Annotated in this window: 56 protein-coding genes and 2 pseudogenes (1 of these 58 only partly in view); 21 read left to right on the forward strand and 37 right to left on the reverse strand. The window is 66.9% G+C overall.

The window, feature by feature from the left end; all coding sequences use genetic code 11:
• Positions 1-158: 158 nt before the first annotated feature.
• Together CHB65_RS05475 and ddh are read left to right on the forward strand one after the other, a co-directional pair.
• On the forward strand, positions 159-1,301 hold the full coding sequence (locus tag CHB65_RS05475; RefSeq protein WP_089384059.1) for a thiolase family protein: 1,143 nt from the start codon (positions 159-161) through the stop codon (positions 1,299-1,301).
• Positions 1,302-1,395: 94 nt separating this feature from the next.
• Positions 1,396-2,340 carry a D-2-hydroxyacid dehydrogenase gene (gene ddh, locus CHB65_RS05480; RefSeq protein ID WP_089384060.1) on the forward strand — a complete coding sequence of 315 codons (945 nt, stop codon included), beginning with the start codon at positions 1,396-1,398 and terminating at the stop codon, positions 2,338-2,340.
• Between the two features lie 30 nt (positions 2,341-2,370).
• On the opposite strand, the gene CHB65_RS05485 is transcribed toward ddh, so the two are convergent.
• Together CHB65_RS05485 and CHB65_RS05490 are read right to left on the reverse strand one after the other, a co-directional pair.
• Complete coding sequence (locus CHB65_RS05485) at positions 2,371-3,531, reverse strand: pyridoxal phosphate-dependent aminotransferase (RefSeq protein ID WP_089384061.1); 1,161 nt, start codon at positions 3,529-3,531, stop codon at positions 2,371-2,373.
• 102 nt (positions 3,532-3,633) lie between these two features.
• On the reverse strand, positions 3,634-3,816 hold the full coding sequence (locus CHB65_RS05490) for a hypothetical protein (protein ID WP_089384062.1): 183 nt from the start codon (positions 3,814-3,816) through the stop codon (positions 3,634-3,636).
• A gap of 118 nt (positions 3,817-3,934) precedes the next feature.
• Here CHB65_RS05490 and CHB65_RS05495 point away from each other — a divergent pair, with 118 nt between their 5' ends.
• On the forward strand, positions 3,935-5,020 hold the full coding sequence (locus CHB65_RS05495; RefSeq protein WP_089384063.1) for an NADH:flavin oxidoreductase/NADH oxidase: 1,086 nt from the start codon (positions 3,935-3,937) through the stop codon (positions 5,018-5,020).
• Positions 5,021-5,097: 77 nt separating this feature from the next.
• Positions 5,098-6,192: a DUF7547 family protein gene (locus tag CHB65_RS05500; RefSeq protein WP_245809907.1), complete on the forward strand. Its 1,095-nt coding sequence runs from the start codon at positions 5,098-5,100 to the stop codon at positions 6,190-6,192.
• A gap of 67 nt (positions 6,193-6,259) precedes the next feature.
• On the opposite strand, the gene CHB65_RS05505 is transcribed toward CHB65_RS05500, so the two are convergent.
• The 5 genes from CHB65_RS05505 to CHB65_RS05525 all read right to left on the reverse strand — a co-directional run bounded on the left by CHB65_RS05505 (position 6,260) and on the right by CHB65_RS05525 (position 10,363).
• The gene (locus tag CHB65_RS05505; protein ID WP_089384064.1) at positions 6,260-7,561 is read right to left on the reverse strand and encodes an RNA-guided endonuclease InsQ/TnpB family protein; all 1,302 of its coding nucleotides are present in this window, start codon (positions 7,559-7,561) and stop codon (positions 6,260-6,262) included.
• A gap of 444 nt (positions 7,562-8,005) precedes the next feature.
• On the reverse strand, positions 8,006-8,410 hold the full coding sequence (locus CHB65_RS05510; protein ID WP_089384065.1) for a CopG family transcriptional regulator: 405 nt from the start codon (positions 8,408-8,410) through the stop codon (positions 8,006-8,008).
• Positions 8,411-8,802: 392 nt separating this feature from the next.
• Positions 8,803-9,153, reverse strand: coding sequence for a type II toxin-antitoxin system PemK/MazF family toxin (locus tag CHB65_RS05515; RefSeq protein WP_089384066.1), 351 nt, complete (start codon positions 9,151-9,153; stop codon positions 8,803-8,805).
• 15 nt (positions 9,154-9,168) lie between these two features.
• Complete coding sequence (locus CHB65_RS05520; protein WP_089384067.1) at positions 9,169-9,438, reverse strand: AbrB/MazE/SpoVT family DNA-binding domain-containing protein; 270 nt, start codon at positions 9,436-9,438, stop codon at positions 9,169-9,171.
• Between the two features lie 280 nt (positions 9,439-9,718).
• A complete protein-coding gene (locus tag CHB65_RS05525) occupies positions 9,719-10,363 on the reverse strand; it encodes a helix-turn-helix domain-containing protein (RefSeq protein WP_089384068.1) in 645 nt (214 codons plus the stop codon).
• A gap of 83 nt (positions 10,364-10,446) precedes the next feature.
• Here CHB65_RS05525 and hutU point away from each other — a divergent pair, with 83 nt between their 5' ends.
• The 4 genes from hutU to hutH are packed head-to-tail and all read left to right on the forward strand — an operon-like array spanning position 10,447 to position 16,238.
• The gene (gene hutU / locus CHB65_RS05530) at positions 10,447-12,240 is read left to right on the forward strand and encodes a urocanate hydratase (protein ID WP_089384069.1); all 1,794 of its coding nucleotides are present in this window, start codon (positions 10,447-10,449) and stop codon (positions 12,238-12,240) included.
• Positions 12,233-13,276: a formimidoylglutamase gene (hutG, locus tag CHB65_RS05535; RefSeq protein ID WP_089384070.1), complete on the forward strand. Its 1,044-nt coding sequence runs from the start codon at positions 12,233-12,235 to the stop codon at positions 13,274-13,276. Before hutU ends, hutG begins: the two co-directional genes overlap by 8 nt.
• Positions 13,273-14,634 carry an imidazolonepropionase gene (gene hutI / locus CHB65_RS05540; RefSeq protein WP_089384071.1) on the forward strand — a complete coding sequence of 454 codons (1,362 nt, stop codon included), beginning with the start codon at positions 13,273-13,275 and terminating at the stop codon, positions 14,632-14,634. The genes hutG and hutI overlap by 4 nt, the downstream gene beginning before the upstream one ends.
• Positions 14,631-16,238, forward strand: a complete 1,608-nt coding sequence (gene hutH, locus CHB65_RS05545; protein ID WP_089384072.1) for a histidine ammonia-lyase — start codon at positions 14,631-14,633, stop codon at positions 16,236-16,238. Before hutI ends, hutH begins: the two co-directional genes overlap by 4 nt.
• A gap of 62 nt (positions 16,239-16,300) precedes the next feature.
• Here the strand turns inward: hutH and CHB65_RS05550 are convergent, their stop codons facing one another.
• The 5 genes from CHB65_RS05550 to CHB65_RS05570 form a co-directional block, all read right to left on the reverse strand.
• Complete coding sequence (locus tag CHB65_RS05550) at positions 16,301-16,915, reverse strand: RPA family protein (protein WP_089384073.1); 615 nt, start codon at positions 16,913-16,915, stop codon at positions 16,301-16,303.
• A 1-nt stretch (position 16,916) separates the two neighbouring features.
• The gene (locus CHB65_RS05555; protein ID WP_089384074.1) at positions 16,917-17,843 is read right to left on the reverse strand and encodes a replication factor A; all 927 of its coding nucleotides are present in this window, start codon (positions 17,841-17,843) and stop codon (positions 16,917-16,919) included.
• Positions 17,844-18,207: 364 nt separating this feature from the next.
• Positions 18,208-18,696, reverse strand: coding sequence for a hypothetical protein (locus CHB65_RS05560; RefSeq protein WP_089384075.1), 489 nt, complete (start codon positions 18,694-18,696; stop codon positions 18,208-18,210).
• A 124-nt stretch (positions 18,697-18,820) separates the two neighbouring features.
• On the reverse strand, positions 18,821-19,177 hold the full coding sequence (locus CHB65_RS05565; RefSeq protein WP_089384076.1) for a 4a-hydroxytetrahydrobiopterin dehydratase: 357 nt from the start codon (positions 19,175-19,177) through the stop codon (positions 18,821-18,823).
• A gap of 111 nt (positions 19,178-19,288) precedes the next feature.
• On the reverse strand, positions 19,289-19,807 hold the full coding sequence (locus CHB65_RS05570) for a nucleoside deaminase (protein WP_089384077.1): 519 nt from the start codon (positions 19,805-19,807) through the stop codon (positions 19,289-19,291).
• A gap of 194 nt (positions 19,808-20,001) precedes the next feature.
• Between CHB65_RS05570 and CHB65_RS16760 the strand changes: the two are divergent.
• The 3 genes and pseudogenes from CHB65_RS16760 to CHB65_RS05580 all read left to right on the forward strand — a co-directional run.
• Positions 20,002-20,132: pseudogene (locus tag CHB65_RS16760) on the forward strand (CehA/McbA family metallohydrolase); the annotation flags it as partial.
• A gap of 215 nt (positions 20,133-20,347) precedes the next feature.
• Positions 20,348-21,910, forward strand: coding sequence for a HEAT repeat domain-containing protein (locus tag CHB65_RS05575; RefSeq protein WP_089384078.1), 1,563 nt, complete (start codon positions 20,348-20,350; stop codon positions 21,908-21,910).
• Between the two features lie 197 nt (positions 21,911-22,107).
• Positions 22,108-23,706 (forward strand): phospholipase D-like domain-containing protein, encoded by a 1,599-nt coding sequence (locus tag CHB65_RS05580; RefSeq protein WP_089384270.1) that lies wholly within the window; start codon positions 22,108-22,110, stop codon positions 23,704-23,706.
• A 20-nt stretch (positions 23,707-23,726) separates the two neighbouring features.
• On the opposite strand, the gene lwrS is transcribed toward CHB65_RS05580, so the two are convergent.
• The gene (gene lwrS / locus CHB65_RS05585) at positions 23,727-24,101 is read right to left on the reverse strand and encodes an LWR-salt protein (protein ID WP_089384079.1); all 375 of its coding nucleotides are present in this window, start codon (positions 24,099-24,101) and stop codon (positions 23,727-23,729) included.
• A gap of 62 nt (positions 24,102-24,163) precedes the next feature.
• Complete coding sequence (locus CHB65_RS05590; protein ID WP_089384080.1) at positions 24,164-24,439, reverse strand: 4a-hydroxytetrahydrobiopterin dehydratase; 276 nt, start codon at positions 24,437-24,439, stop codon at positions 24,164-24,166.
• Positions 24,440-24,577: 138 nt separating this feature from the next.
• Between CHB65_RS05590 and uppS the strand changes: the two genes are divergently transcribed.
• A complete protein-coding gene (uppS, locus tag CHB65_RS05595) occupies positions 24,578-25,585 on the forward strand; it encodes a polyprenyl diphosphate synthase (protein WP_089384081.1) in 1,008 nt (335 codons plus the stop codon).
• A gap of 48 nt (positions 25,586-25,633) precedes the next feature.
• On the opposite strand, the gene CHB65_RS05600 is transcribed toward uppS, so the two are convergent.
• Together CHB65_RS05600 and CHB65_RS05605 are read right to left on the reverse strand one after the other, a co-directional pair.
• Entirely contained in the window at positions 25,634-26,092 is a 459-nt protein-coding gene (locus tag CHB65_RS05600) for an NOB1 family endonuclease (protein ID WP_089384082.1), read from the reverse strand.
• Positions 26,092-26,337, reverse strand: coding sequence for a PRC-barrel domain-containing protein (locus CHB65_RS05605; protein ID WP_089384083.1), 246 nt, complete (start codon positions 26,335-26,337; stop codon positions 26,092-26,094). Before CHB65_RS05605 ends, CHB65_RS05600 begins: the two co-directional genes overlap by 1 nt.
• 160 nt (positions 26,338-26,497) lie before the next feature.
• Between CHB65_RS05605 and infB the strand changes: the two genes are divergently transcribed.
• Complete coding sequence (gene infB / locus CHB65_RS05610; RefSeq protein ID WP_089384084.1) at positions 26,498-28,288, forward strand: translation initiation factor IF-2; 1,791 nt, start codon at positions 26,498-26,500, stop codon at positions 28,286-28,288.
• Positions 28,289-28,345: 57 nt separating this feature from the next.
• Here the strand turns inward: infB and CHB65_RS05615 are convergent, their stop codons facing one another.
• The 3 genes from CHB65_RS05615 to mutS form a co-directional block, all read right to left on the reverse strand.
• Positions 28,346-29,581, reverse strand: coding sequence for an MFS transporter (locus CHB65_RS05615; protein ID WP_089384085.1), 1,236 nt, complete (start codon positions 29,579-29,581; stop codon positions 28,346-28,348).
• A gap of 110 nt (positions 29,582-29,691) precedes the next feature.
• The gene (gene mutL, locus CHB65_RS05620) at positions 29,692-31,419 is read right to left on the reverse strand and encodes a DNA mismatch repair endonuclease MutL (protein WP_089384086.1); all 1,728 of its coding nucleotides are present in this window, start codon (positions 31,417-31,419) and stop codon (positions 29,692-29,694) included.
• Complete coding sequence (mutS, locus tag CHB65_RS05625) at positions 31,416-34,166, reverse strand: DNA mismatch repair protein MutS (RefSeq protein WP_089384087.1); 2,751 nt, start codon at positions 34,164-34,166, stop codon at positions 31,416-31,418. Before mutS ends, mutL begins: the two co-directional genes overlap by 4 nt.
• A 120-nt stretch (positions 34,167-34,286) precedes the next feature.
• Between mutS and CHB65_RS05630 the strand changes: the two genes are divergently transcribed.
• Positions 34,287-34,862 (forward strand): transporter, encoded by a 576-nt coding sequence (locus tag CHB65_RS05630; RefSeq protein WP_089384088.1) that lies wholly within the window; start codon positions 34,287-34,289, stop codon positions 34,860-34,862.
• Between the two features lie 9 nt (positions 34,863-34,871).
• On the opposite strand, the gene CHB65_RS05635 is transcribed toward CHB65_RS05630, so the two are convergent.
• The 3 genes and pseudogenes from CHB65_RS05635 to CHB65_RS05645 all read right to left on the reverse strand — a co-directional run.
• On the reverse strand, positions 34,872-35,348 hold the full coding sequence (locus tag CHB65_RS05635) for a DUF5812 family protein (RefSeq protein ID WP_089384089.1): 477 nt from the start codon (positions 35,346-35,348) through the stop codon (positions 34,872-34,874).
• 72 nt (positions 35,349-35,420) lie between these two features.
• Positions 35,421-37,082 carry a methyl-accepting chemotaxis protein gene (locus tag CHB65_RS05640; protein ID WP_089384090.1) on the reverse strand — a complete coding sequence of 554 codons (1,662 nt, stop codon included), beginning with the start codon at positions 37,080-37,082 and terminating at the stop codon, positions 35,421-35,423.
• 350 nt (positions 37,083-37,432) lie between these two features.
• A pseudogene (locus CHB65_RS05645) lies at positions 37,433-37,954 on the reverse strand (hypothetical protein); the annotation flags it as partial.
• Between the two features lie 125 nt (positions 37,955-38,079).
• Between CHB65_RS05645 and CHB65_RS05650 the strand changes: the two are divergent.
• Positions 38,080-38,544: a DUF302 domain-containing protein gene (locus CHB65_RS05650; RefSeq protein WP_089384091.1), complete on the forward strand. Its 465-nt coding sequence runs from the start codon at positions 38,080-38,082 to the stop codon at positions 38,542-38,544.
• A gap of 20 nt (positions 38,545-38,564) precedes the next feature.
• On the opposite strand, the gene CHB65_RS05655 is transcribed toward CHB65_RS05650, so the two are convergent.
• The 5 genes from CHB65_RS05655 to CHB65_RS05675 form a co-directional block, all read right to left on the reverse strand.
• On the reverse strand, positions 38,565-39,023 hold the full coding sequence (locus CHB65_RS05655; RefSeq protein ID WP_089384092.1) for a CopG family ribbon-helix-helix protein: 459 nt from the start codon (positions 39,021-39,023) through the stop codon (positions 38,565-38,567).
• 25 nt (positions 39,024-39,048) lie between these two features.
• On the reverse strand, positions 39,049-39,384 hold the full coding sequence (locus CHB65_RS05660; protein WP_089384093.1) for a PadR family transcriptional regulator: 336 nt from the start codon (positions 39,382-39,384) through the stop codon (positions 39,049-39,051).
• 66 nt (positions 39,385-39,450) lie between these two features.
• Positions 39,451-40,014 carry a J domain-containing protein gene (locus CHB65_RS05665; protein ID WP_089384094.1) on the reverse strand — a complete coding sequence of 188 codons (564 nt, stop codon included), beginning with the start codon at positions 40,012-40,014 and terminating at the stop codon, positions 39,451-39,453.
• 82 nt (positions 40,015-40,096) lie between these two features.
• Positions 40,097-41,020, reverse strand: coding sequence for a DMT family transporter (locus CHB65_RS05670; RefSeq protein WP_089384095.1), 924 nt, complete (start codon positions 41,018-41,020; stop codon positions 40,097-40,099).
• A 122-nt stretch (positions 41,021-41,142) separates the two neighbouring features.
• On the reverse strand, positions 41,143-41,802 hold the full coding sequence (locus CHB65_RS05675) for an ArsR/SmtB family transcription factor (RefSeq protein ID WP_089384096.1): 660 nt from the start codon (positions 41,800-41,802) through the stop codon (positions 41,143-41,145).
• 432 nt (positions 41,803-42,234) lie between these two features.
• Between CHB65_RS05675 and gpmI the strand changes: the two genes are divergently transcribed.
• The 4 genes from gpmI (at position 42,235) to CHB65_RS05695 (ending at position 45,854) form a co-directional block, all read left to right on the forward strand.
• Positions 42,235-43,764: a 2,3-bisphosphoglycerate-independent phosphoglycerate mutase gene (gpmI, locus tag CHB65_RS05680; protein WP_089384097.1), complete on the forward strand. Its 1,530-nt coding sequence runs from the start codon at positions 42,235-42,237 to the stop codon at positions 43,762-43,764.
• A gap of 125 nt (positions 43,765-43,889) precedes the next feature.
• Positions 43,890-44,303 (forward strand): DUF3054 domain-containing protein, encoded by a 414-nt coding sequence (locus CHB65_RS05685; protein ID WP_089384098.1) that lies wholly within the window; start codon positions 43,890-43,892, stop codon positions 44,301-44,303.
• A gap of 211 nt (positions 44,304-44,514) precedes the next feature.
• Positions 44,515-44,754 (forward strand): hypothetical protein, encoded by a 240-nt coding sequence (locus CHB65_RS05690; RefSeq protein ID WP_089384099.1) that lies wholly within the window; start codon positions 44,515-44,517, stop codon positions 44,752-44,754.
• Positions 44,755-44,855: 101 nt separating this feature from the next.
• On the forward strand, positions 44,856-45,854 hold the full coding sequence (locus tag CHB65_RS05695) for an ornithine cyclodeaminase family protein (RefSeq protein ID WP_089384100.1): 999 nt from the start codon (positions 44,856-44,858) through the stop codon (positions 45,852-45,854).
• 31 nt (positions 45,855-45,885) lie between these two features.
• Here CHB65_RS05695 and CHB65_RS05700 read toward each other — a convergent pair whose 3' ends face one another.
• From CHB65_RS05700 to CHB65_RS05710, 3 genes are all read right to left on the reverse strand, one after another.
• Positions 45,886-46,362, reverse strand: coding sequence for a hypothetical protein (locus tag CHB65_RS05700; RefSeq protein WP_245809909.1), 477 nt, complete (start codon positions 46,360-46,362; stop codon positions 45,886-45,888).
• Complete coding sequence (locus tag CHB65_RS05705) at positions 46,359-47,426, reverse strand: mRNA surveillance protein pelota (protein WP_089384101.1); 1,068 nt, start codon at positions 47,424-47,426, stop codon at positions 46,359-46,361. The genes CHB65_RS05700 and CHB65_RS05705 overlap by 4 nt, the downstream gene beginning before the upstream one ends.
• A 77-nt stretch (positions 47,427-47,503) precedes the next feature.
• Positions 47,504-48,709 (reverse strand): DUF4013 domain-containing protein, encoded by a 1,206-nt coding sequence (locus CHB65_RS05710; RefSeq protein ID WP_179213591.1) that lies wholly within the window; start codon positions 48,707-48,709, stop codon positions 47,504-47,506.
• A 157-nt stretch (positions 48,710-48,866) separates the two neighbouring features.
• Here CHB65_RS05710 and CHB65_RS05715 point away from each other — a divergent pair, with 157 nt between their 5' ends.
• The gene (locus CHB65_RS05715; protein ID WP_089384103.1) at positions 48,867-49,661 is read left to right on the forward strand and encodes a sugar phosphate isomerase/epimerase family protein; all 795 of its coding nucleotides are present in this window, start codon (positions 48,867-48,869) and stop codon (positions 49,659-49,661) included.
• A 161-nt stretch (positions 49,662-49,822) separates the two neighbouring features.
• Here CHB65_RS05715 and CHB65_RS05720 read toward each other — a convergent pair whose 3' ends face one another.
• From CHB65_RS05720 to CHB65_RS05750, 7 genes are all read right to left on the reverse strand, one after another.
• The gene (locus tag CHB65_RS05720; RefSeq protein ID WP_089384104.1) at positions 49,823-50,188 is read right to left on the reverse strand and encodes a HesB/IscA family protein; all 366 of its coding nucleotides are present in this window, start codon (positions 50,186-50,188) and stop codon (positions 49,823-49,825) included.
• Positions 50,189-50,459: 271 nt separating this feature from the next.
• Positions 50,460-51,740, reverse strand: coding sequence for a histidinol dehydrogenase (gene hisD / locus CHB65_RS05725; RefSeq protein WP_089384105.1), 1,281 nt, complete (start codon positions 51,738-51,740; stop codon positions 50,460-50,462).
• A 62-nt stretch (positions 51,741-51,802) separates the two neighbouring features.
• Complete coding sequence (locus CHB65_RS05730; protein WP_089384106.1) at positions 51,803-52,012, reverse strand: hypothetical protein; 210 nt, start codon at positions 52,010-52,012, stop codon at positions 51,803-51,805.
• Positions 52,013-52,023: 11 nt separating this feature from the next.
• Positions 52,024-52,983, reverse strand: coding sequence for a phytoene/squalene synthase family protein (locus tag CHB65_RS05735; RefSeq protein WP_089384107.1), 960 nt, complete (start codon positions 52,981-52,983; stop codon positions 52,024-52,026).
• Between the two features lie 161 nt (positions 52,984-53,144).
• The gene (locus CHB65_RS17990; RefSeq protein WP_089384108.1) at positions 53,145-53,333 is read right to left on the reverse strand and encodes an HVO_2523 family zinc finger protein; all 189 of its coding nucleotides are present in this window, start codon (positions 53,331-53,333) and stop codon (positions 53,145-53,147) included.
• A gap of 44 nt (positions 53,334-53,377) precedes the next feature.
• Positions 53,378-53,881 (reverse strand): preprotein translocase subunit SecD family protein, encoded by a 504-nt coding sequence (locus CHB65_RS05745; protein ID WP_089384109.1) that lies wholly within the window; start codon positions 53,879-53,881, stop codon positions 53,378-53,380.
• Positions 53,882-53,970: 89 nt separating this feature from the next.
• Positions 53,971-54,549, reverse strand: coding sequence for a cysteine hydrolase family protein (locus CHB65_RS05750; protein ID WP_089384110.1), 579 nt, complete (start codon positions 54,547-54,549; stop codon positions 53,971-53,973).
• Between the two features lie 102 nt (positions 54,550-54,651).
• Between CHB65_RS05750 and CHB65_RS05755 the strand changes: the two genes are divergently transcribed.
• Positions 54,652-55,029, forward strand: partial view of an Hvo_1808 family surface protein gene (locus tag CHB65_RS05755; protein ID WP_245809910.1) — the start only. It continues 1,269 nt past the right edge of the window; the window shows 378 of its 1,647 coding nt (coding positions 1-378); it begins with the start codon at positions 54,652-54,654; its stop codon lies off the right edge, out of view.

Here is a 55,029-nt window from a genome sequence, read left to right on the forward strand (position 1 = left end):
AATATCCAGCAGTGCCATCGAGTGTGGTTAGTGGAGGCGTTGTCGGCTGTATCCCCGCCCTGAAGGGCGGGGTTTTAGCCTTGCAACTTCCATAAACTTCGACGGTATTCCTTCCCGTTCCACGCCCTTTTAAGCCGGAGACGGCGCTGTATCCGGGTATGACCGATGAGACCACGCCCGTGATCGCGGCCGCGTACCGAACCCCACAGGGGAAAGACGGCGGCGTCTTCGCCGACGTGCGCGGCGAGGACCTCTCGACGCGCCTGATCGACCACCTGCTCGCCGAAACCGGGCTGGAAAGTGCGGACATCGATGACCTCATGTGGGGAGTCGCCCAGCAGCGTGACGAACAGGACAACAACGTCGCCCGCGTGATCGCGCTGCTCTCGGAGCTCGGCGAGGGCGTCCCGGCGACGACGATCAACCGGTGGTGTGCCTCCTCGATGCAGGCGATCATCTCGGCGGCCGACGCGATCGCCGCGGGCAACCGCGAGTGCGTGATCGCCGGCGGCGTCGAACACATGAGCCGCGTGCCGATGGACGGCGACTCCTACGCGCATCTCCACCCGGAGCTCTCCGAGCGCTACAACGTCTTTCAGCTGCAGATGGGGATGACCGCGGAGAAGGTCGCCGAGGAGTACGGGGTGAGTCGGGAGGCACAGGACGCCTACGCCGCCCGAAGCCAGCAGCGAGCGACCGCCGCGACGGAGGAGGGTCGGTTCGACGACGAGATCGTTCCCGTCGAGACCGAGGCGGGGACGGTCACCGAGGACGAAGGGATCCGCCCGGGAACGACCGCCGAGAAGCTGGCGGGACTGTCGCCCGTCTTCACCGGCGACGGCACGGTCACCGCCGGCAACGCCTCACAGATCTCCGACGGCGCTGCCATCACGCTCGTGACGAGCCGGGCGTTCGCCGCGGACCACGACCTCGACGTGCTCGCCGAGGTCGGCACGAACGCGGTCGCGGGCGTCGACCCGACGGTGATGGGGATCGGTCCCGTTCCCGCAACGCGGCGGCTGCTCGACCGCGCCGGCACCACCATCGACGACTACGACCTCGTCGAGCTGAACGAGGCGTTCGCGTCCCAGTGTGAGTACTCCCGCCGCGAGCTCGGGATCGACGAGGACCGATTCAACGTCAACGGCGGGGCGATCGCCATCGGGCACCCGCTCGGCGCCTCCGGCGCGCGCCTCCCGGTCACCCTCCTTCACGAGATGGCGAAACGCGACGCCGACCGCGGGCTCGCGACGCTCTGTGTCGGCTTCGGGCAGGGTGCGGCGATCGAGTTCATCCGGTGAGGTGGCCGTCCGAGTCGCCTCCCGTCGACGCCGACTCACGGACCGGGTCGCCGGATCACGCGTTTTTAGATACCCCGCCGTGGGATGTCCTCCCATGACGTTCACGCTGGGGGTCCACGAGTCCGTCGAGGTGGTGTTTTCACCGGAATCGTTTCCCGACGTCCTCGATGTCCCCGAAGAGTCGGCCGTCGAGACGCGAATTGTGGCACACGATGACGCGACAGCGCTCGACGACCTCGATGCGATCGTGACGTTCGCGTACGACGAGGCGTTTCTCGATGCGGACCTCGAATGGATCCACTCGATCCAGACCGGTGTCGACCGGTTTCCCTTCTCCGACCTCGAGGCGGCCGGCGTCGCGCTCACGAGTTCGACGGGGATCCACGGCGACGCCGTCGGCGACACGGTCGCCGGCTACATGCTCTCGTTCGCGCGGGGACTCCACGTCTACCGGGACGCACAGGTCGACGGTCGGTGGGATCGCACGCCACCCGCACCGCCGTTCTCGCTCGCGGGCGAACGGCTCTGTCTCGTCGGGTTGGGCGTGCTCGGTCGCGGGATCGCCGCGCGGGCGGCGGGGCTCGGCATGGACGTCGTCGGCGTTCGGCGGACGCCCACCCCGGTGGCGAACGTGGACGAGGTGTATGGGCGCGACCGGTTGGCCGAGGCGATCGGTGGGGCCCGGTTCGTCGCGCTCGCGCTACCGCTGACGCCCGAAAGCGAGGGGCTCATCGGCCCGGCCGAACTCGATGCCATGCGTGAGGACGCCTACCTGATCAACGTCGCCCGCGGGCCGGTCGTCGACGAGGAGGCGCTCATCGAGGCGGTCTCGAACGGGACCATCGCGGGGGCCGCCCTCGACGTCTTCGAGACGGAGCCGCTTCCGGAGACGTCGCCGCTGTGGGACCTTCAAAACGTCATTCTCACCCCGCACGTCGCGGCCGCCCACCGCGAGTACGCCGCCCGGGTCGCGGCCATCGTCGGGGAGAGCCTCCGGCGGCGTGAGCGGGGCGAGGAGCTCGCAAACCGGGTCGTGTAGGCTCCTCAGCCCTCGTACCGCTCCCCTCCGTCACCCCTCGTACGTCGCCAACCCGGCCTCGACCCGGTCGAACCCCTCCTCGATCCGCGCCGAGCTGTTCGCGAACGAGAGCCGAAGTCGCCCCCGGCCGGCCTCGCCGAAGCCGTCGCCGGGCGCGAGGACGACGCCGTGTTCGGTGAGGAGGTGTTTCGCGAGCGGGAGGGCGTCGCCGTCGATGTCGGGATCGAGAAAGGCGTAGAAGGCCCCCTCCGGACGGGGACACGAGAGCCCGTCGATCGACTCGACGCGATCGACGACGAGGTCGCGGCGGCGTTTGAAGGCCCGATACATCTCCTCCGCGGGCTTCTGCGGCCCAGTGAGCGCGGCGATGGCGGCGTGCTGTGCGATGTTCGAGGCGCAGGCGGTCGTCGACTCACGGACCTTCACCACCTCATCGATCAGATGGGTGTCGCCCGCGAGCCAGCCGAGCCGCCAGCCGGTCATCGCGTAGGTCTTCGAACAGGAGCCGACCGTGAGGACGTGTTCCGGACGATCGGTGTAGCCCGCGATCGCCTCCGGCTCGCGGTCGTAGGTAAGTGCGAGGTAGACCTCATCGGCGATCACGTAGGCGTCGTGGTCGGCGGCGGCCTCGACGACGGCGCGGCAGGCGTCGGGATCGAAGACGCGGCCGGTCGGGTTCGAGGGCGTCGTCAACACGACCGCCCCCGTCTCCTCGCCCATCGCCTCGATCATCCGATCCGCGTCGAGGTCGAAGCCCGCTTCGGCGGGCATGGGGACCTCCCGGAAGCGACCATCCGCGAGGCTCGCTTGCGTCGCGTAGTTCGGCCACGTTGGGCCGGGGGCGACGACCTCCTCGCCCGGCGAGACGCTCGCGAGAACCGCGAGGTGTAACGCCTCCATCCCGCCGACGGTGACGACGATCTCCTCGCGGCCGTAGGCGACGTCGTAGTCGGCGGCGAGCCGCTCGCGGATCGCGTCGCGACACGCGGGCAGTCCGGCGTTCGAGGTGTAGCCGGTCGCACCCCCGCGAGCGGCCCGCATGGCGGCGTCGATGACGTGGTCAGGGGTGTCGAAATCCGGCTCGCCGACCTCCAGTCGGACGAGGTCGCCGTCGTGACGCTCGGCCAGATCGAACATCACGCGAATGCTCGACCGCTTCGTGCGACGGACGCGGTCGGTTGGGGTGGGCATGGTGGGGAAACGTCGATCCGCAGCAAAAACGATCTGCTATCGGAAATCGCCGTATCGGGCACGTCCGTCCGTGGCGGACGGCCCCTCGTGCGGGTCGGTCGCTTACCGCTCGGGGTCGACGACGAGGTCGGTCGCGATCCACGCGTCGGTGTTCCCGTCCTCCAAAAACACGAGGCGCTCCGGGCGCGTCCGGCTCACCGTCACGGTCGGCCGATCGTCGTCGACGGACGGCTCCGTGACCGCGTCCCGCTCGCCGTCGGTTCCGATCCCGTCTCCGGTACTCATTGTCATCCGTTCGGCACGGCGGGGGAATATAGGTTTCGGTCGGCCTAAACTACTGACGATCCCGATCCGATCGCCGACATCGGAGGCCATTAGGCGTCCCCGGCCATCCCCGTTGGTGATGACACCGTCGCTTTTCACGCCGCTGTCGCTGCGCGGAACGGAGGTCCCGAACCGAGTCATGCTCTCGCCGATGTGCCAGTACTCCGCGACCGATGGCCTCGCGAACGACTGGCATCGGGTTCACCTCGGCTCGCGCGCCGCCGGCGGTGCCGGGCTCGTAATGACGGAGGCGACCGCCGTGAGCCCCGAGGGGCGGATCACGCCGAACTGTCTCGGGATCTGGTCCGACGCCCACGCGGATGCCCTCGCGCCGATCACGGCGTTCATCCGTTCACAGGGGTCGATCCCGGGCATTCAGCTCGCCCATGCCGGCCGAAAGGCCTCCCATCGTCCGCCCGCGGAGGGTGGTGACGGCATCCCCGCCGACCACGAGGACGGCTGGGTGACCGTCTCCGCGACCGACGAGCCGTACCCCGAGGAACGTGAGGTCGCCGTCGAACGCCTCGATACGGCGGGGATCGAGGGCGTGATCGGGGAGTTCACCGCGGCCGCGGAGCGCGCGCTCGAGGCCGGCTTCGAGGTCGCCGAGGTCCACGCCGCCCACGGCTACCTCCTCCACCAGTTCCTCTCGCCGGTCACGAACGACCGTGAGGACGGCTACGGCGGCGATTTCGAGGGACGAACCCGGCTGCTTCGGGAGGTCGTCGGGGCGGTCCGCTCCGTCTGGCCCGACGGGAAGCCGGTGTTCGTCCGGATCTCCGCGACCGATTGGCTCCCCGACCGCGACTCGTGGGACCTCGATGACTCCGTCCGGCTCGCGCCGCTGCTTGTCGAGGCGGGCGCGGACCTGATCGACGTCTCCAGCGCCGGGATACACCCCGACCAGCAGCTTCCGGACACCGGCCCAGGGTATCAGGTTCGCCATGCCGAAGCGATCCGGACCGAGGGCGAGGTTCCCGTCGCCGCAGTCGGCGGGATCACGGAGCCGACCCACGCCGACGCGCTCGTGCGCAACGAGCGGGCCGACCTCGTCGCGCTCGGCCGGGAGCTGCTCAGACATCCTCACTGGCCGCTTGAGGCGGCACATGAACTCGGCGAGGACGTCGAGTGGCCGGTGCAGTATCGTCGCGGTCGATTCGACTGAGCGACCCGGGCCCAAACGGCCGGCCCGCTCGATCGGACCGGCCGGCCTTTTTATCCGTTCGACGCGAAGGACCGTGTATGAGTTCCCGTGACCGCCCGCGAGACGACGACCTCGAGGAGCGGCTCGACGAGTTGGAGGACGTGCTCGCCGAGCTTCGCCGCGACCTCAAACGGGACGCCCGTGACCGTCCCACACGCAACCGCCGGACGCGTCCCCGCTCGACGGACCGACGGGATCCGCCCTTGCCGCCCCGTCCACCCCGATTTTCGGAGCTGCTGCGGTTCACCGAGCAGTACACCATTCCGACGCTCATCGCCCTTCTGGAGACGACGATCAAGTCGCTGGAGCTGTTGCGTGGGACCCTCCGGCTCGCGGACCCGGGTCGCGGCCTCGACCTCGACGACCGCTCCGGCGACGCCGTCGACCGTCTCGCCGACGTTCGTGACGGCGCGAGCGCCGGCCTCGCCCGGTCGCTCTCGGAGCTTCGGACCGCGCTTTCGGAGGCGGATCTCCCCGAGGACGCCGCTTCGCGGTCGATCATCGAGGACGCACGCGATCTGACCGCCGAGATCGAAGCCCGGATCGAGGAGGGTCGTCGGACGGCCGACCGTGCGCGCGACGGCCGGGACGGACGTGATGGGCGGAACGGGCGGGACCGTCGCTTCGATCGTTCCGACCGTCCCGACCGCGGCGACCGACGCGGAGGCGAGGACGACGTCGTCAGGATCGACGTGCTGGACCCCGACGAGGAACGCGACCGCGCCGACGAGTCCGATCCCGACGATGGCGGGGATGCCGAGACGACCGCCGACCCGGAGCCCAAACCCGATCCGACGCCCGAAGTCGACGTGGAGTCCGAGTTGGAGTCGATCAAACGACAGCTCGGGCGGGACGATGAGCACGAGGCCGGCGATGCTGACGGCACGGATGACGGCGATACCGAGGGCGATGGTGCCAGCGAGGACGACGGCGACAGTGCCGGCGGAGACGACGGCGACAGTGTCGGCGGAGACGACAGCGATAGTGCTGAGAAGGACGATAACGACAGTGCTGAGAAGGACGACAGCAAGGACAACGTAAACGGGGTCGATCACGCTCCAAACGGTTCCGCAGAACACAGTGATGCGACCACTGATGACGACGAGACCCCGTCATCCACCGATACCCGGTGAACTACCCTACCCTACTCGCTCACGGCTTTCGCCGTTCTTCCTTGAGGGTAGCGTGAGACCTCCGGTCTCACGGACCATGCGAACGGCGGCTTCGCCGCCGTGAGCAGATAGGGCTTCCTGCTTCCACGACGCGCTTTGCAGATACAGGTGTATCCGCAGGGAGCGCAGTCTCCACAGGCGTTAACGAATCGCGCAGCGATTCGTTCGCACACCAGAAATCAGAGATTTCTGGGGACGTTGATTCGGAGTGTCCCACTCCTACGTCTTCGAGGCCGCGAGAAAGGATGTTCCACGCCGCATTCGCGTCCCTGTCCGCCTCAAACCCGCAGGCGGGACAGGAGTGTTCACGGACCCACAACGGCTTGTCGCTCGAAACGCCGCACGACGCGCACTCCTTGGTCGTCCCTCTCGGGTTGACTGCGACGAAGTGCGTCCCCTCCCGCTCGCACTTGTATTCGAGCAACGAGAGGAACGTTCGCCACGCGGCAGACGCCGTATTGCGGCTGTTCGACGGGCTTTCCATCATCCTCTTCACGTACAGGTCTTCGACCGCTACGAGGTCATATTCCCGAGCGTAGTACGCCGAGAGTTTGTGCAAGAAGTCGCGGCGCTTCCGGCGGAGGTCGGCGTGACACTCCGCGACCCGCCGCCGTTGATTCTCGTAGTTGTTCGACCCGTGTTGCTTCCGCGAGAGCTTCCGTTGCTCGCGCTCCAAGCGGTCGCGTTCGTCTGAGAGGTCGAGCGACCCGACCGCCGTGCCATCGGTGTCGTGGGCGTACTTGAGAATCCCCACGTCGATACCGACGCAGTTCTCGGGGTTCTCAGGCGGTTCGGGCGGTTCTCGGTCCAGTTCGACCCCGAACGTGGCGAACCACTCGCCCGTCGGTTCCTTCTTGAGCGTTACCTGCTTGAGTTTGGCGCTGTCGGGGATAGCGCGGTGGAGCCGAATCGGTATATCCGCGAGCTTCGAGAGTGACAACACAGTCTGACCGCCCTTCTTGTCGAGCTTGAAGCCAGACTGGCTGTAGGTGAAACTGCGGAACTCCCGTGGCGGCTTCCACTTGAGTTGACCGACGCCGTAGCCGTTCTCCTTGAGTTTGGAGAGTCCTTTGAGGTTGTCGAACAGGCGTTCCACGACCGTTTGGAGGACTTTCGAGTACACGTCCGAGAGGCCGTCCCACCACTTCTTGAGATCGGGTAGCTCCGACCGGAGGGTGGTCATGGACGGTAGATCGCCGTGTTCGTCTTGGTACTCGTTGAGACGGTAGAGCGTGTGGTTGTAGAGTTGCCTACAAATGTCTCGGTGGCGGTCCAACTCCTCGCGGTGGACGCCGGACGGCTTGAGACGGTACTTGTAGGCGTAGTACATGACGCTACTCGTGTTTCTCGATGTACTCGTCAAGTCGCTCTCGGATGAACGACGAGAGATTGAGGTGGTGTTCCTGAACCCACTCGTGTTGGTCTTCTCGGAGCGTGATTGTGGTCCGTTTCATCGTATGCATAATATATACTCTACGCACAAAAATATTGCGACTGTGTGGGCCTGTGGGCCTGCCACTGAATCGTGTATGGAAACCGTGCGGCGTGGACGAATCGCTCCGCGATTCGTTCGCACATCAGAATCTTTGATTCTGAGGACGCTGTATCCCCTCCCTGCTCGCGCCCTCGGCGCTCGCTGAGGAAGGGGGCTTAGCGCCTACTTTCAGCTCATAAAAGGAGCGCCGGTAACCCGTCGCTGACGGGCGATTACAGTCGTATCAGCGACCGGTGGTGAACACCGCGTCGTTGGCGGATGACGGTCGTGGCCGGCCGATCAGCCGAGCCGGAAGGAGGGTTCGTCCGGTTCGCCGTCGAGGTCCTCGAGCTGGATCACGTCGTCGTTTTCGTCCTCCAACTGCTCACGGAGGTAGTTGACGTACCGTTTGTGCTCCTCGAGCTGTTCGCGCAGGTGGTCGGCTTCGAGTTCGAGGCGTTCGTGTTCACGGACGAAGCTCTTCGGGACCTCGATCTTCGGCGGGAACGAGGCGCCGCCCTCGCCCATGCTCTCCAGCTCCGACTCGGGGATGACCCGGACCTGACCGTCGTGGGCAACGAGGGTGTCGACGTAGTCGCGGAAGACGGCCGAAAGCGAGATGTCCCGCTCTTCGGCGATGTTACGAAGGGTCTCGAAGGCGTCCTCGTTGACGCGGAACGAGATCGTCTTGTTCTTGTTGCCCATCACCGATCCGTTTGTTACGCGGACTACTTAAGTGTTTGTCAGACGGTGGCAACCGTTCATCGACGATTTTCCCGGAGTATATATAAACACACCACCGTGTGGCGCAGGTGAAACTGTGTGAGGTGGACACACATCTCTGTTCCATGTTCGAGCCGGAAACGTGGACGCGGGACGGCCAGGACGTACAGCACGCGGACGAACGATGGCACAGCCATCGACATACCTGTTCGACCGCGAAAGCGGGATGGTTCGTCCGAGAGAGCAAGTAGTGTCGTAGACCAGCACATATCCCACCTGCGGTACGGGAAGCCCTGTCGTTTACGACGGGGAGGATGTCACTCGAGCGGTGCTGTGGTCGTTCAATACAGACATCCATTGACGGAACGTTTCGCTCAAATGCCGAGGCTATCTTTGATTGCCGAGTCGATTTGTACCATATCTGATGACGGGACAGATCCAATGTTCTTTTTTACACGTTCATTGATATCGACAACCCGGATTTGGCTTAGATCTGCCACTGAATCGTGATCGAGGGCAGTATCCGAAGCCAGTATTTCCACCTCAAACGGGTACGTGTCTCCAGACGTGTACTGCTTTGTGAGTGGCGCGATGATGGTTGTCGGTGAGTACTGGTTCCCGACATCGTTCTGGATGACAACACACGGTCGGCTCTTTCCTTGCTGCTCACTCCCCTTCGTGGGATTCAATTCAACGATGACAATGTCGCCACGGCGTACCTGCACACGTGACTCCAGAATTTATTCGCTCCAGCCGGGCGCGTCACCGAGATGCCCGGTTGCTTCTGAGGATGCTTCTTCCATTTCATCAGCCAACTCACGAGACCGCTCGGCTCTCTTTCGATATCCTTCAGCAAGCCGTTCCTCATCTGTCGGCGGTTTGAGTATGATCTCGTCATTCACTTCGACGAATTCAATTTCATCACCACCTTCGATGCCACGACGGTCCCGCAGCTCCTTCGGAATCGTCACCTGTCCCCGATCTCCGATTTTCCGTTTGTATTCGGGCATATGAATTCATACTTTTTTCATACTCATATAGATGTCGGTGGCATGGTCGTTCAACTCGCAGGCTGATCCTCACACCCAGCCCTCCCCAGCCACACTCTCCTCCGCCTCAGCCCTCCCCAGCCACGCTCTCCTCCGCCTCAGCCCTCCCCAGCCTCGTTCGGGCGGGCCGCCGAGCGGTCCGGCGGCCCGCCCGAACTCCCTCGCACGCGCTCCTCGCACCCGGTGGGCGCTCGGAGGCGCGCGCCGACCGCAAGCGGCCGGATCAGCTGTTACTGGCTTTTTAAACGTATTCGGCGATCGTTTCGATCACCTTCCGCTCGGCTCGACGGAGATGGTCCTCGGCGGTTCGCCGCTCGACGCCGAGCGCCGCGCCGATTTCCGCGGTCGTGATCTCTCGTGGGATCCGGTAGTAGCCGCCCTCGACCGCGGCGAGCAGTGCCTCGCGCTGGCGGACGGTGAGGTCCGGGACGATCCCCGCGGGATCGAGCGTCGGGCCGCCGGTCGCGACGGCGTCGATCCGGCGTTTCGAATCGACGGTCACCGAATGGTCGTCCGCGAGGAGATCCCGATAGACCGCCGAGAGCGCATCGCCGCTCAACGAGAGCACGCGGCAGACGCGCTCGCCGCCGACGTACCGGAGCGGGGGAAGCAGGAGACAGCCGTGTCGCCCGACGTACGCTTCGATGTTGTCATCCCGGCGGGCGGCGAGACAGCCTTCGGTCACCGCGACGCGCTCGTCGCCGTCGACGAGGCTGTCCGCGATCCCGACTGACTCGGCCACGTCGGCGAGGACGGCCGCCGAATCCTCGCCGATCGCCTGCACCAAGTCGCTGTGATCGTTACACCAGAGGTCGACCCGCACGTCGCGACCGGCCGTCGGAATAAGCTGTGACGCATCGCCGACGCGAAGCATCGCTTCGTACATGGGCCGCTATCCGATGCGGAGTATTTAAATGATACGCCATATGGCACACATGTGCTCTCACTCCGGGCACACCTATGACCGGTATGGCCAAGAGCCGACAGCGAGCGACCGATCGGATCGGCGAACCGAGCGAGCAGTGGCGCGACTACCAGGGTTCCCCGACCGGGACCGACATCGAGTGTCAGGGATGGCGTCAGGAGGCCGCGCTGCGGATGTTGAACAACAACCTCGACCCCGACGTCGCGGAGCGACCGGAGGACCTCGTCGTCTACGGCGGGACCGGTCGTGCGGCCCGGTCGTGGGACGCCTACGACGCGATCCTCGCGGAGTTGCGCGAACTCGGCGACGAGGAGACGCTGCTCGTGCAGTCCGGCAAGCCGGTGGGACGGTTCCGGACCCACGAACGTGCCCCGCGCGTGCTCATCGCCAACTCAAACCTCGTCGGCGCGTGGGACAACTGGGAACACTTCCACGAACTGGAGGCCGAAGGGAAGATCATGTACGGCCAGATGACCGCGGGGTCGTGGGCCTACATCGGCACGCAGGGGATCATCCAAGGGACCTACGAGACGCTCGGCGCGCTCGCACGCGAGGAGTACGGGGAGACCGATCTCACGGGACGGGTCGTGGTTACCGGCGGGCTCGGCGGGATGGGCGGTGCCCAGCCGCTTGCGGTGACGATGAATAAGGGGGTCTGTATCGCCGCCGAGGTCGACGAATCGCGGATCGACCGGCGGATCGAAACCGGCTATTGTCAGGAGAAAGCGGCCGACGTCGACGAGGCGATCGAACGCGCGAAGGCGGCCGCCGAGGCCGGTGAGCCGTACAGCGTCGGCGTTCACGTCAACGCCGCCGATATGCTGGAAGGGATGTTGGAACGGGGGTTCATTCCCGATATCGTCACCGACCAGACGAGCGCCCATGATGCCCTTGAAGGGTACTATCCATCCGGACACACCGTCGAGGAGGCGGACGAGTTGCGCGAGCGCGACCCGGACGCCTACCGCGAGGCGAGCCTCGACACCATGCAGCGACACGTCGAGGCGATCCTCGACATGCAAGCCCGAGGCAGCATCGCCTTCGAGTACGGCAACAACATCCGCGGGCAGGTCGAAACGGCACGGGGCGTCGAGAACGCCTTCGCCTTCCCCGGGTTCGTCCCCGCCTACATCCGGCCGCAGTTCTGCCGCGGCAAGGGGCCGTTCCGGTGGGCCGCGCTCTCCGGCGACCCGGCCGATATCCGACGAACCGACGAGGCGATCCTCGAGCTGTTCCCCGAGAAGGAGCACCTCCGCCGCTGGATCGAACTCGCCGACGAGCAGGTCCAATTCCAGGGACTCCCCTCGCGGGTCTGCTGGCTCGGATACGAGACCGACGACGATGGGCTCACCGAGCGTGCTCGTTTCGCGCTTCGGATCAACGAACTCGTCGCCGACGGGGAGATCGCGGCGCCGATCGTCGTCACTCGTGATCACCTCGACGCCGGCTCGGTCGCCAGCCCGAACCGCGAGACGGAAGCGATGCGCGACGGCACCGACGCCGTGGCCGACTGGCCGATCCTCAACGCACTGATCAACACCGCCGCCGGCGCCGACATCGTTGCCGTCCACGACGGCGGCGGCGTCGGCATCGGCAACTCGCTGCACACGAACAACCAGGTCGTCCTCGACGGGAGCGAGTTGGCCGCCGAGAAGGCCCGCGCCGTCTTCACCACGGATCCGGGGATGGGCGTGATCCGCCACGCAGACGCGGGCTACGAGGAGGCGATCGAGGAGGCCGAACGCTCCGGAGCACACGTGCCGATGGCCGAACACGCCGGGGGAGTCACCGGTAACGCTGATGCAGTCGACGTGAGAAACGGAACGAACGATGACTGAAATCGAGCCGACGGATCACCCGATAGCGAACCTCGTTACCGGCGGCTCGGACTGGGAGTCGCCCGCGACGGATCCAAACGACGAAACGTTCGGTGACGTCGTCGTCGGTATTTCGCCCGAGCGGGCTGACGACTCGACGCTCGCGGGCCACGATGTCGTTCTGCTCGGCGAGCCGTTCGACGCCGCGGTGATCGGACGGCGGGGTGCTGCCGACGGCCCGGATGCGATCCGGGAATCGCTCGCGGGTCTCAAACGCCATCGATTCGGATCCTCAACCGATGCGACTGACGCGACCGCGGCGATCGGCGACCTCGGAAACGTCGCTGTCGACCACGGGACCGTCAACTCCGACGACGAGCGAGACGCGATTCGGTCGGCTGTCGAGTCCGTCACCGGCCGACTCCACCGCTCCGAAGCCGTACCGATCGTTCTCGGCGGCGACAACTCTCTTACCGTCCCGAACGTCATGCCGCTCCTTTCGGAGACGGACGCGGACGAGACGGTCGGGGTCTGCAACCTCGACGCCCATCTCGACGTTCGGGAGGTTCAGGAGAAATACACGAGTGGCACACCGTATCGGGAGCTGCTGGAGGCGGGGCTTGACGTCTACGTTGTCGCCGGCGCACGCGACTTCGAGACCGCAGCCAAGTACGCCGAGTTCGTCGACGACCACGACGGAACCGTCGTGACCGCAGATGAGCTCGGTCACCGCCCTGCAGCCGCACGTGACAGAATTCGGACGGCGATCGCGGACGTCGATCACCTGTACGTCAGCGTCGACTGCGACGTTCTCGATGCGACCGCTGCGCCGGGCGTCAGCGCCCCAACCCCCGGCGGGCTCACGAGCCGGGAGCTGTTCGCGCTCATCGACAGTCTCGTCGCGGACCCCCGCCTCCGTGGATTCGAGATCGTCGAGTGTGCGCCCCCACTCGATTCGGGTGGACGAACCGTGGATACCGTCGCTCGTGCCGTCGCGCGGGTGCTCCACGCGGTAACTGGATCGGCGGACACAGAGAGCGGGGGCGTCGGCCGATGAGCCGAGACGTTTCCGGGCCCGATCTCGTCGTCCACGATGCCGCCGAGCTGGTTGTCGGTCCCGCACCGGGAACGACAGACGGTGATCACCCGGGCGCGAACGGGCCACCCAAAGATCCCGATGCGGTCCTCGCTCGGATCGAGAACGGCGCGGTCGTCATCGACGATGGGCGGGTCGTCGCGGTCGGTCCGACCGACGAGGTCGTCCGTGAATATCCGCCCGAGAACGCCCACGCGGCGATCGACGCGACCGGTTCGGCTGTGATCCCGGGCTTCGTCGACTCGCACACGCACGCGGTCTTCGCCGGTGACCGCTCCGACGAGTTCGCCGCGAAGCTCCGTGGACGCAGCTATCAGGAGATCATGGCCGAGGGTGGCGGAATCCTCCGAACCGTGCGCGCGACCCGCGAAGCCAGCGACGCCACGTTGCTCGCCGACCTGCTCGATCGACTGGACGTCGCGCTCGCCGCGGGTGCGACGACCGTCGAGGTAAAATCGGGGTACGGGCTCGACACCGAGACGGAGCGTCGATTGCTCGACGTTATCGCACGGGCAAACGATCGACATCCGGCCCGGATCGTCCCGACGTTCATGGGCGCACATGCCGTTCCGGAGGAGATCGACTCGACCGAGGCGTATGTCGATCACGTGGTTGACGAGCAGCTTCCGACGATCGCCGCGGACGGGACGGCAACCTTCTGTGACGTCTTCTGTGAGGCCGGTGTCTTCTCCGTCGAGGAGTCCCGACGGGTGCTGGAGGCCGGCCGCGAGCAGGGACTCGTCCCAAAGATCCACGCCGAGGAGTTCGAACGGATCGGCGGGGCTGAACTGGCAGCAGAGCTGGGAGCGACAAGCGCGGATCACCTCCTGCAGGCCACCGATACCGATGCCGAGGCGCTCGCGGGAGCGGGTGTCACACCGACGCTGTTGCCCGGCACCGCGTTCGCGCTCGGCACCGACTACGCCGACCCCAGACGGTTTCTCGCGGCCGGCTGCGAGGTCGCCGTCGCCACCGATCTCAACCCGAACTGCTATGCACCCGGAATGGGCTTCGCGGCGACGCTCGCATCGGTCGAGATGGGACTCTCACCTGCCGAGACAGTCAGAGCCTGCACGTACGGCGGCGGGCTCGCGCTGGGGGCAGAACGGATCGACGATCGGACGGTGTCATCCTCGAACGGCTCCGATCCGGTTCCACCCGAAACGGGGACCCTCCGTGAGGGGGCTCCCGGTGACCTCCTCGTGCTCGACGCGCCGACGCATGCACACGTCCCGTATCGGTTCGGCGAGTCGACGGTCGCTCGGGCGGTCGTTGGCGGCGAGCCGGTCTACCGCAGACACTCGGGGGTGAAACGATGACGATGGTGCTCGACGGGGAGACCCTAACGATCGAGGATGTCGTCGCCGTCGCCCGCGAGGACGAACCGGTTCGCGTCGCTGACGCGGCCCGCGAGCGTGTCATCGAATCCCGTCAACGGGTCGACTCGGTCGTCGAGGCCGGCGACCCGGTCTACGGCGTCAACACGGGGTTCGGTGAACTCGTCGACGAGCGGATCGAGCGGGACCGCCTCGTCGATCTCCAGACGAACCTCCTCCGCAGCCACGCCGCCGGCGCCGGTCCAACGGTGCCGCGGGAGGCGGTCCGCGCGATGATGGTGACCCGGATCAACGCCCTCTGTAAGGGATATTCGGGCATCCGTCCGGTCGTGATCGATCTGCTGGTCGCCATGCTGAACGAACGAATCCATCCCGTCGTCCCCTCTCGTGGGAGCCTCGGCGCCTCCGGTGACCTCGCGCCGCTTGCACACCTCGCACTCGTGCTCATCGGCGAGGGCGAGGCGACCGTCGACGGCGAGTCGGCCGTCGACGACGGGGAGGAAACGACCGCACTCGTCGGCGCCGACGCGCTCGCGACGGCCGGACTCGAACCGGTCGACCTCCGCGCGAAGGAGGGGCTCGCGATGATCAACGGCACGCAGCTCACGCTCGGCGTCGCGGCACTCCTCGTCGCCGACGCGGAGCAGCTCTGTCGGGCCGCCGACGCGGCCGGCGCGCTCACGACCGAGGTGACGATGGGAACGACTGCCGCCTGTGCGGAGCCGATCCACCAAGCACGGCCGCACGCCGGACAGGCGGCGAGCGCCCGAACCGTTCGGCGTCTCGCCGCCGACAGCGAGGTCGTCGAGTCACACCGGAACTGTGACCGTGTTCAGGACGCCTACTCGATCCGCTGTCTGCCGCAGGTACACGGCGCGGTTCGGGACGCCGTCGCACACCTCCGCGAGGCGGTCACCGTCGAACTCAACGCCGCGACCGACAACCCGCTGGTCTTCCCCCGAGACGCCCTCGGCGATCAGGCCTCAGGAACCGAGGACGCCGCAGTCGTCTCCGGTGGCAACTTCCACGGCGCTCCGCTCGCCCACCGGCTCGATTACGTGATCGCCGCCCTGACTGATCTCGCTGCGGTCGCCGAGCGTCGAACCGACCGGATACTCAACCCGAACCTGCAGGAGCCACACCTGCCGCCGTTTCTCGCGGGGGCCTCCGGCGTCGAGTCCGGGTTGATGATCGCCCAGTACACCGCCGCGTCGCTCGTCGCCGAGTGTCGAAGCGTCGGCCGGGCGGCGACGGACAACACGCCCGTTTCCGGCGGCCAGGAGGACCACGTGAGCATGAGCGCGACCGCCGCGTTCAACGCCCGACGGGTGCTCCAGCGCGCACGGCAGGTCGTCGGGATCGAACTGCTCTGTGCGGCGGAGGCGGCCGAGTATCTCGATGACGACCTCGCGCTCGGCAAGGGAACGGCGGCCGTCCACCGCGTCCTCCGCGGGGTGGTCCCCGCGCTCGAAGGTGACCGGCGGCTCGACGGGTCGATCAGCGACGTGGAAACCCTGATCGCGGCGGGACTGCTCGACGAAGCGATAGCCGACAGCGTCGAGGATCTCGGCCGACCCGATCGGTGACGGGGTGGGCAGCGGTCGGCCCCCGGGCAGCCGCCTGCTGCCGATCAGCCGCCTGCTGCCGATCAGACGCCCGCCGGCGAGCCCGCCGTCTCGCCGGCGAGTTCGTCGCTCTCGTCGAGGTCCTCAAGCGCCGCAAGCGCCGAGGCCTTGTACGTCGTGGGATCGGACTCGTACTGCTCCCGGGCCATTCGGGCGTACTCGTTGGCCTCGTCCTCGAAGGCGGCGACGCGTTCGAGGGTCCGTTCTGCCGTCTCGACGACCCAGCGGTCGCGGACGGCCGCGTCGACCTCCGTGATCGATTCGGGTCGGACGGAGACGCGGATCGTCCCGTCGTCGGTCTCATAGGTCCGTGGCTTCCCGACGACCGCGACGTAGGCGGGGGCCTCCAGATCGCGGATCGTCGAGGCGGCCTCGGGCTGGTACTGGCCGGCGTAGACGAAGAACGTCCCCGTGGGGTCCACGATCCGGGCACGCCAGTACTCGGCGTCGTCGCCGACGTCGTCCTTCTCCGTCAGCGTCCCGACGAAGAAGACGCGGTTCGCGGACGCGCCCGTCGGCAACAGCGCGTAGACGGGTGCGCGCTCGTCGTCGGACTCCTTGAACGTGTAGCCGGCGTCGTTGAACTCGGTCGCGAAGACGCGCCGGGCGACCTCTCGGGTGGGGGTACTCTGGCTCATGTTAGATCGACCTCGCTTTGATCAGCGCGCTCTCAACGTCGACCGGACCGGGTTCCTCCTGCTCGTCGACGAGCACGTAGCGCCCGAAGGTGGGGCCGGTCACCCGGTAGTAGCGGCCGAGGATATCCCCGGCCATCTCCTCGGCGACGACGGTCGTATCGAGCGCGTCCATCGCCATCTCCTTCGCCTCCGCGAGCGTCATCCCGGTGAGCTCCTCGGTCGCCTCGCGGTCGAAGATGACCTCCGTGACGGTGCGGCCGTCATCGAGGACGCCTTTGATCCGGAGGTCGAACTCGCCTTCGACCTGACCGTGTTCGGAGCACCGGCCGTTCTGGAGGACGCGGGTGCAGTCCTCCTCGGGACAGCGTTTGATAAGCCCGGAGCCGGACTGGATGTCGACGAGCGCGCCCTCGACGGTTTCGGCGTTGTCGCCGACCTCGATCGCCTCGTCGATCTCGGTGATCGTGGTGGTCCGGTTGAGTTTGACCGAGTATCGGCCCTCGTATTCATCGGTGACGACGTTCGAGAGCCGATAGGACGCCCCTTCCTCCAGTTTCGGGAGTTCGGAGGTCTCGAAGGCGACGAACTTGATCGTCCCCGACTCGTCGCCGAGCAACCCGACCTGTGAGATGGAATCGCTGCGCGGCTCCCAGAGGTCGACCAGCTTCACGCGGAGGTCGACCCACTGCTCGTCCCGATCGATGTCGTTGACGAGCACCTGTTCGCTCCCGCCGCGGCCGATCTCGTCGCGATCCATGCCGGCGTCGTCGAGGTAGCTGTTCGTGACGCTCCGGCGCGCCTCGTCGAGTGGGACGCGGTATTCGTTGACGAGGTTTTCGAGTCGCCCTTCGACCTCGTCGGCGTCGACGTTCAGATGGTCCGAGAACTGTTCCGCTATCGCTTCCGCTTCCTGTCGCAGTTCGCTCATGGGTGTCTCTGCCTCCGGTCGTGTTTCAATGGGAGGCATACGCTGATTGGTTCGGTATGGTATTAAAAGGTATGTGAGCGCGGTGGAAGTGGTCTGCACGCGGGTGATCACGGGACGGTAGCGGGGGTCAGTCGATCGGCCATGGACGATCGCCGCGATCCGCCACTTCCACCGCGGTCGGCGCGGTCCGGCGAGCGCCTTTATAAGGCGCGAGCCGAGCGCGAGGGAGTTCCGACGGGCCGCCGAGCAGTCCGGCGGCCCGTCGGGACGAGGCTGGGGAGGGCTGAGGTTGCAGAGAGCGAGGCTGGGGACTGTCGATGGACCGTGATCCCGTCCCGTCAGCGACGACGCTTATAAAACAGCATCACTCCGACGCGTTGCGCGCGGTGTACGCCGCGAGCGCGGCCTCGATCGCATCGAGCGAACGGTTCACGCGGGAATCGGCGACCCGCATGAATCCGGGCGTGTAGGTGGCCGAATAGTCGAAGATACGATTGACCCCACGCTTGGGGACGCTGATCGGCTCGAACGACTCGATCGTATAAATACGGGTGGCGGGGAACGCCGTCCAGAAGGTCCCGCTTGCCCAGCGATCCTCGTCCTCGAAAGTGGTGCCGACGCGCCCGCTCGCGACGTATCGCTCGTCGTGATAGAACAGCAGAAGATCCCCCGCGGCCATCCGCTCGAACGTCGACCCGTTCCCGCTGTCGTCGGCGACCGCCCACAGCCGCGCCTCCTCGGCGTTCGCGAGCGGCTCCGGCCGGTTGGGATAGTCCGTGAGGTCGACCGGCGACCGCACGGTTCGATCGAAGTTCTCCGGGTTCACGGGGATCAGGAAGACGTTCTGACTCATGCGACGTGGATTTCACGGGCAGAGGTTTAAAAGCGTCCGTTGCGCCGTCGGCGGAGGCCACCGACCCAGTCAAAACGGGCGTCGGGATCGGAGACCGCTTCGGCTTCCGTTTTCCGGACGCGATCTACTCCTCGGGTGCGTACTCCTCGTGGATCCGGTCCATCCGCGCCGCCATCACGAAGTCCGCTTTATGAAGGCCGTCGATCTTGTGTGTCCACATCTCGACGCCGACCTCACCCCACGCGAGGTGGATGTCGGGGTGGTGCCACTCCTCCTCGGCCAGCTCGCCGATCTCATACGTGAACTCCAACGCGTCCCTGAAGTCCTCGAAGGAGTAGGCCGCCTCCAGGTGATGGCCGTCGATCACGTCCCACACGTCGTCATCGAGTTCGGCGAGGTACTCGGCGTACTCGTCCTCGGTCAGCGGTTCGTCCTCAGAGGTACACGCCTCACACGGTTCGTCCGCGAGTGTTCCGGACATGTTCACCTGTTCGTCCACGAACCCCTTAGCTTCCGCGTTTGCGAGGGAGTGGGAGCGACCCCGCCGTCGTATTGGAGGTCACCTCAACGTCGCCAGAACGGACGCCGACGACTAGTCCCGCTCGGGATCCCTCCCGTAGAACGTCCGATGGACCGCCATCGCCGCGTCCGTCGCGACGGGTCCCTCGACCGTTGTCCCCGCGGGGCTGCGACGGATCACCTCCGTACAGGGGATCGTCACGACGCCGCCGCTCACCGCGTCGAGCGTCTCGCCGGCGACCCCGAAGACGACCCGGCCGAGCCCCGCATACGCGATCGCCGTTGCACACATCGGGCAGGGCTCCGTGCTCGCGTACATCGTGCAGGCGGCCCGTTCGTCCCTATCAAGTTCGCGAGCGGCCCACCGGGCGAGTTTCAACTCCGGATGGGCGGTCACGTCCCCGTCGGTTCGCGTGGTGTTTTTTGCCTCCCGGACGACCTCGCCATCGACGACGAGGAGCGCGCCGAACGGGGTGTTTCCCGCGTCGACCGACTCGCGAGCGAGTTCGATGGCCCGGTCGATGTGTGCCCGATCCGGACGCTCACCGCCGGGACCGTCGTTACGATCAGGACCGTCGTCACGATCGGACATAGGGAGGCCTCCGATCTGCGTCGTCGGTTACACGTGATCCGTCGGTCCAGTCGATCCAACGGCGATCAAAGCGGGTATCTGACACGGGTTCTCAAGCGAATGCTCGAGCCCGGCGGACAAAAACGTCCGGGCCGGGGGCTTTCGGTGGTCCACCCATGAGGATCTTATATCTCCCGGACGGCGTAGGTGGAGGCGTGTCCAGCGTCACCATTCGCATCGACCCGCACGTCCACTTCGCGGACAGCTACGACGGTCATGAGCCGATCGAACTGATCCTCGAACACGCGGCCGACATCGGGTTGATGCGGTCGTCATTACCGACCACGGCGAAGTTGGCTACCTTCTGTCGGCCACCTCGACCACTAAGGTCGGCCATCTCTGCCACTAAGGTCGGGGCGCTTCGGAGCGCCTGCCGGGCCGCACGGATCGTCCCATGGGTGCGATGAGTCGCCACGCGCGACGATCGGTCGATACCTTATTGGATCCTACCGCGCGCGAAGGGAAACGCCTTAATGGACTACGCACGCAGAATCTCCTATTATGAGCAACGGCGAGGACGACCCGGCCGATGCCCCCGATGAGGCCGGCGCCCCGGAGGAGGCCGACGACGCGGAGGAGCAGGCGGCCGAGGAGGCCGTCGAGGAGTCGCTGCCGGCTCGTCCGGACGAAGCGACCGAGGAATCCATCACCGAGTATCTCGACGAGATCGAGGCCGTCCTCGAGGCGGCGGAGACGGAGGCCGACTGTGATGACGTCGAGGCGTTGTTGGACGACGCCGCCGACGTACTCGATGGGGCCGACCTGCCCGAACCGGACGAGGACGACGATGACGCTGACGACCCCCGTGGCGATCTCGAAGCCCGGGTCGAGGCGCTTCGCGACGCGTTAGAAGAGACGCGGGGACCATATGCCACGGACGTCATCGAGGCGATCGAAGCCGCGAGCGAGACCGTCTCGGGGACCGAATGGACCGCCGCGGGACACGAGGACGTCCACGGGGCGATCGAGACGTTCGTCGGCGAGGCGGCCGATGCGATCGACGACGATGCCCTCGATGTCGGCGATCTCGAGGACCTCGGCGACGCGGTTGACGCGGACGAGCAGGCAACGGACGACGAGCAAGCAACGGACGACGAGGTATCCGACGGCGACGAGGTATCCGACGGCGACGAAGGGACGGCGGAACGCGATGAGGACGCAGCCGACAGCGACGTGGAAGTCGACGAGGACGAATCCCCGGACGATGAGGCCGGATCGGCGAGCATCGAGGACCTCACGGCCGCGTTATCGGCTGTCGCTGTCGGGATCGAGGACGCCGGACTCGACCCCGACGAGGACGCGGAAGCCATCGCTGCCCTACTGGAGGCGACGGACGCGTTGGAGACGGGACTCGAGGACGCCGAGGAGTGGGACGACCTCGAGACGCACGAGCAGCTGTACGCGCAGGGCTTTTATGACGTCCTCGGCCACTACAAGGACTATCCCGTCGAGTGGTCGGCGCTGAAGGAGCACGAGAAGCGCGGCAACGTCGACATGGTGCTCCTCGCGCTCGATTCGCTGCAGTCTGACTTCATGGAGCGACACTCCCTGGAGGCGCTCGAACGGATGGGCAAGCGGGCCAAAACCGAGGAGTCGCTGGAGGTGCTGCTCGGCCGGGCCGGCAAGCGCGATCAGTTCGCCATCCGAATCCTCGGAAAGATGGCCGCCGAGGAGGCGACGGAGACGCTCATCGAGTACATCGATGAGGACTCCAACCCCGGTTTGCAGAAGGCGACGTTCAAAGCCCTCGGCGAAATCGGCGCGACGGAGGCGGTCCAGCCGCTCGCGAACAAACTCGAGATGGAAAACGATCACGTGCGTCCCTACGCGGCACGCGCGCTCGGACTGATCGGGGACACGCGTGCGGTCGAACCCCTCGCTGAGACGCTCGCGTCGGACGGCTCCGATGACGTCCGCGCGGCCGCCGCCTGGGCGCTCAGACAGATCGGGACCGAAGCGGCTCTGGAGGCCGCCGCCGAGTACGCCGACGAGCGGGTGTACCTCGTCCAGACGGAGGCGGAAAAGGCCACCGAGACGCTCGAGGCCGAGGCACGATCCGCCTGAACGGCAACAGAACCCTGGTCCTTTTTATCAGACCGTGATGCGTCCGTCAGCTTAAGTCGGATGACGGCGCCAGAGCCCCCGTGCGCTCACGAGCCGCCGGCTGGACACGAACGGTTATCCTCACGCTTATCGTTCTCACGGGGGTCACAGCGATACCCGTGGGATCGGCGAGTGCGATAACCGTACCCGTACAGTCGATGGATGGCTCCGGAGTAGCCACGCCGTCGGGAATCGAGAGGATCACGGCGGGCGGATCGACAGGGAGCGTCGAAGCACTCATCGAGGCGGACGACGCATCACGGCCCGCGAACGCGTCCCCGGCCATCGTCGAACTCTATCCCAACCCGGTGACGGAGCGAAACCGTGGCGAGTACCTGATCGTTCGGCTGCCGGGGCCGGGTAACTGGTCGCTCTCCGATGGGTATCACCGTGCGACGGTTCCCGAGGAGGCGAACGGGACGGTCGCGTTGAGCATGCATCCCTCGAAGGCGAGCGACCATGTCGACGAGGAGGTGCCGATCCGGCCGCTTTCGGATCACTTCCCGCTCGCGGCCGACGGCGACCGGATCGTACTTAAAGAAGACGGGGAGCCGGTCGACGTCGTCGAGTACGGGCGCATCAGGGAAGGGTATCGCTGGCGGGTCGACTGGGCGGAGTGGCGACCGGACGGCTACGAGCCGCGGGACCCGGTCGCGTTCTCCGACGCCGAACTGACGCCGTTCGTGTTGCCGGACAGCCCCGAACGGTCGATACGACCCATCGAGACGGCGTCCGAACGCGTGCTCGTTGCGGGGTACACCCTCTCTTCCGAGCGTGTCGTGGAGGCACTCATCGAGGCCGCAGACCGCGGCGTGACGGTACGCGTACTGATCGAGGGGACGCCGGTCGGCGGGTTCTCCGAACGGGGAGCGACGGCCGCGGATCGCCTCGATGCGGCCGGCGTCGAGGTTCGGGTGCTCGACGGCGAGCCCGATCGATTCCGGTTTCATCACGCGAAGTACGCGGTCGCCGACGACGAGGCGATCGTGCTCACCGAAAACTGGGAGGAATCGGGGACCGACGGCCGCTCAAACCGTGGTTGGGGGGTGACCGTGACCGAGCCGCGGGTCGCGGACGAACTGGCCGCGTTGTTCGCTCACGACGCGGCGGCACACGACGCACAGCCGTGGGAGGCGTTTCGTGCGAACACGACGTTTCACGAGTCGGGGGTGGCGAACGGCACGTATCCCACACGCTTCGATCCGCCGAACCCCTCGGCCGCGGACGTGACACTCCTTACGGCACCCGGTAATGCGGACGATGAACTGGTCGCGCGGATCGACGCCGCCGAGGACCGAGCGCTGGCGATCGTCCCGCGAACCGGTGGTGCCGACGAGCGGATCGTGGCCGCGCTCCGCCGAGCGGCGGAACGGGGCGTGGAGACGCACCTGCTCCTCTCGGGCGCGTGGTACGATGAACGCGAGAACAGAGAACTCGCCGACGAACTCGCGGAGGAGCCGATCGAGGTCGCCATCGCGGACCCGCGAGGGCGATTCGACACGGTTCACGCCAAGGGAGTCGTCGTGGACGAAACCGTCGTCGTCGGCAGCCTCAACTACAACGAGGTGGCACGGACGGAGAACCGGGAGGTGTTGCTCGCCATCGACGATCCGGAGGTCGCGGACTTCTACGCGCGTGTCTTCGCGGCCGACTGGCGGGGCGGTGGTGTCCAGTTACCGATCGGCTTCCTCGGTGGCGCGGTCGCCGCCCTCATCATCGCCGGCGGCGTCGCCCGCCGGGAGGTCGAGTTCACGTGAGTGACGTCCGGGCGTCGACGTCATCGGACGTGAATCGACGAGCCGAGATAGTTGTTGAGGACTGCATCGACCGAATCAGTATTGAATCGTCCGAGGTCGTCGGCGATCGCCGATCGAAGCGCGGTGAGGTACGCCTCGTCGGTTCGAAGCTCCGCGAACTCGGCGGAGACCACGTCGACGCCGGGGCCGAGGCCGAGGCGGTCGCGTACGAACCGGCGGAAGGTCGGCGGATCCCCGACCTTCCCGCGCCAAAGCCGATCACGGAAGAGGAGCCAGCCCGGCTCCGGGGGCGCTACGGCGGGGATCGACATCGTCGTGTCGAACCGATCGGGGTCCACGCGGGCGTCCCGTGGGCGCAGGCGGACGGTGACACGGAAGCGGTATTCGGCGTCCATCGATCAACGTTCGTCGCTCATTGGTCGGGGTTCGACGGCCGTCGACCGGTCGTCGGGGTCCATCAGTACTCCTCGTTACAGATGGCGGCGAGCCGAAGGTCCCGCTTCGTGACCCCGTTCGCCTCGTGCGTGGTGGTGCGGACGGTCACCGTGCGGAAGGCGATCTCGATCGTCGGGTGATGGTGCTGTTCCTCGGCGACCTCCGCGACCGCGTTCGCGAAGACGACGCCATCGAGGTACTCGTCGAACTCATAGGAGCGGACGAGCTCGTCGCCGTCGTGGCGCCAACCGGTCGGCAGGTTCCGGTCGATCTCCGCATCGGAGAGCACGTTCGTCATGCACGATACTCCGTCGGGCGGGCGTTAACCGTTTCCCCGTCACGCGCACGCGACGACGCCGGCGTGAAGAGCGATCGGGATCCTGCGCCACGAACGACACGGAAAGGTACATACTCGCGGGTGCGCTTGACTCAGAACATGTTGACGCGGCTCCGTGAGACCCTCGATCGTGTCTATCTCCGACACCTTCGGGGGAACCTCGACCGGATCCCGACACACGTCGCCGTGATCCAGGATGGAAATCGACGGTATGCCCGCGAGCGGGGTCGCCCCGCGCCGGACGGCCACCGCGCGGGCGCGGACACCACCGAAGCGGTCCTCGACTGGTGTGCCGACCTCGGGGTCGAGGAACTGACGCTGTATGCGTTCTCCACGGAGAATTTCGCCCGGCCGGCCGGGGAGTTGGAGCCGCTTTTCGAGCTGCTCGAAACGAAGATCCGCGAGTTTGCGTCCGCGGATCGCGTCCATGAACGCGGGGTTTCCATCCGTGCCATCGGGGATCGCAGCCGGTTCCCGGCGTCGGTACAGGAGGCGATCGCCGACGCCGAGCGCCGGACGGCCGGCTACGACACGTTTCGGCTGAACATCGCGTTGGGCTACGGCGGCCGAAACGAGCTGCTCACCGCGGCCCGTGCGATCGCCCGTGACGTCGAGGAGGGGACGCTGGAACCCGCGGACGTCAACGTCGAAACCGTTGAGGAGCATCTCCACGATCGGCCGGTGCGCGATGTCGACCTCATCATTCGAACGGGCGGCGACGAGCGAACCTCGAACTTCCTCCCGTGGCATGCCAACGGGAACGAGGCGGCGGTCTACTTCTGTGCCCCGTACTGGCCGGCGTTCTCGGAGGCCGATTTTATGCGCGCCATCCGGACGTACCAAGCTCGCGAGGAGTCGTGGCGATCTGCCCGTCGGGAGCGGGCGGTGGCGCTCATCCGGGCGGCAGCAGCGGTCGAACTGGAGGAGGCCCGGACGGTCGCGGCGCGGCTTCGCGATCGACTCCCTCGGGGCGATCGCGAGGCGATCGCGGCCGCGGTGCCGGACGGACGTGGCCTGGATGGAGGTGGGCCGGACGGGACCGGCGGCGAGCTTGATGGGGGAAGCGTCACCGTCCGCGGAGAGGACGGGGCCGAACCGCTCGGATAACCGATCCGGCACGTCCGCCGGACCAACGATCCGGACGGAGGAAGCCAGTCAGATCGGGTTCTTTCTTGTCAGATCGCTACCGCAGATCGGACACCGATCCCGGTTTTCATCGAACGTTCGGCTACAGCCGACGCACTGAAACCGCCACTCGCGTGCCTCGGTGATCCCTTCGCGAGCGATGGGTTTGACGGGGATGTCCAGCCGCTCGGCGACGTTCTGCATCGCGTAGTCGTCGGTGACGAGCGTCGCGTGAAGCTCTAGAGCGGCCGCGAGTAAGCGGACATCGGTGTCGGAAAGTTCCGCGGCGTCCCCGGAGCCGCGCGCGGCGCGTTCGACCTGTTGGATCGCTTCCGGAGCAGGAACGTGGATCGTCATCCCCGAACCCTCCATCGCGTCGAATCGGAGCGCGTGTTCGGCTTCGAGTTCGTCGTGTACCTCGGGGACCGAGACGACGTCCTCGTCAGTGGTGTACTCGTGGATGAACGCGGACGAATCGAGGATCTGCATCAGCGCGTGACGACGATGTAGTCTTTTACCGCCTGCACGTTCGCGACCGGAACCTCGAGTTGGCCGGCGTCGTTGAACTCGAACGTCGAGCGCGCGACGTCGAACTGTTCATGGGGGCTGACGAGCAGGTGATGAAGCGCCCCGGATTTCAGGTCCATCGTGATGTTGTACAGGTCGCCGATCTCCGTGCCGTCGGCACCCATGACGGCCTTCCCGGAGAGGTTTTCCGCGAGGATGTCTCCCATGCGCGGATCCACCCGGCGTATCGTCTTAAACGCCACGGGGCGTCCGACGTGTGACCGACGCCGAGGACCGCATCGGGGCTGCGGAGGACGCCCGCGTTCTGAAACACTTAACTCACGTCCGGGTCGTACGGAAGGTAACGACCTTTTCGGGGCGATCTTCATGACTCAGGATACACGAACGACCCTTCGAACGCCGATCGTCGCCGTGCTCGGACACGTCGATCACGGGAAGACGAGCCTCCTCGATAAGATCCGGGGCTCGGCCGTGAGCGAGGGTGAGGCCGGCGCGATCACCCAGCACATCGGGGCGACGGACATCCCGCTCGAAACCATCTCGACGATGGCCGGCGAGTTGGTCGATCCCGACGACTTCGATCTGCCCGGATTGCTCTTCATCGACACGCCGGGACACCACTCCTTCTCGACGCTCCGTGCGCGTGGCGGAGCGCTTGCGGACATCGCCGTCCTCGTCGTCGACGTCAACGACGGGTTCCAGCCGCAGACCGAGGAGGCGATAGACATCCTCAGACGGACGGGCACCCCGTTCGTCGTCGCCGCCAACAAGGCGGACACGACGCCCGGCTGGAACCCACAGGAGGGTGAACCGATCCAGCGGAGCCTCGCCGCCCAGTCCGACCGCGCGGAGTCGATGCTCAACGAGAATCTCTATGAGATCATCGGCCAGCTCTCGGACGTCGGCTTCTCGGCCGACCTCTACTGGCGCGTGCAGGACTTCCAGAAGAACATCGGGGTCGTCCCCGTCTCCGCGATGACCGCCGAGGGGATCCCGGACCTTCTCACGGTCCTCATGGGCCTCTCACAGCGATTCATGCGCGAGGAGATGGCGATCGACGTTCACGGCCCCGGCGAGGGAACCGTGTTGGAAGTGAAAGACGAGCGGGGCTTCGGTGCGACCGTCGACGCGGTGATCTATGACGGCGTGCTCCGAAACGGCGATACGGTCGTCATCGGCGGCCAGAACGAGCCGATCGTCACCGAGGTCAGGGCGCTCCTTCGGCCACGACCCCTAGCGGAGATCCGCACCGAAAAGAAGTTCGAGAAGGTGGCGGAGGTGACCGCGGCGGCCGGGGTGAAGATCGCCGCGCCCGACCTCGATGACGCGATGGCGGGCGCGCCGATCCGCGTCGTCCGCGACCGCCCCGTCGAGGACGTGGTGGCGGAGGTGAAAGCAGAACTTGCGGAGATCGAAGTCGAGACCGCCGAGGACGGCGTCGTCGTCAAAGCCGACACGCTCGGTTCCTTGGAGGCGATGGCGGACGCGCTTCGGGAGTCGGAGGTGCCGATCATGCGCGCGGAGGTCGGAGACATCGCCCCGCGGGACGTCGCCATCGCCGAGACGGCAAACCAGCAGGAGCACAAGGCGATCCTCGGATTCAACGTCGACGTGCTCGCGAACGCGAAGCGTGAACTCGAGACCGCGGACGTGACACTCTACTCGAACGACGTGATCTACCAACTCATCGAGAACTACGAGACGTTCGTCGAGGAGCGCAAGCGCGCCCAACAGGAGACGGTGCTCGATAAGGTCGTCCGGCCGTCGCGCTTCCGCCTCCTGTTGGATCACACCTTCAGACAGAACAACCCCGCGGTCGTCGGCGTCGAAGTGATCTCCGGGACGCTCCAGAACAACCGCAACGTCGGCTACTTCGAGGGCAACGAGTTCGAACGCGTCGGCAGCCTTTCGGGGATTCAAAAACAGGGGGAGGACGTCGATGAGGCCCGTGCCGGCGAGCGCGTGAGCATCGCCATCGACGGGCCGACGATCGGCCGCGACATCGAGGAGGGCGACACGCTCTGGACGGAGGTGCCAGAGAAGCACGCGAAGATCCTCGAACAGGAACTTCGCGAGCAGATCACCGCCGACGAGCGCGAGGCGCTCGCGGCCTACCTCGATACGCGACGGAAGCGGGACCCGTTCTGGGGCAAATAGCGACGCATTCGCGGTCGTGAGCATCGCAAGCGGTCCGCAAACGAGCGCCGACCGCACCTACGCCACCGCTCCCTTCGAATACCGAACCCACAACAGCGCCGCGAGGCCGGCACCGACGAGCGCGAAGGACGAGAGGACGGCGAAGAAGGCCGCGAGGGTGAACGAGCCGAGGATGAACCCGCCGACGGCGATCGAGCTGGACGCGAGCCCGAACTGCCCGAGGTAGGTGTAGCCGTACGAGAGCCCGCGGCCCTCGGCCGGCGTGTACACGGCAACCGCGAGTTGATAGAACGGCTGGATCGCGAAGAGGAAGAAGCCGATGACCGCACAGAGCACGACGAGGGGACCGAGCCCGAGCGACGCCACCGGCACGAACGCGAGCGCGAGCAGCGCGAGCACGACGAAGATCCCCATGAGCCCCTTCTCGACGGCGACGTAGTTCGTCGCCCGACCGCCCGCATACTGCCCGGCCATCCCGATGACGAGCAGGCCGACGTAGAGGTAATCACCGGGCTCGATCCCCTCCAAGCCAAGCCCGGGGTCGAACCCGGTGAGCGCGGGCAACCCCTGCAGGATCTCGGGCAGGTAGGTGAGAATACCGCGATAAAAGAGTCCCTCGAAGGTGACGAGCACGAAGACGACCGCGAAGGCGCTCGCAAAGAGCGTCCGCGAGTCGGCGATCAGGTCGGAAAGCGACGCCTGCACGGTCGCATCGTCGAGCTCCTCGGTCGCCGCGACCGGATCGAAGTCGGTTGAGAGCCCCCAGAGTGCGGCGAGCAGGCCGGGAACCGCGAGCGCGGCGGCGACGAGCGACCAGTCGAGGAAGATCAACAGGGTGGCGGCGACGAACGGCCCGAGCGCGATCCCCGTGTTGCCGGCGATCCCGTGCCACGCGAACACCGTCCCGCGGTCCTCGACCCCCGTCGAGATGAGCGAGAGCCCCGCGGGGTGATAGATGCTGGCGGCGACCCCCCAGATCAGGAGCCCGACCGCGATGAGGTAGATCGAGTCGGCGAACGAGAGCACGAGGAACGCGCCGCTCATCCCGAACAGACAGACGATGATGAGCCGCTTCGTCCCGTAGCGATCCGCGAGGATCCCGCCCGGAAGCGCACCGATCCCGAACGGCGCGTAGCCGAGGGTGATCACGAGCCCCAGCAGGGCGACGGAGACGTCGAACTCAGCGAGCCAGACGACGAGGAAGATCGGAATGGACGTCTCGAACCAATGGACGAGCGCATGGCCCGTCATGGTGAACCCGGCGATCGACCGGTCGTTCTCGGAGAGACCCATCCGATACACGGGAGACGACACCCGACGCACTTAGCTTCACGCGCTTCGGCCACGATCGCCGTATGACGGCGGGTCGGGATCGACACGAAAGGGACCGATCCCCGACCGATCTACCGTCGTCGATCGAACCCCGTCGCCAGCGACGACTCCGGGACCGAGAGCACGGTCGGCCGCCCGTGCGGGCAGGCGAACGGTCGCTCACACTCCCCGAGCCGATCGAGCAGGGCGTGGAGGTCGTCGGTCTCGAGGCCATCCACGTCTCCCCGCTTCAGCGACGGATGACACGCGAGGTCCGCGAGCAGCGTCTCGCGGGCATCCCGAGGAGCATGGGTCTCCGTCGCCGTGAGCGCGTCGAGGGCGTCCCGAAACGCCGCCTCGTCCGCGACGCGGCCGAACGGGGCCGGAACCGTCCGAAGCCGACGGGTCGACCCGCCGAACGGCTCCGTCTCGAAGCCGAGCGTCGATAACGCCGATTCGAAAGCGGCGACAGCGGCGGCCTCGTCCGCCGACAGCGAGAGCGTCGCCGGCGGATCGAGCGGGACGGTCGGGACCGGCTCGTCGGCGAACGCCCGCTGAAGACGCTCGTAGTTCACCCGCTCGTGGGCGGCGTGGGTATCGATGACGAGGAGATCGTCGTCCGCCTCACAGAGTACGTACAGATCCCGAAAGGTCCCGATCGGCGTCGCCTCCGCGAGGACGGAGGATGCCGAACCGTCCGCCTCCCCGACCGGGGACAACGCCGTGTCGAGGTCGGTCGCCGTCTCCGCTTTCCGGCGAAGATCCGCACCGGTGAGCGCGTCCGCGACGGCCCGCTCAACCGCCTCCGCGATCCGATCGCCGTCGCGAAGCCCGACCTCGCGTTTCGCGGGGTGGACGTTCGGGTCGATCCGGTCGGGTGGAATGTCAACCGAGACGACGGCGATCGGCTGGCGACCGTCCGGGAGGAGTCGACCGTAGCCCGCGCGAACCGCGGCCGCAAGGTCGGGGGCGCGCACCGGGCGCCCGTTCACCGCGAGGCGGATGTGATCCCGCGTCGAACGGCTGATCGAGGGATAGACGAGCACCCCGGAGAGGTCGACCGTGACGGGATCGATGTCGACCGTCGCATCGAACGTCGTCGACTGGCTCGCCGTCTCGCGGTCGTACACCCCGAAGAGCGCGTCAGTTCGACCCGTTCCCGACGTGGAAAGCGTTCGAGATCCGTCGTGAACGAGTCGAAACGCGACGTGGGGGTTCGCCAGCGCGTAGTCCGCGACGAGCCGGGAGATGTGTGCGAACTCGACGCGGGGGGCCGAAAGCGACGCCAGCCGGGCCGGCCGGGAGGCGAACAGATCGGTCACGGTGACCGTCGTCCCACGACCTCGACCGGCATCCGCGGTGGACACCTCGCCGTCGGCAGCCACCGTCACCCGCGTCCCGATCGTGTCGCCGTCGGCGGTACACAGTTCGAGGGTTCCGGCCTCCGCGATCGCCGCGAGCGCCTCCCCCCGGAAGCCGAGCGTCTCGACGCCAACGGGGTCGCCGTCGGGGGCGAGTTTGCTCGTCGCGTGTCGCTCGACGGCGAGCCGGGCGTCGGCGCGGCCCATTCCACACCCGTCGTCGGCGACACGGATCCGATCGGTCCCATCGCCGTCGACGCCGACCTCGATCGATGTCGCGCCCGCATCGAGCGCGTTGTCCAGCAGTTCCCCGACGACACGGGCCGGCCGGGTGATCACCTCGCCGGCGGCGATCCGATCGACCGTCTCGCGATCGAGTCGACGGATCGTGGCGTCCACGTCGTCGTCGAACGAACCGGTTCGCTCCTCGGATCCCGTCGGGTCCTCACGCATCGTCATCGATCCGCTCCTTCGCCGACCCGGCTTTGCAGGTCATACAGCGCGTTCAGCGCCTCGATCGGCGTCATCCGCGCGAGGTCGAGCTCGCGCAGCGTCGATTCGACCTCGGTAGGTCCGTCCTCGCGCTCCTCCGCGAGGAATTCACGGAGCGAGCGATCCGTGGGTTCCGTATCCGGATCCCCCGATCCGGTGGGTGGCTCGTCGCCGTTGGAACCGCGGGGTGTCGAATCGTCGTGCGAGTCGGCATCAACCAGCTCCCGGGAGCGCTCGACGACAGCCGGCGGAACCCCGGCCAACTCCGCGACCTCGACGCCGTAGGACGACGAGGAGGCCCCACGGGCGACCCGATGGAGGAACGTCACGGTGCCGTCCTCGCGGGTCGCCGTGAAATGGAGGTTAAAGACGCGCTCATGGGTCGTTTCGAGGTCGATGAGATCGTGATAATGGGTCGCAAAGAGCGTCGTCGCGCCGAGTTCGTCGTGGATGAACTCCACGGCGGCGCGGGCGATCGCCTTGCCGTCGGTGGTCGCGGTGCCGCGACCGACCTCATCGAGCAGGACGAGCGATCGTTCGTCGGCATCGTGGAGGATCTCCGTCAGCTCACGCATCTCGCGCATGAACGTCGACTGGCCGCCGGCGATGTCGTCCGCGGCGCCGACCCTGGTGAACAGCCGGTCGATTACCGGCAGGCTCGCGGCCTGGGCCGGGACGAACGAGCCGATCTGTGCGAGGACGACGGCGAGCGCGACCGAGCGCATATACGTCGATTTCCCGCTCATGTTCGGCCCGGTGATCACCGCGATCGACCCCCGCGGGAGGTCCGCGTCGTTCGGGACGAACGAGGGCTCGGTCCGTTCGACGACGGGATGTCTTCCGCCTTCGATCCGGATCGGCGCAGCCGGATCGGTGGCGACGGCGGGCCGCACGTAGTCGCGCTCGACGGCGATCGTCGCGAAGGTCCGAAGCACGTCGAGCTCGGCGAGCGCATCCGCGAGGGCCTGAACGCGTTCGGTCTCCGCGGCGACCCGATCGCGAACCTCGACGAACAGCTCGTACTCGAGGGCAGCCGCCCGTTCCGTGGCGGCGAATATCTCCTCCTCGCGGCGTTTCAATTCGGGGGTGACGTACCGCTCGCTGTTTTTAAGCGTCTGCCGCCGGCGATAGTCCTCGGGCACCCGATCGCGGTTGGCGTCGGTCACCTCGATGTAGTAGCCGTGGACCTGGTTGTGTCCGACCGAAAGCGAGTCGATCCCGGTCCGTTCACGCTCCGTCTCCTCCAGCGTCGCGACCCACTCGCGCCCCTCCCGCTCGGTCGCGCGGAGGTCGTCGAGATCGGCGTCGAAGCCGTCGCGGATCACCCCGCCGTCGGTGGTCTCCCGCGGCGGATCGGTCGCGATCGCCTCGTCGATCAGCTCGCCGATCTCGGACAGCGCATCGAGTCGGCCGTGGAGGTCGCGAAGATGGTCGGAGCGGGGTGCGTCGGCGGGTTCGTCGGTCTCACGGTCTCCGTCGCCGCTCCCGCCCGCAAGCAACGACTTCACCTCGGGCACGGCCGTGAGCGTGGCGTGAAGCGACCGGAGATCGCGTGCATCGGCCCGTCCGCGTGAGATCCGGCCGACGAGCCGTTCGAGGTCGTAGGCGGTCGCGAGCGTCTCGGCGATCCCCTCACGAACCAGCGTTCGGTCGGCCAGTTCCGCGACGGCGGCGTGTCGCGATCGGATCGCTTCGGCTTCCACGAGCGGCCGTCGCAGCCATCGTTCCAGTCGACGACGGCCGAGCGCACAGCTCGTCGCATCGAGGGTGTCGAACAGGGTGTCGCCCGCGCCGAGCCCGCGGTTCTCGAACAGCTCCAGGCTCCGTTGGGCGGCGGCATCGAGCCGCAGGTGGTCTCGCGGGTCGTATCGACGGATCCGCGAGACGTACGCGAGGGGGCCGTCGTCGCCCTGCGTGTACTCCGCGTACGCCAACAATGCTCCCGCCGCGCGGATCGCTGCCTCGTGATCGAACCGGCGATCCGGCGCGGCACAGTACGGCCGGAGCCGCTCTCGGGCCGTTTCGGGCTCGAACGCCGTGGGATCGAACCGGTGAGCGTGCCAGCCCCGGTCGGCATCGGCGGGGGTGAAGTCGGGTGCATCGGGGGAGCTGAGGAGTTCGGCGGGCTCGATCCGATCCAACTCGGTGGCGATCGTCTCGCCGTCGCCCGCGGTGACGAGACACTCCCCGGTGGCGACGTCGATCGCCGCAAGGCCGACTGGCGAGCCGTCGACGTCATCAGCCCCATCAGCTTCGTCGCCTCCGCCGGCGACGGCCGCGACGTAGTTCGTCGTGCCCGCCTCGAGCAGGTCCTCCTCGACGATGGTGCCCGGCGTGATCACCTCGGTGATCGCTCGGTCGACGAGCCCCGTCGCTTCGGCGGCGTCCTCGACCTGATCGCCGAGGGCGACCCGGTAGCCCGCATCGAGCAGCGCCTCGAGATACGGTGCCGCGTTGTCGATGGGGATGCCGGCCATCGGATACTCGCCGGTCGAGTCCGACCGTTCGGTGAGCGTTACCTCACAGATCCGTGCGACGACCTCGGCGGCCTCACAGAACGCCTCGTAAAAGTCCCCGACCTGGAAGAGGACGAGTGCGTCCTCGTGGGCCGCACAGAGGTCGGCGTACTGTGCGAGCATCGGCGTGAGTTCCTCGCGGACGGCCGCGATGCCGGGGGGCATCCCGAGCGCCACCTCCGGTTCCGCCGGTGACATACCTCGGATCCGGACAGCCGAAGGTATAAACGGTGCGGAGCGGCCGACGCCTGCTCGGCCGAGCGACCCCGACCGTCGTGAGCCAGCAAGCACTTACCGCTGGCCGAGAGAGGACCCGGTATGTCCCTCACGGACCGTCTCGGAGCGCGGAGTATCGCTGCCGGCGGGGTCGGCGGGGTCGCCGCGTACGTCCTCGGCTACCTCTTCGTTTATATCACCCAGCGTAGCGGGGTCGAGGAGCAGTTGGAGGCGTTCAACGCGATCGCCGACCTCTTCGGCGGCGACCCGATCCCCGCATGGCAGGCGATCGGCTGGCTCTTTTATAACGCCCACTTCGTCGCCACCGAGGTCCCCCAGCCGCTCGGAGGCGTCCGGGTCGAGAACTTCGTCGCGAGCGCGGACGGGTTGAGTTACCTCTACGTCGTTCCGCCGCTCCTGCTCGTGATCGCCGGGGTCGCGACCGCACGGGTTGCGGTCGCAGAGACGCCGACGGACGGGGCCGCCGCCGGCGCGCTCGTCACGGCCGGATACCTCCCCGCGGCGATCGCCGGCGCGTTCCTCTTCCGGTACGCCGTCGGCGATGCGACCGTCACACCCGACCTCGTCACCGCGGTGCTGCTCGCCGGTGCCGCCTATCCGCTCGTGTTCGGCGCGATCGGTGGCGCGGCCGCCAGTCTGCTCGGTGGACGGGAGTGAAGGAACCGGCTACGGTAGATATCGGACGCTTATCAGCCCCGGTTCCGAGCGGATCTCGACGCGGTTCACGCCGAGCCGTGCCGCCCGCGCGAGCGTCGTCTCGCGATCCTCGATCACGTCCGAGACGGCCTCCTCGGTCCGCGCTTCCGGCGGTGTCAGGACGTGGATCTCGCCGATCCCCGCGCGTGGCTCGCGGGCCAACTCGCCGACCGACAGATCGGCGGCCAACTCGCGTTCGTGGACCGTCGGCGGCTCCTCGCTCTCCTCGATCGAAAGTGACCACCGTTCGGCAACCTCGACGGCTCGGTAGGTGACGTTGAGCGGCGGCTCGGGGGCGACCGTTGCTTCGACGGCCTCGTCGACCGCCAACCCAGGGTTCGAATCCAGCGTGTGGATCTGCCCGTCGTGGACGTCCCGCAACACCGCCGAATCGGGCTCGACGTGGGTGACGAGGAACGTGCTTTCCTTTTCGGTCTCGTCGGTCATTGCCGCCGCTACGGCGGCGAGCCTTTTTCAGGTTTCGAGCGGGGACGCGGGAGGAATGGCTGCCTTCCGAGCCTACCGTGTGGGTTCGACCCGATCGACCGGGGCATCACCGACCTCGCCGTTCGGGAGTTCCCCACCCCCGCCGCCCGATGCGGCACCGACGGTAAAGTCGTCGAGCAGGGAACGGAGGTCGTCGGACCGCTCGGAGAGCTCGCGGGCGCTCGCCGTGACCGTCGAGACGGTCGCGGTCTGTTCCTCGGTGGCCGCCGCGACCGTCTCGGCCTCGGCGGCCGTCTCCTCGCTGATGGCGGCGACCTCGTCGACCATCGCGACGACGTCTTGGGTGGTGTGTGCCTGCCCGTCCGTCGCGTCGCTTATCTCTTGGATCGTGGTGTTGACCGTCTCAACGGACTCGACGATGTCCTCGAACTCGGTGAGCGCCGTCCCGATCGTGTCGATGCTCTCGGCCACCGTCGCCTCCATCGCCTCGACATCGTCCCGCGTCCGCTCGGAGGCCTCCTGAACGGCCTCGATGCGGGCGGAGATGCGTCCGGCGGACGCTTTGGTCTCCTCGGCGAGGCCTTTCACCTCGTCGGCGACGACGGCGAAGCCCTCGCCGCTCCGGCCCGCGCGGGCGGCCTCGACGGAGGCGTTGAGCGCGAGTAGGTTCGTCTCCTCGGCAAGTCCATCGATGAAGGAGACGACCGTGTCGATCTCGGCGACCTCCTCGGCGAGGGCGTCGACCGCCGTGGCCGTCTGTTCGATCCGGGCCTCGAACTCGTCAAGTTCGGCGAGCGCCTCCTCGGCGGCCGCCGCGCCGATACGACCCCGTTCCGCGGTCCGTTCGGCCATGTCCGCCGCGCTCTCGCCCGAGGCGGCGATCTCCTCGACGGTCGCCGAGAGCGTGTTCATCTCGGCGACGACCGCCTGCAGGTCCTCGGTCTGTCGGGCCGCGCCGTCGGAGATCTCCTGAACCGAGCGGGCGACCTCGTCGCTGGCGTCGTCGACCTCGGTCATGCCCGTCCGGAGCTGCGTGCTCGCGTCGTCGACCACCCGAGCGAACCCCTTGACGTCGGCGATGGTTCCGTCGAGGGTTCGAACGAGGTCGTTGTAGTTCTCGGCGAGGTCGCGGTACCGTTCGTCCGCGATCGCCCCCTCGCCGGCGTCGATCGTCGCCGTGAGATCGCCGTTACGGGCACGGTCGGCGGCCTCGGAGAACGTGTCGACGAGCGCTTCGAGCTGCGTGGAGCGGCTTTCGAGCTCCCGCGTGTAGGCCTCCAGGCTCTCGGCCATCCGGTCGAGCGACCGCCCGAACTCCCCGGGAACCGTCTCCGCAAGCGCCGGGTCGTCGAACTCCTGGCGTGCCAGCGCGTCGGCCTGCGCGGCGACGGTTTGTAGGGACCCCTGCATCTCGGCGAAGGCGTTCGTGAGGCTGCCCACCTCGTCCGGCTGGTCGCTGGGCTCGACGGTGACGTCGAGGTCCCCGGCGGCGATCCGATCCGTGCTCGATTCGAGCGCGAGCAGCGGGCCGGTGAGGTCCCGCCTGACGATAAGCAGGGTGTTCACGAACGCGACCACCGCGGCCACGAACAGTACCGCAGCCAGCGTGTAAAAAAGCGGCCCGTGGGACAACAGGACGGCCAGCGCGAAGATGGTCACCGTCACCGCGAACTGGATCCCCACGGCGGCGCCCACCTTCCGTTCGACCGATTCGGTCACGCCGAGGAGGTCCATCGAACCCCACAGCAGGGACTGATAGCGTCGCTGGAGGCCCGTGGACACCGATTTCGTCCCGCTCATTTATATGCCCTCCATGATCTAACGGCGAGGGGTATGCTACTTAAAACCGCCACAAAGCGGTGATAAAAGATCCGTGACAGGACGGCAGCGGGCAACCGGCCGGCTCACTCGGACCGGGTCGGACGGCCCGTTTCCGGGTTCGCCGTCGCTGAATCCCCGTCCGCCGCGACGTTCGGATCGTTCCCCTCCGTTTCCATGTTCACGGTCCGTGAGTCGTCGTCCACCCCTACCTCGGGCTCCGCGGCCGGCCGATCGACGGAGGACCCAGCATCCGAACCGACAGCATCCGAGTCAGTTGCGTCCGGACGCCGGAGTCGTCGATGTGCGACGAAGACGAGCGTTCCCGCGAGTACCGGCGGAACGAGTCCGGCGAGCGGCGGGAGCGCATACAGCGCGTTGACGATCACGGAGCCCGAGGGATCACGGAGATCCGCCGGTGCCGAGATCACCATGCCGACGTACAGCGAGACGAGGAAGACGAAGCCGGTGTACGCGAGGACTCGGTCGTAGTTGTCCGCGACGGGGTCGTCCCGGCGGTGTCGCCGCGCGACGAAGAGCATGGGGGCGATGAGCGGAGCCACCGCGGCGAAGCCGGCGATGACGTACAGCGAGCGCGAAAACAGGAAGAGCCCGCTGTCCATCTCGGCGGTCTCGCCCATCCAGACGACGAGCGCGAGCGTCACCACGAGGGAGATCAACGCCGCCGCCAACGCGCCGACGACGCCGTACACCCGCATCGTCCACGAGTCGGTGTGGCGGATCGCATAGGGGATCGCCCCGAAGACCCCGCGATAGCTGTCGGCCATTGGCGCGTATAGGGGCGAGACGTGATTAAATCCCGCGACATCCGGCTGTGACACGCTGAGAGAGAGGGCGAGGACAAGTCGACACGCGCAAGAAGCCTTTTCAATCTCGACCGCACAGCCGAACTATGACCCGTGCCGTCACTCCTACCGCCGAGGAAGCCCTCCACACGACACTTGAGATGTCCTTCGAGGATGCCGTTCCGTTCGTCCAGATAGAACACGAACTCGCGGACTTCGAGACGGTGAAAGTGACTCGGTTGGACGCGATGATCGAGGGAATGCTCGGCGAGGACGACATCGAGCGGACCGCGCTGATCGTCGTCTGCCACCCGGAGGTCGCTCGCGATGCGATCGCCATCGATCAGACGCTCGCGGGATTGCTTCCCTGTACGACCGTCGTGTATGAAACCGAGAGCGACGACGTCGTCCACGTCCATCACGTCTCCGCGACGAAGGCGATCCGTGATCTCGGCTGTACACCGGGTGACTGTGGAGAGGAGATCGACGCCCTGATCGAACTCACCGGCGAGCGTATGCGGGTCGTCTGGGAAAACATCGAGAAACACGGCGCGGTGGCCGCGGACGACTGAGGAACGAACCAGCTAACCGGTCAGTTTCCGTGTCCGTGACCGTGGCCGTGGTCGCTCTCGATGGCGCCCGGACCGAACTCGTCGACCGGCATCACGCTGTAATCGACCGTGAGCGTGTCCTTCGTGGCGCGAACCTTCCCGACGAACGTCGAGATATCCGCCAAGCTTCCCTCGAGGACGAACAGCTCCATGCAGTAGTGCGGGCCGACGTGGCTGTGGAAGTTCGAGGCGACGAGCCGCTCGTGTTCGTGGCGCAGATGCATCATCCGTTCCTCCACGCTCGTCGTCTCGTAGTTGAAGAGGACGGTGACGATGGCCATCAGGTCACGGTCCTCCAACTTGGCGTCCTCGAACTCCCCCAGCAGGTTCCGGGAGGCCTCGCGGACGACCTCGCTGCGGCCCGTATAACCGTGTTCGTCCGCAAACTCGTCGATCCTGTTCAACAGCTCCTCCGGCATCGAGACGCTCACTACGGCCATATGTTAACGTAATCGGACGAACTTATTAATCTTTGAGATCCGGATCGGCGGACGGGTGTGCGGCACTGTCGAGTCCCTCCTCTCCGCGAGCGACGCAGTCGGAGAGCCACGCGTGGTGATCACGAAGTGCCCGTTCGCCCCCGTCGGTGAGTCGATACACGTCGGCGATCCCCTCGGTCCGGCGCTCGAGGTGGCCGGCATCGACGAGCGCGGAGAGCGTCCCGTAGAACGAGCCGGGATCGATCCGTTCGTCGTAGTGCGATTCGAGCCGGTTTTTAAGCGACTGGGCTCGCATCTCGCCGGCCGCATACAACAGCGCACAGAGGTCACGCCGTCTCCCGCTGTGAAACCACTTCGTCATAAGCGGGCGTTCTCGGCCGTCGGGGACGTAGATTTCGATCGACGGAGTCGGCCCCCCGATCCGGTCTCACCGACGCAACAGTTCGTACGCCTCGGTAACCCGTTTGAACGCCTCCTCGTCGCCGTCCTCGCGGTCGGGATGGACCCGTTTGACCCGCTGTCGGTACGCGGAGCGCACCGCGTCGCCGTCGGCGGACGGCTCGAGCCCGAGCGCCGCATAAGCCTCCCGCTCGGTCATGGTGTTGACGCGAGGAGCCCGCTCCCGGGGGTCGCCGGTCGAACCGTTCCAACCGCCGCCCGCGCTGGCACCCGCGGTACGGCCGGTCTCCGTGCGACCAGCCCCGGATCCGGCGGTCGTCCCGGCGGTCCGATAGGCCTCACGACGGTTGCTCGCGGCCCGCGCCCGCTGTCGGGCGCGTTCCCGCTCCGTCGGCCCCGCGGTCGCGGCCTCCCGTCGAGCCTTGGCGTGGAGGCGCCCGCTCGCGTGGTACCAGAGGAAGTACGTGACCGCGCCGAACGGGACGGCGATCGCGAGCAGCAGCGGGTTGACGACGATCCCGGCGACGACTAAGAGGGAGGTCAAGCCGACGAAGGCCGCCGCCATGCCGACGAGGATCGTGCGGTTGCTCACATCCCGGATCAGGCCGCCAGGATTGTAAGGTTCTCGGGCGTCATCGACGGCGGTCGACACCGCGAGTCGGGGAATCGGCAGCTCAGGGGGTCCCAAGTCCACGCCGGCGGAGCTCCGCACGGATCGCCGTCCGTTTGACGAGCGCGAAGCCGACACAGATACAGAGGAATCCGACGACCGTCGTCGCCGTGAGCCCCTCCGAGAGGAAGATCCATCCGGAGAGCGCGGCGAAGATCGGCGCGACGTACGAGACCAGATTGATCTCGATCGGGCCGAGCCGGTCGAGGAGGTCGAAGTAGATGAGAAACCCGAGCGCGCTCGCGGCGAGCGCGAGGTAGGCCAACGCGAGGACGGCCTCCGTCGTCCAGACGATATCGGCCATCGACTCGCCGAGTCCGACCGCGACGACGTGCATGATGAGCGCCCCGAGAAGCATCGACCACGCCTCCATCGTCTCGATGGGCAGTTCCGCCTCGACGGTCCTCGTGAGCACCGATCCGAGCGCGAACGCCGCCGCTGCACCGAAGACGAGCAGCTTCGCGACGGTTCCGTCCCCCGTCAGGTTGCCGGGGTCCGGGGCGGCGAGAATGACTGCGCCGAGCAGGCCGACGAGGAGGCCGACGATCCCGAGCGCGGTTAGCCGCTCGCCGGGAAGCAGCAGACGCGCGAAGACGGTCGTCAACACCGGCGAGAGGCTGACGATGACCGCCGCGATGGCGCTCGTCACCGCCGGGTCGGACTCCCCGATGAACAGGAGTGCGTGATAGGCCGCGATGATCAGGGTCGCCCCGATGACGACGACCGTCCACTGCCCGCGGCCGCGTGGGATCGGGTCATCGACGACGGACGCGGCGTACGCGAGCATGACGACGGCGGCGATGTCGTACCGGAGCGCGGCGAACAGCACCGGCGGGAAGTAGGCGAGCCCGGCGTTGATCGCCATGAACGCCGATCCCCAGACGGCGGCGAGGACGAGAAACAGCGCGAGGTTTCGGTACCGGGTCACGCCCACGCTCCGTCGTCCGGGGAGCAAAAGCTTCCGAAAGCGGTCGGGGACGCCGGGTGTCGGGGCAGAACGAGACGGTCACCGGGTCTTGACAGGAACCCCGCCGGATCCTGACGGGAACCTCAGCGGATCCGGTAGCGATCGCCCTCGCGGGCGACGACGCCGACGTCGGCCAGTCGGGCGAGCGCGTCGAGGACCGCGTCCTCTGGAGCGCCGACGTCCTCGGCGACCGCATCCGGCGTCCCGTCGGTCTCGACGAGTGCGGCGAGGGTGGCGGCGAAAAAACGGCTGTCCGCCTCGGTGCCGAGCCGCTCATCGAGGGCCGCGAGCGTGTCCTCGACCCGGCCGTGCACCCAGCGCTGGGCCAACGACAGCTCGCGGTCGAGTTCCTGGAGGCGACCGTACTCGGTCGCGAGGTCGGCGAGATCGTTCGAGGAGTCGCCGACGGACGGCAGCTCCATCGAGAGATGCGGGCAGCGACCGGACATATCGAGGCTGCGCTTCGCCGGATAGGCGCTTTTCGCGCCGAAGCCGTACGGCGAGACGCTCACCTCCAGACGGAGGCTGCGGGAGATGTGGAAGTACTTCCGGCGCTGGTCGTCGGTCGTCGATTCGATCAACCCGGCGTTCTCCAGCTTCCGTAGGTGATCGATGACGGCCTTCGGGCTCACCCCGAGATACTCGGAGATCTCCGTCACGTAACAGGGTTTGTGGGCGAGAAGCCGGAGGATGCGCCGGCGGTTCTCGTTGCCGAGGAGATCGAGCAGTACCGCGGAGTCCATTAACGTGGGGTAAGTCTTTGCGACATAAAACGTTGCCTTCACCGCGACGATGCTGTCGGCGCGATGACCCGTCGCCCCGCGGTTTCGGTTGACGAGGGCAGACACGGCAGGGGGGATTTATAAACGAAGGAGCGATCATACGTGGGTAATATATAAACGGCGAGGGCAGGGACGGGCGGGGAGTCGGGGGAGTTGCGCGTGGGGGCTGTCCCCCGTCGGCCCCGGGCCGTCGTAGCCTCGGCCCTCCCCAGCCTCGTTGCGACGGGCCGCCGGAGCACTCGGCGGCCCGTCGCAACTCCCTCGCGCGTCTCTCCTCGCGCCTTTAAAAAGGCGCTCGGAGGCGCGCGCCGACCGGGAGGGGTCGGTGGACCATCGACCGGCGAGGTTCGTCCGAAGCGGAAGTCTCGTTAGGTCGGGCGGAGGAGACCGGGTATGGATGCGGCGCTCATCGTGCTGGACGGCTGGGGGCTCGGCGATCACGACCGACGGGACGCGGTACGGGGGGCCGACACGCCCACGTTCGATGGGGTCGCCGAACGGGGCGCATACGGCGAACTCGTGGTTCACGGCCGGCGCGTCGGGCTGCCGGACGGACAGATGGGCAACTCGGAGGTGGGCCACCTCAACATCGGCGCCGGGCGCGTCGTGAAACAGTCCTACACGCGGATCGTCGACGCGCTTGCGGACGGCTCCTTCGCCGAGAACGAGGCGCTCGCCTCGGCGTTCGAGCACGCCGCGGCGACCGGCGGCCGCGTCCACTTCATGGGGCTGGTCTCGGACGGCGGGGTCCACTCCGACATCGCCCACCTCAAGGCGCTCATCGACGCCGCCGCGACGGCGGACGTGCCCGCGACGACCCACGCGTTCACCGACGGCCGCGACACCGCCCCGAAGATCGCCGACGGCTTCCTCGAGGAGATCGAGGCACACGCGGCTCAGCGGGGCACCGGCGAGGTCGCCACCGTGATGGGCCGATACATCGCGATGGACCGTGACGAGAACTGGGACCGTACGAAGCGGGCCGTTGACGCCATCGTCGAGCGCGAGACACCACACGAGGCGGCCTCGGCGGTCGAGGCGGCCCGGGAGGCACACGCCCGCGGCGAGACGGACGAGTTCATCGAGCCGACGCGGATCACGGGCGGTCGCGCGCTCGAAGACGGCGATGCGGTCGTCTTCTTCAACTTCAGGGCCGACCGGGCGCGCCAGCTCGTCCGAATGTTGACCGACACGGATCCGACATGGGGGGTCGCCGTCGACGCACCCGATATCGAGCTGGTGACGATGACCGAATACGACGAGACCTACACGTTCCCGGTCGCGTTCCCGCCGACGATCCCCGAGGACACGATCGGGGAGGTCGTCTCCGAGGCGGGGCTGACGCAACTGCGGATCGCGGAGTCCGAAAAGTATCCGCACGTCACCTACTTCCTCAACGGCGGTCGCGAGGTGAAGTTCCCCGGCGAGAAACGCGAGATAATCAAAAGTCCCGGCGTGCCGACGTACGATCTGCAGCCGGAGATGTCGGCGCCGGAACTCACCGACGCGGCGATCCGGATCATCGAGGGGGAAGATCCCTCGCTCGTCGTGTTAAATTACGCGAACCCCGATATGGTCGGACACACCGGCGACTACGAGGCGGCCATCGAGGCCGTCGAGGCAGTCGACACGCAGCTCGGCCGGCTGCTCGAAGCCGTCGCCGAGGCGGGCGGCGAGGCGGTCGTCACCGCCGATCACGGCAACGCGGACGACATGGGCACGCCCGAGGATCCACACACCGCCCACTCGTTCAATCCGGTCCCGTTTATCAGCCTGACGCCAGCCGGTGACGACGGCGGCCGGTCGATCCGCGAGGACGGCTCGCTGTGTGACGTCGCGCCGACGGTCCTCAAGCTGATGGGGATCGAACAGCCGGCGGCGATGACCGGCGAGAGCCTGATAGAGTATTCGAGTGACGAGTGAACTGTACCCCGTGTCCGTTGAGCTCGTAAACGGCCACGTGTTCGGACGGTCGGGCGCTTGCACCGCCGTGCGATCCGCGGGACGGATCCGTGCCTACAAAGTAGGGTGAGCGCTGACGGTGGCGTATGGATCCGCAGGCGTTTATGAAGGCACGGCTCGATCGGGGAGCGGTGCCGTTGGCCGTCGGCGACGTGCTCGCGCTGATCGTGTTGTTGACCGTCGGCACGTTGAACCACGTCCCGGCGTCGTTCCTGATCGACAACCCGCTTCATCTCCCCGAGGTGTACGCGCCGTTTCTGATCGGCTGGCTGCTCATGGCCCCGCTCATCGGGGCGTACTCCGCCGGGGCCGTCGAGACGGCGAAGTCGTCGATCCCGCTCGTGATCCGTTCGTGGATCCCCGCGGCGGCCATCGGGTTCGTCCTCCGGGAGTTCGTCTTCGCCGGCGGCGCGAGCCCCGTCTTCGTCGGTATCATCTTCGTTACGGGCCTGATCGCGCTGGCCGGCTGGCGCGCGCTCTATTTCAAGCTCCGCGGGTGAAGCTCACATCCCGGGTGCGTTCCCGGGAGGATGACCACCCCGTGGTCGTCAGGCGGCGGGCATGTGAAACACTTACAATCAAGCGTCTGAGAGCCTCTCGGCACTATAGTTACTCATAACTTATGAGTAACCATCGGATATTGGCCACCCTCGTAACGGCACAGGTATGGGAAATGTTTATAATAACCCCACACATAGTATAGAGTGTATTATGACTGGATACTACGACTACGTGCTCGGGCTCATCCCGGCGGTGCTGATCGGAATCACTGCGGTCTTGACTCTGGTCGGCTTGTCGACGCCGTTCGCCGTGTCCGTAGGCGCGATCATCGCGGTAGGCCTGATGGGCCACGCGATGTTTGTCAAGGGTCCAGTCGTCGACGTCGGCGCACCGACGAACCACACGGACGGGGCGAACGGCACCCACCCGGGAACCGGTACGTCCGACTGAACCGCTCGATTTTCGCGACGCCGTCGGTCGAACACACCATCCCAGCGACGCGTTTCGCCGTAGCCTGCAACGTTTAGCCGTCCGCTCACGAATGTCGGTGTATGACCGACGCCCTGTTCCTCACGAGCGCCGACGTCGACGACCTCGCCGAGCCCGCCGACTACGTGACCGCCGTCCGCGACGCCTACCGGCAGATTGGGGAGGGAGCACCCGCGGAGCCCCGAACCAAGCTCATCTCCCGTTCCCCGCCGGGGATGCTCACGACCTACGCCGCGGTGCTGCCCGAGACGGGCGCGATGGGCGGTTACATGTATTCGGCCGGCTTCGACGCGCGTGACGCGTGGTTTATGACCCCGCTGTTTGATGCCGACTCCGGGGAGCCGCTGGCGCTCATCGACGGTGCCTCGATGAATCCGTTTAAGACGGGTGCGGCCGGCGCGGTCGCCGTCGACGCGCTCGCCCGCGAGGACGCCACCTCGCTCGCCGTGATCGGCAGCGGCGCGCAGGCGCGTGGCCAGCTCAAAGCGACCGCCACCGTCAGGGCGTTCGAGACGGTCCGCGTCTTCTCGCCCACCCCCGAGAACCGCGAGGCGTTCGCGGCCGCGTTCGACGAGGAGCTGGACGCCGACGTGCGGGCGGTTTCGGACGCAAGCGAGGCGGTCTCGGGTGCGGACGCGGTCATCACCGCCACGAACGCGAGCGATCCGGTGATCGACGACAGCGATGTCGAACCCGGCACCCACGTGACGGCTATGGGGCAGTACCATCGCGAACGCAACGAGCTCCCGCCCGAACTGATCGCGCGAGCGACCTACGTCCCGGACCTTCGGGCTCGCGCGACACACGACGCCGGGTCGTTCCTCGCCGCGTTGGAGGCCGGCCTGATCGACGAGGATCACGTCGCTACCGACCTCGGGGAGGTCATCTCGGGGAGCCACGCCGGTCGAACCTCGGCGGAGGAGGTGACCGTCTTCGACTCCGGTGGAACCGGGATCGAGACGGTTGCGGCCGCACACATGCTCTACACTCGAGCCGTCGACGCGGGACGTGGCGAGTCCATCTCGTTCGCGCCGGCAAGCGAGGCGCTGACGGGGGAGTGACCGGTTCAAACCGGGATACGCCCGTCGGAGACTACGGCCGCTGGCTCGGGTGACGGGTCGTCGCGCCGTGGATCGCTCGATAGACCCTGGGGAACGCGGCATAAGCGATCGTCGGAACGATGATCCCGCCGAAAAACGCAACGAGCAGGGACCCGATCGCTGCAGCGACGGCTGCGACACCGAACGTCGCCGCGAGGAACGTCGCGGAGAAGTAGGTCGCGCGGAGCGGGACGCTCGAGAGTTCGCCGAGACGCGGCCACGGACCGAGGTCGATCGCCTGGGCCCGAAGGACCGCGAGCGAGAACGACCCGACGATGAGCGCCGCAAGCCCCGCGAGCGGGATGGCGTCCGGATAGAGGTGCTGGAAGAGCACGACCGGAACGAACGCGGGCGTGGAGAGGGCGGTGATCTCGATGCCGGCATAAAAGTAGCGTTCGACCCACAGACCCACACCCTCCTTCTGTTGGGAGTAGTGTTTCTCGTCGTAGCCACGCGGTTCCTTGCTCATGAGAGGCGGTATCTGAGGATGGCGGCGATGCCGCCGAGGTTCGAGAGCTGTTCGCCCGGCGCGAACGCCGCGGAGAAGACGACGACGTCGCCGCCCTGCCGTTCGACCGTCTCGATCACCTCGTCGACGTCGACCGACCAGTCGCCCTCGCCCTGTCGCTCGGTTCGGAGGCGCTCGTCGACGACGAGTAACGTCTCGACCGCGCCGAAGGAGGCCGCCTCGGCGACGTCCTCGGGTCCGTACGTCGCCTTCGCGCCGCGAGCGATGTTCTCGGTGAGCTCGTCGATCAGGTCGGCTTCCCGGGCGATCCGCGTCTCCTTTTGGACCTCGTCAACGGCTCCGCGTTTAAGCACCTCGTGGACCCCACGATCGCCCGCCGCTGAGGTGTCGACGACGGCGGCCGAATCGAGGACCCCGGGGAACGACTCGGCGATGTAGTCGCGCGCGTCGTTCTTCGTGAACCCCGGGCCGGCGAGGATGACCGCGTCCGAATCGAGGTGGGTGAGCGCCTCGCCGAGCTCCGCGAACAGCTCGGTTCGCGGACGGGAGTACTCCCCCTTGCCGGTGGGTTTGGTGAAGGAGGCGTACTCCTCGGTCCCGTACTGTTGAACCGTGTGGATGTAGGCGGCCCCCTCCTCGACGGTCACGATGGCGACATCGGGGTTTTCGGCGGCCTCCGTCGCCTCCTCCAAGCGATCGGTCTGGTCCGGTTTGAAGTGTTTTTCCACCGTGATCTCGTCGTGTTCCTCGACGTTGATCGTGTGGTGAGCGCCGAGTTGGTCCTCGCGCGAGCAGCCGACGATGACCCCGGAAACGCGTAGGCGGTTGGCGAAGCGAGCGAACTCGATGTCCTCGATTTCAAGCGTGACGTGGAGGTGTTCACGCTGGCCGCCGGTGTCACGCATGTGATCCTCGTCGCGTTGGATCCGGCGGGTGGTGTCCCCGTCGACCAGATCACCCGGTTCGAGGACGTGTGCGAGATGCCAGAGGTCGTCGACGTTCTCGGGGACGAGCGTGAGTCGCTCACGGCCCTCCTGGCCATCGCCCCGATTCGCGATGCGCATGGCTGGGGGTTCGATTCGTGACCTATCAACCCTTGTCATCTCTGTTCGGTGGGCGAGGGTGGGAGCCGAGTCTGGGCTCATCGCTCCTCGACGGTCGGATCTCGCTGCTCAACGGGCGGACCCCACTGGAACGCGGACTCCCCGTCGTCCGGTTTTTCGGATGAGGTCTTGTCGCCCCCGCGGTCATCGTGACCAGCCGAATCACCGCCTGCCCGCGCGCCACCGACCGGACCGACGGTCCGACCGACCTGGACGGCCGGCGGCGCTTCGGCCGCGGACCGGCGGGTGCGGGCGGTGACAGGGGACGACACATCCCGATCGGGGCCGGGCGAGGCTTCGTCGTGGGGTCCACCGCCGTCGGTCGCCTCGATGGAACTGACGGGCGTCTCGACGGATCGATCGATCGCGTCGTCGGCGACCGGTTGCGATGCCGGCAAGTCGGGCTGAACCGTGGGTGGGTCGGGGTGCGCCCCGGCGTCGGAGCCGGCACGCATGGCCCCCGCACCCCGGCCGTAGAGCGCGTGGACGGCGACACGGATCGTGAACACGAACGTGATCCCGACGAGCAGCGGGACGAACGGCGTGGCGAGCGCGTATCCGACCAGAGCGGTTGCGAGCGCGAGGAGCCAGGCGACGGCGTATTCGCCCGAGGCGGCGACACGAACCGCCCGACGGGGTCGGATCGCATCGCGGAGCCGGCCCGTCTCGGCCAACACGGCGAGCGCGGCGGGCCGAACGTAGACGAAGAAGACGAGGTAGCCGAGGACGGCGACCCCGGCAACGCCGCTGAGAAGCCCGGCGATGACCGAGAGGGCCGACTCCTCGCCCACCGGCGTGCCCTCCCCGACGGTCGTCTCGGCGATGGGATCGAGGTCGACCGGCGCGGGATCGACGATCACCGAGTCGATCCGGCCGGCGTCCGCGAGCAGGCCGATCGCGACGACGACGCCGACGACGATGATAACGGGCAGGAGATACCAGACGGTGAGGCAGACGGAGCGAACCCCGTCGCGGTAGAGCGTCCCCCAGCGGACGAACGACGGCGCGCCGGCGGCGTTGCCGTCGTGGACGCCCTCACGGACCACACGGAGGAAGTAACCGCGGGTAATAAGCGCGGGTGCGAGCGCGACCGGAGCGAGGAATAAAAAGACGGGAACGAGCACCGAGACGAGGAGCCAGATCGGCACGATGATCCACGAACAGAGCGTGAGAACCGTCCCGACGATGGCCACGCCCGGGGCGTCGGCCGTCCGAAACGGCGTCGAGAGGGCCTCACGAAGCATACCGGGTACACGGGCGGCAGCATATAAAGGATCACGCGATCCGGATGGGGGTGGCCGGCGCGATTCGGGTCCCATCGACGATCGATCCCGGCCGTCACTCACCGATCGATCCTGAAAGCCACTCAAGTATTAATCCCGGCCGGACACAACACCGTGTATGCGCATCGGCTGTACCGTCGGCGTCGACCTCGACCTCGTCTCGGCGTCCTCTGACGCCTTCGATTTCGTCGAGATCGGCGTCGGCGACGGAAGCCTTCCACCCGAAACGATCGACCCCGATCGCCTCGCAACCGACCTCGCGGGTCGCGACCTCCTCGTCCACCTTCCTTACAGCGGCACGCTCACGAGCTACGCTCCGGAGCTCAACGACGGCTTCGTCGCCTCCCAGCGCCGGCTGCTCGAGACGGTCGGCGATCTCGGCGCGGAGAAGGCGGTGTTACACGCCACGACCGCCGACCGCGACGACGTCGAGTTTCGCGAAATCGCCGCCGAGCAGCTTCGACGCGTCGCCGACGCCGGGTGGGATGCGGGCGTGGAGGTCGTCGTCGAAAACGTCGGCCATCACCACGACGGGGTGCAGCTCTCGATTCTCGGTGACCTCGTCCGCGAGACGGACCTCCCGGTCTGTTTCGACATCGGCCACGCCTATATGGAGGGTGGAAACGACGCGATCAAGCGGTTCCTGCGGAGCCACGCCGACCGGATCTCCCACTTGCACCTTCACGACGTGCGTCGCCGGGGCGACACCCACCTGCCGATCGGTGCGGGCGAGATCGAGTATGACCCGGTACGTGAGACGCTCGCCGACTTCGACGGCACCGTCGCATTGGAGGTGTTCACCGACGACACGCGGCTACTGGCGGACTCCGCGGAACGGGCCGCCGAGATGCTCGGGACGACGTTTCCGACGCCCGAGGGGAACGGCACACACACCGTGATCGACGACGGCTAGGTCACACACCGTGATCGACGACGGCTACGTTCACGATTTGAGAGCTGGAATTTCGCGTGAGAGGAGGAATGCTATATCAACCGACACGTGGTGGTATATAAACGGCGTGTGGGGAAGTTCCCGATCCACGTCCAACGGTGATCGGCGACTCGGAGTGGGCGTTAGGTTCGGAACGACTCCCCGCAGCCGCACTCGGAGACGACGTTCGGGTTCTCGACGTGGAAGCCCGCAGCCTGCAGGCCGCGTTCGTAATCGAGCCTGCTCCCGCCGATGTAGTTCTTACTCGCCGGATCGACGAACACCCGAAGGCCGTGGTGCTCCACGACCATGTCGTCGTCCTCCGGTTCGGTGTCGAAACGCATGCCGTACGAGAGGCCCGCACAGCCGCCCTGCTGGACGAAGAGCCGCAATCCCGCCACGTCGGTGTCGAGGCCCTCGCCCGAAAGCAGCGCAAGCGCCTCCTCGGCGGCGTCCGGTGTCACCTCGATCGCCGTCTCGTCGCTCGGCTGGGCCGGTTCGGTGCTCATGGCAGCCTGTTCCTCCCGCAGGAGCAAAACCCTGACGGCGGTCAGTTTATAATCGATGTCGGCTCCAAAACCCCTCGTGTGCACCATCGTTGCCGCACGGGGGAACGCGGGTGTGTGGTGCGGTCCCGTGCGGTTTCGTGGCCGTTACCGACCCGGCCCGCGGTGAGACACGCACCACCTGCCCGCAATCCCATGCCATCCGTCGGCTGAACTGGGCCACACAACGACACCGAGGCGGGAGCGCTCAGTACACCATTATCACGGGTTTCGGCTACTCCTCAAGCCGTTTCCGGACGCTCTCGGCGTGGGCCTCCAGCCCCTCGGCCGTTGCCAACGTCGTGATCGTCTCGGCGAGCGACGCAAGGTCGTCCCGATCGAGGCGCTGAACGGTCGAGGAGCGGAGGAACGTGTCCGTGGAGAGCCCGCCGTACCGTTTCGCGCCGCCGTTCGTCGGCAGCACGTGGTTCGTCCCGGCGGCGTAATCGCCGGCTGCGACCGGCGAGTACGGCCCGAGAAAGACCGATCCCGCGTTCGTGATCCGGTCCAACAGCGCCTCGTCGTCCGCGGCGATGATCGAGAGGTGCTCGGCGGCGTACTCCTCGGCGAAGAGCACGGCCTCCGATATCGACCGCGCGAGGAGGACGCCGGACGCGTCGTGTGCGAGCGCCGCCCGGATCGTTTCGCTCCGTGTCCGCTCCTCGATGCCGGCATCGACCGCCTCGACGATCGCACTCGCCAGATCCGCATCGTCCGTGACGGCAACGACGGAGGCGTCCGGATCGTGTTCGGCCTGAGCGAGCAGTTCCGCGGCGACGAGTTCGGGATCCGCGGTGTCGTCGGCGAGTACCAACACCTCGCTCGGCCCGGCGAGGAAGTCGATCTCGACGTCCCCCTGAACCGCCGCTTTCGCCGCGGTCACCCACTTGTTTCCGGGGCCGACCACCTTCTGGACGCGTGGAACCGTCTCGGTCCCGTACGCGAGCGCCGCGATGGCCTGCGCGCCGCCCACCTGATAGACGGCGTCGGCGCCGGCCTCGTGAATCGCCGCGAGCGTCACCGGGTTCAACTCGTCGGCGGGAGGGGTCGCGACCGCGACGTGCTCGACGCCGGCGACGGTCGCCGGGATCACACCCATCAGCGCGCTCGACGGATACGCCGCCGAACCGCCGGGGACGTACACGCCGGCTCGGGCTATCGGCCGAAATCGCCGTCCGAGTTCGCGACCGTCGAACTCCGCCCGCCAGTCCTCCGGTCGCTGCCGCTCGTGGAACGCCCGGATGTTCGCCGCCGCGTTCCTGATGGCGGTGAGAACGGGATCACTCGCGTCCTCCAATTCGGCGTGGGCGCGCGCGGCGTCGTCGGTGACATCGATGTTTCCGACGGTCGTGTCGTCGAACTTCGCGGCGAACGCACGAAGTGCCGCGTCGCCCTCCTCGCGGACCCGATCGATGATCGACTGTACGTCCCCGCGGACGTCCTCGACGCCGGCGTCGCGTTCGAAGAAGGCGCGCCGTTCCCCCGGCGAGAGGTCGGCGACGGCTCGTACCTGCATAGCCTCCCTCGGGGCCGAGGTTAAAAGGACGTTCCGGCTCGGTGGTACGGTCCGCTCGCGACTTACTCCATCGGTCGGATCCCGGTCACATCGAGCGTCGCGAGGAGGACCAGCCCAGCGATCAACAGGACGCTTGCGAACAGAAGCGGCGCGGAAAGCATGACCGCGAGCTCGTATGAGGCGACGAGTCTGGTCGTTCCGCGCACGACGAACGACGCGAGGACCAATCCGAACGCGAGAAGCGTCAGTTGGACGAACCGTGACCGATCCATGATCCGACGGATCAGTCGGTTCGGAGGATCGCCGAGTCCCGCGGACCGTGCCGACGGGAGCCGGACTCGCCGTCGAATCCGTGGCTCACCTCGTAGAAGACGGCTTCCGGGTCACGGTTCCACTGCCACCGCCAGCGCGTGTGTGCGAGCAACCAGAGCTTTCGTGGGGTCGAAAGCTGTGGCGTCGCGGTCAGCGTATCGTAGCCACGCCTCCGAATGAGTCGATGGTGATCGGCATAGAGCACGGCCGCGAGAAGCACGGCGAACTGACAGTCAGCCGGGAGGTACTTGATCCCCGCGACGCCCTCCTCGTAGAGCCGCTCGGTGCGGGAGAGCTCGTCACGCATGACGGCGGCGACGTTCGAATCGAAGCGTCGGTCCAGGATCTGTTGCTCGTCGACGCCGTGCTGTCGAAGCGACTCCAGCGGGAGATAGATCCGCTGCCGTTCGATCACGTCCTCGCCGACGTCACGGAGGAAGTTCGTCATCTGGAACGCCTCACCGAGCTTCGTCGCGTGTGGCAGCGCGGCGTCCTCGTTTTCGACCTCCATGATCGCCGTCATCATTCGGCCGACGGCCGCCGCGGAGCCGTTCATATACGCCTCGAGGTCCGCATACGTCTCGTACCGGTCGGTGTCGATATCGCTCGCCATCGCGTCGATGAACGCGTTCACGTCCGCATCCGCGATCCCGTACTCCTCACGGACGGTGGAGAACGCATCGAGGATGGGATCGTCCGTCGGCTGTCTCCCCAAGGCGGCAAGCCGCAGCCGCTCAAGTTCCTCGTGCTGCACCTCCGGCGGCGGTGTCTCCTCGGCGTCGACGACCTCATCGGCGATGCGAAAGAACCCGTAGAGCACGTACGTCGGATGGCGGGTCCGCTCCGGGAGCACCCGCGTGGCGACGTGGAACGTCTTGCCCGTCCGACGCTGGATCCGCTTTCCCTGGGCAACCTGTGTGTCGTCTACCATGGTGTCCTCGGACCAACGGCACGGAGGATTGCAAGCGGGTCGCCAGACATATCTTCCAGTTCGGTCTCCACGGTCATAACAGTTCGCACACCCCTACGGTTTCTCGTTTCAGTGGACGAACTCCGGACGATTTCCCGTCCACCGTCCCTGCCCCGAAGGGCTCAATAAAACGTGTCGCTGCAGTCGTAGACGACCCCGTGACTGGGGCAAACGTACTTGCAGTGTCTGTGATACATCGGCGTTCCACAGAGCGGGCAGGGACGCCCACCTGGACCGTCGCGTCGCCCGCGCGTTTTGGACGTCCCGGCCGTCCGATCGTCCGTCCGGGTCGTTGAGTCGTCGTTAGGCACCGTTTATTAACGTCCGCCTCCGGGAAGTTAACTCCGTCGTCGGCTTACATCCCCGCGAGGGCTTCGTAGACGTCCTCGGCGAGGTCCTCGTCGACGAACGGCAGCGTCACCACGCCCTCCCACTCTTCATCCGTGAGCGCGTCGACGGTCGGGCCATCGAGGGATACCTCGCGAACGACGGCCCCATCCAGCGTCATCACGATCTCGAACCCGTCCGGATCGGCCTCCGCTCCGGCGGCGGCAAGCTCGTCCTGAAACCGCTCACGCCCCGTCTCCGTGAGTTCGATGAAAACGAGGTACTCCTCATCGTCGGGATGGACGCCCTGGACGTGTACGAGGTCGGCGGCCGTGAAGAGTTCCCGGTCCCCGTCGTCGTCGACCAATCGCGCGATGAAGGGGGTTTCCGGGTCCACCTCGACGTAGTGTGCGTCCGTTTCGTCCTCGTCCGTCGCCGGATCGTCAACCGCGGATGCGCCCATGAACCCGACGGCTCCGACCGCGCCGATCGCCGCCAGCCCGCCGAGTGCCCCGCGTCGAGAGAGTTCCATGTCCGACCGGTCGGGAAACCGAAATAAAAGGCTTTCACGCCGATTCACGACGCTGATAACTGCGGCCACCGATCGGATGCTCCCGCGCCTCAGGCGTCGCTTTCGAACGAGATCGCCTCAAGCGTCGTCGTCTCCCCGAAGAGCCAGTCGGCGTGGTCGATCGCGTACGATTTGTGGTCGGCGGTGATGTAGCCCAGCGCGTCCGTCACGATGACGGGGCGATAATCCCGTAACCCGGCGCTCGCGGCGGTGTGAAGGACACAGACGTTCGCGAGCGTCCCACAGATCAGGAGATCGTCGATCCCGTGGGCATCCAGGTAGCCCTCGAGTTCGGTCCGATGGAAGGCGTCGTAGGTGTGTTTCAGTACGACGTGGTCGTCCGCGTGAACGTCGAACCCATCGACGAGTTCCGCCTCCCAGGAGCCTTCGATGACGTGTTCGCCCCATCGCTCGAACTCGTCGTAGTAGTGGTTCCCCTCGAACTGTTCGGGCGGATGGACGTCTCGGGTGAAGACGACGGGCGCGCCGGCCTCGTGGGCCCGGTCGACGAGCGTGCTCACCGGCCCGATCGCGGCCTCGCTCGGGTCCGCGTGGAGGCTTCCGTCCGGATGACAGAAGCCGTTCTGCATGTCGATGACGACGACGGCGGTGCGGGTCGGATCGTACATGTCGGTCGATTGTATCCGAGCACCAATAAGCGTCGGCGTGGCCTCCGCTCCATCCATGACGCCACCGGCAAGGTACTTACGCAGGCGCTCGCTATGGATCGCATGGGACGGATCCGCAGCCCGTCGGGCACGCTCCCCGCGGTCCTCGTCTTTCTCCTCGTCGCCCTCACAGCCCTCACGCTTTCGACCGCCGGGGTCGGCGCGGCGACCGCCCCGGTCGTGGACGCCGCCGAGTGTACCGACGGGAGCGAGAACGAACTCGTCGGCTGCTGGAACGGGATCCATCACACGGCGGATCCGGACGGCGATCTCGGCATCGATCAAGCCGACGGGCTGAGCGATGAGGAGTTGGCGGACCTCACCTCGCTCAAGATGGCTCGCGTGGAGGCGATCCGTGAGCGACCGTTCGAGGCCGAAGTGGCCGTCGATGTCCTCACACGGGAGGAGTTCGCGGACCAACGGACGGAGACGGATCGGGAC

The organism is Halorubrum vacuolatum (assembly GCF_900188065.1).
GTDB lineage: Archaea > Halobacteriota > Halobacteria > Halobacteriales > Haloferacaceae > Halorubrum > Halorubrum vacuolatum.

What these genes read in the sequence shown, in the direction of transcription:
- CHB65_RS05700 (WP_245809909.1), bottom strand. Translation starts at nt 46,362, where the DNA reads ATGAGCAAGGAACCGCGTGGCTACGACGAGAAACACTACTCCCAACAG.
- CHB65_RS05615 (WP_089384085.1), bottom strand. Translation starts at nt 29,581, where the DNA reads ATGGGTCTCTCCGAGAACGACCGGTCGATCGCCGGGTTCACCATGACG.
- CHB65_RS05640 (WP_089384090.1), bottom strand. Translation starts at nt 37,082, where the DNA reads ATGGACCTCCTCGGCGTGACCGAATCGGTCGAACGGAAGGTGGGCGCC.
- CHB65_RS05715 (WP_089384103.1), top strand. Translation starts at nt 48,867, where the DNA reads ATGCGCATCGGCTGTACCGTCGGCGTCGACCTCGACCTCGTCTCGGCG.
- hutI (WP_089384071.1), top strand. Translation starts at nt 13,273, where the DNA reads ATGAGCCGAGACGTTTCCGGGCCCGATCTCGTCGTCCACGATGCCGCC.
- CHB65_RS05560 (WP_089384075.1), bottom strand. Translation starts at nt 18,696, where the DNA reads ATGAGTCAGAACGTCTTCCTGATCCCCGTGAACCCGGAGAACTTCGAT.
- CHB65_RS05745 (WP_089384109.1), bottom strand. Translation starts at nt 53,881, where the DNA reads ATGGAACTCTCTCGACGCGGGGCACTCGGCGGGCTGGCGGCGATCGGC.
- CHB65_RS05505 (WP_089384064.1), bottom strand. Translation starts at nt 7,561, where the DNA reads ATGTACTACGCCTACAAGTACCGTCTCAAGCCGTCCGGCGTCCACCGC.
- CHB65_RS05675 (WP_089384096.1), bottom strand. Translation starts at nt 41,802, where the DNA reads ATGGACTCCGCGGTACTGCTCGATCTCCTCGGCAACGAGAACCGCCGG.
- mutS (WP_089384087.1), bottom strand. Translation starts at nt 34,166, where the DNA reads ATGTCACCGGCGGAACCGGAGGTGGCGCTCGGGATGCCCCCCGGCATC.
- CHB65_RS05655 (WP_089384092.1), bottom strand. Translation starts at nt 39,023, where the DNA reads ATGGCCGTAGTGAGCGTCTCGATGCCGGAGGAGCTGTTGAACAGGATC.
- mutL (WP_089384086.1), bottom strand. Translation starts at nt 31,419, where the DNA reads ATGACGATGCGTGAGGACCCGACGGGATCCGAGGAGCGAACCGGTTCG.
- CHB65_RS05705 (WP_089384101.1), bottom strand. Translation starts at nt 47,426, where the DNA reads ATGCGCATCGCGAATCGGGGCGATGGCCAGGAGGGCCGTGAGCGACTC.
- hutH (WP_089384072.1), top strand. Translation starts at nt 14,631, where the DNA reads ATGACGATGGTGCTCGACGGGGAGACCCTAACGATCGAGGATGTCGTC.
- CHB65_RS05730 (WP_089384106.1), bottom strand. Translation starts at nt 52,012, where the DNA reads ATGGATCGGTCACGGTTCGTCCAACTGACGCTTCTCGCGTTCGGATTG.
- CHB65_RS05555 (WP_089384074.1), bottom strand. Translation starts at nt 17,843, where the DNA reads ATGAGCGAACTGCGACAGGAAGCGGAAGCGATAGCGGAACAGTTCTCG.
- CHB65_RS05685 (WP_089384098.1), top strand. Translation starts at nt 43,890, where the DNA reads ATGGATCCGCAGGCGTTTATGAAGGCACGGCTCGATCGGGGAGCGGTG.
- CHB65_RS05550 (WP_089384073.1), bottom strand. Translation starts at nt 16,915, where the DNA reads ATGAGCCAGAGTACCCCCACCCGAGAGGTCGCCCGGCGCGTCTTCGCG.
- CHB65_RS05525 (WP_089384068.1), bottom strand. Translation starts at nt 10,363, where the DNA reads ATGTACGAAGCGATGCTTCGCGTCGGCGATGCGTCACAGCTTATTCCG.
- CHB65_RS05710 (WP_179213591.1), bottom strand. Translation starts at nt 48,709, where the DNA reads ATGCTTCGTGAGGCCCTCTCGACGCCGTTTCGGACGGCCGACGCCCCG.
- CHB65_RS05630 (WP_089384088.1), top strand. Translation starts at nt 34,287, where the DNA reads ATGTCCCTCACGGACCGTCTCGGAGCGCGGAGTATCGCTGCCGGCGGG.
- CHB65_RS05490 (WP_089384062.1), bottom strand. Translation starts at nt 3,816, where the DNA reads ATGAGTACCGGAGACGGGATCGGAACCGACGGCGAGCGGGACGCGGTC.
- CHB65_RS05500 (WP_245809907.1), top strand. Translation starts at nt 5,098, where the DNA reads ATGAGTTCCCGTGACCGCCCGCGAGACGACGACCTCGAGGAGCGGCTC.
- CHB65_RS05605 (WP_089384083.1), bottom strand. Translation starts at nt 26,337, where the DNA reads ATGGGAGACATCCTCGCGGAAAACCTCTCCGGGAAGGCCGTCATGGGT.
- CHB65_RS05475 (WP_089384059.1), top strand. Translation starts at nt 159, where the DNA reads ATGACCGATGAGACCACGCCCGTGATCGCGGCCGCGTACCGAACCCCA.
- CHB65_RS05695 (WP_089384100.1), top strand. Translation starts at nt 44,856, where the DNA reads ATGACCGACGCCCTGTTCCTCACGAGCGCCGACGTCGACGACCTCGCC.
- CHB65_RS05565 (WP_089384076.1), bottom strand. Translation starts at nt 19,177, where the DNA reads ATGTCCGGAACACTCGCGGACGAACCGTGTGAGGCGTGTACCTCTGAG.
- hutU (WP_089384069.1), top strand. Translation starts at nt 10,447, where the DNA reads ATGGCCAAGAGCCGACAGCGAGCGACCGATCGGATCGGCGAACCGAGC.
- CHB65_RS05735 (WP_089384107.1), bottom strand. Translation starts at nt 52,983, where the DNA reads ATGGTAGACGACACACAGGTTGCCCAGGGAAAGCGGATCCAGCGTCGG.
- CHB65_RS05520 (WP_089384067.1), bottom strand. Translation starts at nt 9,438, where the DNA reads ATGCCCGAATACAAACGGAAAATCGGAGATCGGGGACAGGTGACGATT.
- CHB65_RS05510 (WP_089384065.1), bottom strand. Translation starts at nt 8,410, where the DNA reads ATGGGCAACAAGAACAAGACGATCTCGTTCCGCGTCAACGAGGACGCC.
- uppS (WP_089384081.1), top strand. Translation starts at nt 24,578, where the DNA reads ATGTTGACGCGGCTCCGTGAGACCCTCGATCGTGTCTATCTCCGACAC.
- ddh (WP_089384060.1), top strand. Translation starts at nt 1,396, where the DNA reads ATGACGTTCACGCTGGGGGTCCACGAGTCCGTCGAGGTGGTGTTTTCA.
- CHB65_RS05600 (WP_089384082.1), bottom strand. Translation starts at nt 26,092, where the DNA reads ATGCAGATCCTCGATTCGTCCGCGTTCATCCACGAGTACACCACTGAC.
- CHB65_RS05580 (WP_089384270.1), top strand. Translation starts at nt 22,108, where the DNA reads ATGGATGGCTCCGGAGTAGCCACGCCGTCGGGAATCGAGAGGATCACG.
- CHB65_RS05660 (WP_089384093.1), bottom strand. Translation starts at nt 39,384, where the DNA reads ATGACGAAGTGGTTTCACAGCGGGAGACGGCGTGACCTCTGTGCGCTG.
- CHB65_RS05635 (WP_089384089.1), bottom strand. Translation starts at nt 35,348, where the DNA reads ATGACCGACGAGACCGAAAAGGAAAGCACGTTCCTCGTCACCCACGTC.
- gpmI (WP_089384097.1), top strand. Translation starts at nt 42,235, where the DNA reads ATGGATGCGGCGCTCATCGTGCTGGACGGCTGGGGGCTCGGCGATCAC.
- hutG (WP_089384070.1), top strand. Translation starts at nt 12,233, where the DNA reads ATGACTGAAATCGAGCCGACGGATCACCCGATAGCGAACCTCGTTACC.
- CHB65_RS05690 (WP_089384099.1), top strand. Translation starts at nt 44,515, where the DNA reads ATGACTGGATACTACGACTACGTGCTCGGGCTCATCCCGGCGGTGCTG.
- hisD (WP_089384105.1), bottom strand. Translation starts at nt 51,740, where the DNA reads ATGCAGGTACGAGCCGTCGCCGACCTCTCGCCGGGGGAACGGCGCGCC.
- CHB65_RS05720 (WP_089384104.1), bottom strand. Translation starts at nt 50,188, where the DNA reads ATGAGCACCGAACCGGCCCAGCCGAGCGACGAGACGGCGATCGAGGTG.
- CHB65_RS05570 (WP_089384077.1), bottom strand. Translation starts at nt 19,807, where the DNA reads ATGTCCGATCGTGACGACGGTCCTGATCGTAACGACGGTCCCGGCGGT.
- CHB65_RS05650 (WP_089384091.1), top strand. Translation starts at nt 38,080, where the DNA reads ATGACCCGTGCCGTCACTCCTACCGCCGAGGAAGCCCTCCACACGACA.
- CHB65_RS05750 (WP_089384110.1), bottom strand. Translation starts at nt 54,549, where the DNA reads ATGTACGATCCGACCCGCACCGCCGTCGTCGTCATCGACATGCAGAAC.
- infB (WP_089384084.1), top strand. Translation starts at nt 26,498, where the DNA reads ATGACTCAGGATACACGAACGACCCTTCGAACGCCGATCGTCGCCGTG.
- CHB65_RS05485 (WP_089384061.1), bottom strand. Translation starts at nt 3,531, where the DNA reads ATGCCCACCCCAACCGACCGCGTCCGTCGCACGAAGCGGTCGAGCATT.
- CHB65_RS05590 (WP_089384080.1), bottom strand. Translation starts at nt 24,439, where the DNA reads ATGACGAACGTGCTCTCCGATGCGGAGATCGACCGGAACCTGCCGACC.
- lwrS (WP_089384079.1), bottom strand. Translation starts at nt 24,101, where the DNA reads ATGGACGCCGAATACCGCTTCCGTGTCACCGTCCGCCTGCGCCCACGG.
- CHB65_RS05495 (WP_089384063.1), top strand. Translation starts at nt 3,935, where the DNA reads ATGACACCGTCGCTTTTCACGCCGCTGTCGCTGCGCGGAACGGAGGTC.
- CHB65_RS05575 (WP_089384078.1), top strand. Translation starts at nt 20,348, where the DNA reads ATGAGCAACGGCGAGGACGACCCGGCCGATGCCCCCGATGAGGCCGGC.